Consider the following 45,378-nt stretch of genomic DNA (forward strand, 5'->3'; position numbering starts at 1 on the left):
CCGAGATCGGCATTCTCCTCGACCGGATCGGTCTTCTTCTCGACGGCGGTCGATTCGCCGGTCAGCGCCGCTTCCTGCGTCTGCAGGTTCCTGATCCTGATCAGCCGCAGATCGGCGGGCACACGGTCACCGGCTTCGAGATGGACGATATCGCCGGGGACGAGCTCCTCCGCGTCGATCTTGCGCTTCCTGCCCCCGCGCCGAGCGAAGGCGTCGCTGGAGAGGATGTCGCGTACGCTCTCCAGCGCCTGCTCGGCGCGGCCTTCCTGAATGAAGCCGATAATGGCGATGATCAGGACGACGGCAAAGATGACGCCGCTGTCGAGCCATTCGCCGAGCAGTGCGGTGATCACGCCGGCGACGAGCAGCAGATAGATGAAGAGATTGTCGAACTGGCTGATGAAGCGCTGCAACGTGGTGCGCTGGGCGCCCTGGGAAAGCTGGTTGCGGCCGAAGCTCTCGCGGCGCTGCGCGATCGCCTCTTGCGAAAGCCCCGCATCCGCATCGACATCCAGCGCCCGCAGCGTGTCATCGATGGACTCGGCATGCCATTTGCGCGCGTCGATATCCGTGCGCTCCGGATTGCCGTCGGCACCGGAACCGGTGGATCGTGGCGGTTGCCCGCTGTTGGATTCCGCAGCGATATGGGCTTGCTCAGGGGATTCCTGATCGGCATGCGCGGTTTTCTCGGACATGGGCTCTCCGTCATCAATCTGTAGCACGCTTGCTGCGAAGACGCGGCAGGGCGCGAAAGAGTTCCGCGATGATCGTGCGATCCGGCAACGGGATCCCGCGACGCGTGATCACACTTGCCGCATTGCACTGCAACATGCCACGCGCTGGCGAAGATCGAAAGTCGGCACAAACCCGGTCATCGCGGGTCGGCTCTGCCCGACCGCAACGCGGCCCGCTCGTCAGCGGCTCAGCCGTCCCCGTCAGCGGACAAAGCCGCGCGGGCAGCGTCAACCGCCCCGCGACCGGGCAAGGGCGCGATCGCGCCGTATCCCGTGGTCGACAGCGCGGCAGCAATACAGGCATAGTGCCCGGCGGCGAAAGGATCGCCGGTTTCCCCAAGATGCACCAGGAAGGCTGCATCGAAGGCATCGCCGGCCCCCGTCGCATCGCGCGCCGTGACCGGAAAAGCCGGGATGCGGCGGCGCGCATGCGGCGTGGCGATGATCGCGCCCTGCGCGCCCAGTGTCATCGCGACGATGGCGCAACCACCCTCCAGACAATGATCGACCAGAGCCTCGGGATCGCGCGTGCCGAAAATCTTCGCGGCATCTTCGTGACCGGGCAATGCGATGTCGCACAGCCGCAAAGCCTCACGGATGATCGCGCGGGCGCGCGGCAGCGGCCACAGGGCAAGGCGCAGATTGGTATCATAGGCGATGCGTGCACCGGCCTCGCGCGCCAGAGCCATGGCCTCGAAACCGGTATCGCAGGCCGCGAGCGAAATCCCCTGACTGATCGCCGAGAGATGCAGGAGGCGCGTGCGCGCCAGCGCGGCGCGGGCCGCATCGTCGAGTGCGTAGTGCGTTGCCGCCGAGGACGCGCGCAGATAGGCGAAGCGGTGCCCCTGTGCGCCGCCATGTTCAACGAGATAGGCCCCCGTCGGCGCCTGCGGATCGCGCCGCACGCAGGCCGTATCCACCCCTTCACGCGCCCAGAGCGCCATGATGTCGTCGCCGAAGGCATCCGCGCCGAGCGCGCCGAGAAAGCCGGTCCGTGCCCCGAGCCGCGCCGCCGCAACGGCGACATTGGAGACGTCGCCGCCGAAACCGCGCAGGCAGCGATCATCGCTTGCATCGGCGTTGAACTCGATCAGCGGCTCGCCGAGGGCGAGCAGATCGAAACGCGCGTCGCGATCAGCACAAGCACTCGCCGGTCCCATCGCTTACCTTCATGGCTGACCCGCCCGGATGTCAGAACGGGATGTCGTCGTCGAGATCATCGTAGCGCGAACCGCCGCCACTGCCACTGCCACCGGAGCCACCGCCGCCGGAACCGGCGCGAGCGGGACGGTTTTCCATCGGCGAGGAGCGACCGAACTCGTCGCCCCCACCGCCATAACCACTGTCATCACGCTCACCCCCACCACCGCCGCCGCCGCCGCGGGAATCGAGAATGGTGAGTTCACCGCGGTAACGCTGCAGCACGATCTCCGTCGAATAGCGATCGGCGCCGCTCTGGTCCTGCCATTTGCGCGTCTGGAGCTGGCCCTCGATATAAACCTTCGTGCCCTTCTTCAGATATTGCTCGGCAATGCGCCCGAGCGGCTCGTTGAAGATCACCACGGAATGCCATTCGGTGCGCTCGCGCCGCTCACCGCTCTGCTTGTCGCGCCAGGTCTCGGAGGTCGCGATGCGCAGATTGACGACGGGATCGCCATTGCCGGTGCGCCGCACCTCCGGATCGCGGCCCAGATTGCCGACGATTATGACCTTGTTCACGCTGCCCGCCATCCGAGCCTCCTTCGATCCGTTGACGCCTGTTACCTTCGTTCTGACGCCTGCCGCACCAAACGACAAGACGTCCCGGGCCCTGTCCCCATCGGAATTTCAAACCCGGTCCAGATTCATGTTCTGCATATGTTCGTTCCAATGGCAACCCCCGGACAGCCATGCGCCTGGCCCCGTCTCATCCCGGTGCAGCCAAAGACGTGCGCCGCTACGCCGGCGTCCGAAACAGTGCGACGCCGAACGGCGACAGGCCGAGACCGCCATCGGGCAAAGCCTGAGCCTCAAATCCGCGCAGCGCGACCGGTGCGCCCAATCCTTGGGGCACGGCGACGGCGAGACCATCCCGCGTCAGCCTCTGCGCCTGCGTGCTCAGATTGAACAGGCAGAAAATGCCCTCGCCGTCCTTCTCGCGCAGGAATGCGAGGATCGGTTCCGGCGCATCGAGAAAGCGCAGCCCGCCCTCGCGCATGGCCGGCTCGTTGCGCCGCCAGTGCAGGAAACGCCGCACCCGCGCGAACGCGGAATCGGGCTCCTCCACCTGCTGGTCGACCGCGCGCGAAAGATGCACGTGCGGGATCGGCAGCCAGGGCGTGCCGGCGCTGAACCCGGCCTGCGGCGCGCCCGCATGCCAGGGCATTGGCGTGCGGCAGCCGTCGCGCCCCGGCTGGTCGGGCCAGAACCGGATGCCGTAGGGATCCTGCATGTCCTCGGGCGCAATCACTGCCTCCTCAAGGCCGAGTTCCTCCCCCTGATACAGGCAGGAGCCGCCGCCGAGGCTGGTCACGAGCGCTGCGACGAGGGCCGCTCCGGCATCGGGGTCGGCTTCGAGTTGCAGCCGCGTGACCGCGCGCACGACGTCGTGATTGGCCAGCGCCCAGCAGGGCCAGCCCGTGCCGATGGCACCGCGGACCTCCTCCACCACCCGTCGGATCGCCTGCGCCATGAAGGGGGCGGAGAGCAATTCGAAGGAATAGGCCATATGCAGCCGCCGGCCTGCCTCGGTATAGGCGGCCGTGGTCGCCATGACGTCGCGGTCGGGCCCGATCTCGCCGAACATCGCCGCTCCGGGATAGCGATCGGTGAGCCTGCGCAGATCCTCCAGAAAGGCGAGATTCTCCGGGCGTGTCTTGGAATAGACGTGATCCTGATAGGCGTAAGGGTTTGTGCGCGCCAGCCCCGCCACGGCGTGCTCCTGCGGCAGGGGCGGATTGTCGCGCAGTTCCGCGTCGTGAAAATAGAAATTGACCACGTCGAGCCGGAACCCGTCGACACCGCGATCGAGCCAGAACCGGGCCACGTCGAGCGCGGCGTCACGAACCTCAGGATTGTGGAAGTTCAGATCCGGTTGGGAGGCGAGGAAATTGTGCAGATAATACTGCCTGCGTCGCGAATCCCATTCCCAGGCCGGCCCGCCGAAGATCGACAGCCAGTTGTTGGGCGGGGTGCCGTCCGGCTTGGGATCGGCCCAGACATACCAGTCCGCCCTGGCGTTGTCGCGGCTTGAGCGGCTCTCGCGAAACCATGAATGGCGGTTCGAACTGTGCGAGAGCACCAGATCGATGATCACGCGCAGGCCCCGCTCATGCGCCGCCGCGATCAGGGTATCGCAATCGGCGAGCGTGCCGAAGATCGGATCGACATCGCAATAATCGGCCACATCGTAACCGAAATCCTCCATGGGCGAGACGAAGAACGGCGAGACCCAGATCGCATCCGCACCCAGATCCGCCACATAATCCAGCTGCGCGGTGATGCCGGCGAGATCACCGATCCCGTCCCCGTTGCTGTCGAGGAAAGAGCGCGGGTAGATATGGTAGACCACGGCGTGGCGCCACCAGTTCGGATCCCTCGGACTCAGCTGTTTCGCCATCAGGCTGCCTCTTGCGCAATCAGATCCAGTTATGAAACGACCGCATCGCCAATATGTTGCATGATCGATGCGTGATCGGGCGGGTCGGCGCCGGCACGGGTGCAGGTCAGCGCCGCCGCGCTCGCGGCATAGGCGAGCGGGAAGCGCAGGGCATCCGCGCCGCAAGCCGCGAGGCCCGCGCGATCAAAGGGACCGTAGCGGGCTAAAGCCGCCAGAAATGCGGCGTGAAAACTGTCGCCGGCGCCCACCGCATCGACGACCGTCACCTGCGGCGGGCGCACGGTGAGGCTGAAATCACGATGATGCAGTCGCGCACCGGCCCCGCCCTCGGTGACGACCACGAGGGCGGGGCCGGCGGAGGCGTGATCGGCGAGCGCCCGCGCCGCAAAGCCATGCGCATCACCGTAACCCGTCGCGACATCCGCCGCGCTCGCCTTGACGATATCGGCCTTCGCCAGACAGGCCTCGAAGGCACCGCGCCAGACCGCGTCGGGGGGCGTGAGCGCCGAGCGCAGATTGGGGTCGAGGCTGATCAGCCGCCGGCCCGCTTCGCGCGACACGAGACGGCGCAAGGCGTCACCGGCGGGCTCCAGCGCGATCGGAAAGGAGCCGAGGACCAGCGCCCGCACGGGTGAATCATCGCAAAGCATCAGCGCATCGGCGGGCAGGTCCAGATCGGCCACCCGGTCGCCGTAGAACCCGTAAGCCGGCTCGCCGGTGGCATCACGTGAAACGGCGACGATACGCGTGGGATGGACGCTCTCGGTCGCCGATGCCGGCAACACGCCTTCCGCATGCAGGCGCGCGCGCAACCACCGACCGAACACGTCTGCGGAGAGACCGCCGAGATAGCCCGCCGCGATACCGTTCTCGGCGGCAAGGCGCGCGAGGCCCACGGCACAGTTGAAAGCCGATCCGCCCGGCACCGGTTGCGCCGCGAGCTCCGCGCCTTGCGGATCGACGAGAAGATCGACCAACGCTTCACCACATACGAGAATCATGGTTGTCCGAATTGCAAGCGATGCGGAAGCGACCGACCGGAAAGGCGATCTGCGGAAAGCGGGCGCGACGCGGCAGTGATCACGCCATTGCGCCATGAGATTGTGCATGCCCGATGCCGGGTCGCAAGCGCCATGCGGCGATTAGAAGAAATTTTTCATTGTCCTGCAATGCACAATAATCACCCCCATTAAAGAGGACGGAAATCAGATTCCAGGAGCTCTGCAAAGCTTGTGAATCCGGAAATGCGAGAGTATTTTGCAGCGCACACAAAAATCGATACAGCATACTTTGGCACAAAACGGTCTATGCGTGAGCCTTGCTGATACCGGCCATGCTTGTCCGATCACCCAAGCCTGCCGACCGCTTCAATACAGGGCTCATGATATGCGAATATATGTAAATACGCATTGCCGCATTGACACGCGTATCGCGATGGGTGAGCCTAAGGACAATCTAAAAGCAGTTGTTTCCTGATCGGGAGTGGCGGGGGTTGCCCGATCTTCCCAAGGAACCGACTGAGAACCAGGGAGGTTGGTGAATGAAACGCAAGCTTTGCGCCGGCGTGGCGCTCGCAGCAATCATCGGCGGTGGCGCTGCTTTCTCCGACGGGGCCGCTGCCCAGAATCTGATCTTCGCCCCGGGTGCGGACGAACGGCTGAACTGGGCGAGTTTCGAAGCATTCGCCGAAGCCCATGATTTTTCCGGCGAACGCATGACCGTGGCCGGCCCCTGGACGGGTCGCGATGCGCGCCTCGTGGAGAGCGTTCTGGCCTATTTCGCCGCAGCGACGGGCGCGGAGGTCGTCTATTCGGGCTCAGACAGTTTCGAGCAGGATATCGTGATCTCCACCCAGGCCGGCTCGGCGCCAAACATCGCCGTCTTCCCGCAGCCGGGGCTGGCCGCCGACATGGCCGCCCAGGGTTTCCTCGAGCCGCTCGGCGAAGATACGGCGGATTGGGTGCGCGAGAACTATTCCGCCGGCGAATCCTGGGTCGATCTGGGCAGTTTCACCGGGCCGGACGGCGATGATGCGCTCTACGGCTTCTTCTACAAGGTCGATGTCAAGTCCCTCGTCTGGTACAGCCCGGACCAGTTCTTCGAGGCGGGCTACGATACGCCCGAAACCATGGCGGAGCTCAAGGCCCTCACCGAACAGATTGTCGCCGATGGCGGCACACCCTGGTGCATCGGGCTCGGCGCCGGCGCCGCGACCGGCTGGCCGGCGACGGACTGGGTCGAGGATCTGATGCTGCGCCTGCATGCGCCAGAGATCTATGACGGCTGGGTGGACAATGCCATCCCCTTCGACGATGCGCGCGTCGTTGAAGCGATTGAGGAATATGGCTGGTTCGCCCGCAATGACGACTTCGTCGCCGGTGGTGTCGAGGCCGTACCCACGACCGATTTCCGCGACAGTCCGGCAGGCCTCTTCACCTTCCCGCCGGAATGCTACATGCACAAGCAGGCGAGCTTCATTCCGACCTTCTTCCCCGAAGGTACTGAATACGGCTTCGACGTGGATTTTTTCTACTTTCCCGCCTTCGAGGATCGCGATCTCGGCAACCCGGTGATGGGGGCCGGCACGCTGTTTGCCATTGCCGACGATTCGCAAGCGGCTCGCGGCCTGATGTCCTTCCTGCAAACGCCGATCGCGCATGAGATCTGGATGGCACAATCGGGCTTCCTCACCCCTTATCTCGCGGCGAATCCGGAAGCTTACGGCGACGATGCCTTGCGCGCCATGGGCGAGATCCTGCTCGAGGCGACCACCTTCCGCTTCGACGCATCCGATCTGATGCCCGGCGAGATCGGGGCTGGCGCCTTCTGGACGGGCATGGTCGATTACACGACCGGCGCCGATGCCGAGGACGTCGCCGGCGCAATCCAGGATCGCTGGGACGCGATGCGCTGACAGCGGCGAAGCGGCGGGCGGGCGGATATCCGCGCGCCGCTGATCCGGCCTGCACGAGAAAAACCAAGCAGGACGCCTTCAGGGGGAAGCGCCATGACACCAATGCTGCAGGGCCTGTTGACGATCGTCATCGGCGTAAGTGCCTGTGTGGGCTATTTCTACGCCGCAAACCTGTTTCTCGACAAGGTTCTGTTGCCCGCGCGCGGGCCGCATGCCGGGCGCAACATCAACCGTGCGAACCGGATCCGGCCCTGGATATTCCTGTTCCCGGCCCTGTTCGTGCTCGGGCTTTATCTCGTCTATCCGGTGGTCGGTTCGTTCCATCGCTCGCTGTTCGATCGCTCGGGCGAGACGTTCATCGGCCTGGGCAATTACGTCGCGCTGTTCAACGCCGCCGATTTCCGCATCAGCGTGTTCAACAACCTGCTCTGGATCATCGTGGTGCCGGCCTCCGCCACCTTCATCGGCCTGATCGCGGCGCAGCTCACCGATCGGCTGACCTGGGGCAATATCGCCAAATCCATGATCTTCATGCCGATGGCGATCTCTTTCGTCGGCGCCTCGCTGATCTGGAAATTCGTCTATGCCGTCAATCCCGATATCGGCCTGATCAACGCTTTCCGTTTCGCCTTCGGCGCCGAACGCAGCGTCGATGTGATCCAGATACCGTTGTGGAACAATTTCTTTCTGATGGTGATCCTTATCTGGATCAAGACGGGCTTTGCCATGGTGATCCTCTCCGCCGCCCTGCGCGGCATACCCGAAGAGACGATCGAGGCCGCGATCATCGACGGGGCGAGCCCGTGGCAGGTCTTCTTCAAGATCAAGGTGCCGCAGATCATGGGTACCATTGTCGTGGTCTGGACGACCATCACCATCCTCGTGCTCAAGGTCTTCGACATCGTCTACACCATGACGGGCGGCAATTTCGGCACGGAAATCCTGCCCAGTTACATGATGAGTTACATGTTCCGCGATGACGGGCGGGCCACGGCGGTTGCCTTCGTGATCATGGTCCTCGTCCTGCCGGTGATGATCTGGAACATCGTTCAGGCCCGGCGCGAAGTGCGGTGAGGAGGCGGGAACATGGATTCGATTGCCGGCAAGAAATCGCGCCTGACATGGGCGGTCAACATCGCCGTCATGCTGCTCGTGATGCTGTGGCTGATCCCCACCATCGGGCTGTTCATCTCCTCCTTCCGTGACCGCGACCAGATTTCGCAATCGGGGTGGTGGGTGGCGCCGCTGCCGGTCGAGCTGACCTTCCGCAGCCGTGTCAATCCGCGGGACCAGCGCGAGGAAAGTGGGCGCTTCATCATCACGGGGAACGTCTTCCACGATCCCGCCAATGCCGCGCGCTTCCCTGACGGTCGGGGCGAGGTGGTGAATTTCGGCATACGCGGCGCTGCACCGGCGGAATTTCCGGCGGGAGCCGAGGCGGATTTGCGTCGAGGCGGGACCCTCACCGTGGCGCGCGACGGAACATTCCGCGTGAATGCGCCGGAAGCCTTCGAGCGGCGCGGGCCGACCATCTATTTCGAGGCGCGGATACCACCGCAATTCACGCTGCGGAATTACTGGACCGTGCTGAACGCCGACGGGATGGGCAAGGCGTTCATCAACACGCTCACCGTCACCATTCCGGCGACGATCATCCCGATCCTGATTGCCGCCTTCGCCGCCTATGCGCTCGCCTGGATGCGGTTTCCGGGCCGCGCGCTGCTGATCGCGGGGATCGTCGGCCTGCTCGTGGTGCCGTTACAGCTCGCCCTCGTGCCGCTGTTGCGTCTGCATACCAGTATCGGGATCGGGCAGAGTTTCATGGGGATATGGCTCGCGCATACCGGGTTCGGCATGCCGCTGGCAATCTATCTGCTGCGCAATTACATGGCCGGCCTGCCGCGCGACATTATCGAGAGCGCGCGGGTGGATGGGGCCACGGATTTCCAGGTCTTCACCAGGATCGTCCTGCCGCTGTCCTTCCCGGCGCTCGCCTCCTTCGCGATCTTCCAGTTCCTGTGGACCTGGAACGACCTGCTCGTCGCCAAGGTATTCCTGCCGTCGGGGCCCGATTTTCAGGTCATGACCGTGAAGATCGCCGATGACCTGCTCGGCTCGCGTGGTGGTGATTGGGGAATTCTCGCAACGGCTGCCTTTGTTTCCATCGGCGTGCCGCTGCTCGTCTTCTTCACGCTGCAGCGATACCTCGTGCGAGGGCTGCTGGCGGGTTCGGTGAAATAGAAACGGGTTGTGCCGAAACGAGAACGGGGAGCATGGGACGATGGCCGAGTTGAAACTGACCGGGGTCGAGAAAGCCTATGGCGACGTCAAGGTTCTCGCCAACATCAATCTCGGGATTCGGCCGGGCGAACTCGTCGTCTTCGTGGGGCCGTCCGGCTGCGGCAAGTCCACGCTGCTGCGCATGATTGCCGGCCTCGAACAGATCACCGGCGGCACGCTCGAGATTGACGGCATGGTCATGAACGATGTGCATCCCTCCCAGCGCGGCATCGCCATGGTGTTCCAGTCCTATGCGCTCTATCCGCACATGACGGTGCGCGACAACATGGCCTTCGCACTCAGGATCGCGAAGAAGACCGGCACGGAGATCAACGCTGCCGTCGCGCGTGCCGCCCGGATCCTGCAGCTCGAACCCCTGCTCGACCGGCTGCCCAAGGAGCTCTCCGGCGGGCAGCGCCAGCGCGTCGCCATCGGACGCGCCATCGTGCGCGATCCACGCGTCTACCTCTTCGACGAACCGCTCTCCAATCTCGACGCCGCCCTGCGCGTGGCGACGCGGATCGAGATCGCGCAATTGAAGGAATCGATGCCCGATTCCACCATGATCTACGTCACGCATGATCAGGTCGAAGCGATGACGCTCGCGAGCCGCATCGTGGTGCTGGCCAATGGCGGCATCGCCCAGGTCGGCTCGCCGATGGATCTCTATACGAAGCCGGAGAACGAATTCGTGGCGCAATTCATCGGCTCACCCGCCATGAACCTCCTGCCCGGACGCATTACCGAAACGGGCGCGCAGACGCACGTCGCGCTGGAGGGCGGCGGAACGGCGCGCGTTGCCATTCCGACCACGGAGGCGGATCGGAACCTTCCGATCAATCTCGGCGTACGCCCGGAAGATCTCGTCGCGAGCGATGACGCGGATTATCTCTATCGTGGCAAGGTCCAGATTACCGAGGCGCTCGGCGAACTCACCGTGCTCTATTTCGCGCGTGATGCCGCAGGTGCGCAGGTTCTGGCCAAACTGCCAGGCATTCATTCAGACATGCGCGGCAGGGCCGTCAGCCTCAAGGCGGATCCGGACCGGCTTCACCTGTTCCATCAGGGCCGCTCGCTGCTCTATCGCAGTTGATCCGAGCGTGATGGCTCCCGGTCGCCGCTACTGCATCAGGGCGGGTACAGGGATGCGCCAGCGGCGCATGATCCGGCTTCACGGAAAGGCGATATCGGCATTGGGAATTACGCACGGCAGGGAAAAACATCGTCGAAATAATACAATTTTTAGTAAATTCGATAAACAAAATACAATCTTAAGAATCATTTTCACCTTCATTTTATCTACCTCAAATAGCGATTGGTACAGACAGGAGATGTCTGTTTTCGATCCTGATCGCACCTCTTCTGTAAAGAGGCTTTCAGCCTTCAACGAGATTTTTATCGATATCGCCGAAAAGTTGCATATCAAATATGCAATCCCCGTAGCGATCCGGAAGATCGTTCCAATATCCGGAATGGTCAGCCAATTCCGGCGCAGAATTGGTTCATTGGTCTGAACAATCATTGACATTTTCGATCACTAGTGAGAATTGTATGGACAAGTCTGTGCGTAAGCGGACACAAAATACAATCTCATGAAGTGAAGGGTGCCCGGGAGGGGCGGCTGGCATGTCGAACAGACGGGAAAGTACAAAGGTATCTCGGAGCATCTCGGCAACCAGCGAAACGTCCGGTCCCGAGCGCACGCGTATATTCGAACTTGGAAATGACCAGAACAGATTACTGATTGCAGCCGATCCGCAAGATCGCGCCACATTACAACCTTTCCTCGAACCTGTGACCTTGCTTCCCGGCGAAGTCCTGCTCGATGTCGGGCAGGCGATTGATTACGTGTATTTCCCGCAAAGCGGCGTCATCTCGCTTCTGACGATGGTGCAACCAGGCCAGTTCGTCGAAACCTGCACGATCGGGCGCGAAGGCGCCGTCGGCCTCGTCACCGGACTCGGCTCCGGCGTCTCGCTCAGCCGTGTGGTCGTGCAGATCGCCGGGCGCGCCCTGCGCATGCGCGCAGCGCTCTTGAACGAGATCCTGCCCAAGACACCCAGCCTCAACGACATCAAGACGCGTTATGGTGAGGCCCTGATCTCGCAGGTCTTGCAGACGCTTGCCTGCAACACGCTGCATTCGGTCGAGCAACGTCTGTGCCGCTGGCTGCTGATCTGCCGCGACCGAACCGAGAGTAATACGGTCCCGCTGACCCAGGAGGCTTTGGCCGAAATGCTCGGTGTCCAGCGCACGACGGTGACAGCCGCAGCCCGCAGCTTGCAGGCGCGGGGCTTGATCCGATATCGTCGCGGCGTGATCGAATGCACCGATGTGAACGGATTGCAGCAGACCTCGTGCGAATGCTACGCGCTCATGCGCGATACCTTCGAGCGACTGCTGCCATATACATACGAAGATCCGCCGGGTGATCGCGGGTGAGGGAGCGCTTCAGCCCGCCGCAGGGATCGGGCGCGGGCGCCCCGCATCGTCAATGGCGACGAAGGTGAAGCTGGCATCCGTCACCTTCTCGCGCGTATCGCTCTGGAAGCGCCTTGCCCAGGCCTCGATATGGATCTTCATCGAGGTCCGCCCCACCGATTCGATCTCGGTATAGACGCACAACACATCCCCGACCCGCACCGGGCGGATGAAGGTCATCGCCTCGACGGCGATGGTGACGACACGCCCGCGTGCGCGCTCGACACCGGCTATGCCACCCGCCTGGTCCATCTGGGAAAGCACCCAGCCGCCGAAGATATCGCCATTGGCGTTGGTATCGGCGGGCATGGCGATGGTGCGCACCGTGAGTTCGCCGCGCGGTTCGTTCGCTTCATTCCCGGATGCAGCCGCCATCGCCGCGCCCTCCCCCGGATCAGTTGTCGAGGAAGCTGCGCAGCTTGCGCGAGCGCGACGGGTGCTTGAGCTTGCGCAGGGCCTTCGCCTCGATCTGGCGGATACGCTCGCGGGTCACCGAGAATTGCTGGCCAACTTCCTCAAGCGTGTGATCGGTGTTCATGCCGATGCCGAAACGCATGCGCAGCACACGCTCCTCGCGAGGCGTGAGCGAGGCGAGCACCCGGGTCGTGGTCTCGCGCAGATTCGACTGGATGGCGGAATCGATCGGCAGGACCGCGTTCTTGTCCTCAATGAAATCGCCCAGATGCGAATCTTCCTCGTCGCCGATCGGCGTCTCCAGCGAGATCGGCTCCTTGGCGATCTTGAGCACCTTGCGCACTTTCTCCAGCGGCATGGCGAGCTTCTCGGCCAGTTCCTCCGGCGTCGGCTCGCGCCCGATCTCGTGCAGCATCTGGCGCGAGGTGCGCACGATCTTGTTGATCGTCTCGATCATGTGGACCGGGATGCGGATGGTGCGGGCCTGATCGGCGATCGAGCGGGTGATCGCCTGCCGGATCCACCAGGTGGCGTAGGTCGAGAACTTGTAACCGCGACGATACTCGAATTTGTCGACCGCCTTCATCAGGCCGATATTGCCTTCCTGAATCAGATCCAGGAATTGCAGGCCGCGATTCGTATATTTCTTGGCGATCGAGATCACGAGGCGCAGATTGGCCTCGATCATCTCCTTCTTGGCCTGGCGCGCCTCGCGCTCGCCCTTTTGCACCATGTGCACGATCTTGCGGAATTCCGAGATCTCGAGCCCGGTTTCGGAGGCGAGCGTATGGATCTGGTCGCGCAGGTCGTGGATCTGGTCTTTGCCGTCGGCGACGAAGTTCTTCCAGCCCTTGCCGCCCAGCTTGGAGACGCGCAACAGCCATTTCGGATCGAGCTCGTAGCCCTGATAATTGCGCAGGAAATCCTCGCGCCCGACACCGAAGCTCTCGGCATAGCGCATCAACCGGCCCTCATGCGAGAGCAGGCGCTTGTTGATGTCGTAGAGTTGCTCGACCAGCGCATCGATGCGGTTCTGGTTCAGCGAGAGCGACTTCACGTCGGTGACGATCTCTTCCTTGAGCTTTTTGTACTTGCGCTCCTGGGAAGGTGTCAGCTGCGAATTCTGCATGCGCTGCTCGACATGCTCGACCTGCAGGCGGCGAAGTTTCTTGTAGTTGTCCGCGATCCGGTCGAAGGTTTCGAGTACGCGCGGCTTCAGCTCCGACTCCATGGCGGAGAGTGAGACATTGTTGTCCATATCGTCGTCATCGGCGTCGCCATCGGCATCGCCTTCCGCCTCGGCCTCCGGAGCCGAACCGGCCTGAGGCTGATCGCCGACCGGTTTCGCCGACGCACCCTCGCCGGAAGCTGCGCCGGCGGCACCGTTTACGACACCGCTGACCGCCGCACCCCCGCCCGTTTCCTCCTCGTCCTTGCCGGGGGCGCCCTTGCCCTCCGGGTCGGCATAGGTGGCTTCAAGATCAATGATGTCGCGCAGGAGCACGCGGCCCTCGACAAGCTCATCGCGCCAGATGATGATGGCCTGGAAGGTCAGCGGGCTCTCGCAGAGCCCCGCGATCATCGCCTCGCGACCGGCCTCGATGCGCTTGGCGATGGCGATTTCGCCCTCGCGCGACAGCAGTTCGACCGAGCCCATCTCACGCAGATACATGCGCACAGGGTCGTCGGTCCGGTCCGTCGGTTCCTTCGTGGTCTCGGGCTTGGCGGCAACGGCACGGCTGGTCGACGCCGCGACGAGATCGGTACCTTCGGCTTCCTCCTCGCCGGCTTCGCCTTCCGCCTGCGCCTCCTCGACTTCCTCTGCCTCGACGACATTGATGCCGAGCTCGCTGAGCTGCCCGAGCACATCCTCGATCTGCTCGGAAGAGAACTCCTCCGAGGGCAGGACGTCATTGAGCTCGTCATAGGTGACGTAACCGCGTTTGCGCGCGGTCTTGATCATCTTCTTGACCGCGGCATCGGTCAGATCGAGCAGCGGGCCATCCGATTGTTGCTCGGGCGCCGCTTCAGTGGTCTCAGTTGCCTTGGTCGCCATTCAAGAATTCCCACAGATCTCGGCCGGAATCGACGTTCCGGCAACGCGCCCCCACACTCCAGCCCCGTGCCCCGGGCCTGGCGTTTCGGCGGTAATGCTCAATGAACCCGGAACGCCCCTCGCTCGGGCACGCCGCGAATCACCGGACATGAAACACCAATCGGCTTGTCGAAGCGTTAAGCATCGCACCCGCTTAGCGAATCCACCCCGCGACGGGAAGCCGGACCAACGGAAAAATCGGCGCCGGACACATTTATCCGCCGCCGTCCGGACCCCCACAGCCCTTTTCAGAAACCGGTTCGCGTCGACGATCGCCTCCACCTCGCAACAGCCGTTACGATTCAATCTTCCCGATCGGCTTCCGCGCCCTCGAGCGACGACAATTGAACCTGAACGTCACGCATCCAGGCCAGATTGGCTTCACTGTCATCCTCGGCCAGTGCGCGGGCAGCCGCCTTCAGTTCCGTATGTAGCGTGTGTGCGCGCCGATGCAAGATGATGGCCTGCCTCAATGCATCCTCGACCCGCAATCCGTCAGCATGCGGGTCGAGAATCCAGCGCAGGCTGGGCACCATCCGGGCATGCAGGGATTCATACGTGTCGCCGAGACCGGCGCGCCGCAGCGAGAGCGCGACATATTCCGCCTCGGCAGTATTGTCCTCGGCGATATAATCGAGCAGGAATCCGCACAGCCGCCGCGCCTCGGGGCTGACCAGTTCGAGCGCCGCCAGCGTCTCGGCGTGATCCTCCAGAAGATGCGGATGCGCCACGAAGGCAGCCACGATGGTCGCTTCACGCGGCGCCGCCGCAGCCGGGATATCGGGATCGGGGCGGGCGAACAATCCGGAACGCAGCAGCGCCGGGCTCGGACGGTAGCCCTGCGGCAGGCGCATCCCCGGTGTCTCCTGCTGCCAGCCTGCGCGCGGCCCACGCGGATAGCCGCCGCCAGCCCCGCCCTGGCGTCCGCCCCCGCGCCCATAACCGCCGCTGCGCCGGCCCGCCCCGCGAAACTGCTGCGCCAGCCGTTCATTGATCGCATCCCGGTAATGCCGTTGCAGGGTCTCGTCGCTGATCACCCGCAGAGCCTGGTGCAGGCGCCGCTCGAAGGCGGCCCGCTGCTCCGGCGTTTCCAGCGGCCCGGCCTCGGTCTCGCGCGCCCAGAGCACGTCGATCAGGGGCAGCGCGGCTTCGAGCACCCGCTCCATCGCACCGGCGCCGCCCTCACGGGCGAGATCATCGGGATCCTGTCCCGCCGGCAGCATCGCCATGCGCAGCGACTTGCCCACCGGCAGCCGCGCGAGCGCCACGTCGAGCGCACGGAAGGCCGCCCGGCGCCCGGCCTTGTCGCCGTCGAAGCACAGGATCGGCTCGTCCGCCATACGCCACAGGACGGCGAGTTGCTCTTCCGTCAGCGCGGTGCCGAGCGGCGCGACCGCGTTGTCGAAGCCCATCCCCGCCATGGCGATGACGTCCATGTAACCCTCGACGGCGACGACGACGCCCTTGTCGTGCGCCGCCTTGCGCGCCTGATGGGCGTTGTAGAGCATCGTGCCCTTGTGAAAGAGCGGGGTATCGGGGGAGTTCAGATATTTTGCCGGCACGTCGGCCGAGAGCGCGCGCCCGCCGAAGGCGACGACGCGTCCGCGCGAATCGCAGATCGGGAAGATCAGTCGGTCGCGAAACCGGTCGAAGGGCACGGCGATGTCCTCGCCGGAGACCAGCAGCCCCGCCTCGATCATGGCCTCGCCGGGCACGCCCTTGTCGGCGAGATGATCGCGCAAGGCATAGCGCTCCGCCGGAGCGTAGCCGATGCGAAAGCGATTCTGCAGCGCCAGCGGCATGCCGCGCCGGGCAACATATTCGCGCGCATTGGTGCCGCGCCGTCCGGCATATTCCTTCTCGAAGAAGGCGGCGGCGAGTTCCATCACCTCGTGCAGGCCCGCGCGGCGCTTTTCCGCCTCGACATTTTCCGCCGTGGGCCTGGGCAGGCTCACACCCGCCTCACCGGCGAGCCGCTCGACCGTCTCGGGGAAGCTCAGCCCCTCGGTCTCCATCAGGAAATCGAAGATGTCGCCGTGCTTGCCAGACGAGAAACAGTGATAGAAGCCCTTCTGGTCGTTGACGTAGAACGAGGGCGACTTCTCCTGGTTGAACGGCGAGAGCCCCTTCCATTCGCGTCCGGCCTTCTTCATCTGCACGCGCTTGCGCACGACTTCCGAAACGGGAAGCCGGGCACGGATCTCGTCGAGAATCGCGGGCGGATAACGCATGGGTCGATCTTACATCAAATCGGAGCGCCTGCGGGTTTAGTCCGCGCGGCGTGCGATCGCACCTTGAAATGCGCCTGCGCGCCTGTGGATCGCTGTGGAGGAAATGCCGCTTCCTCCTGCGTCGCGCGGAAGCTGCGTACCGCCCCCGTCCGGTGGGACCAAGAGCGCGGGCTCCGCCCATCGAAGCCGGCGCGGGACACGATTGATGAATCAGACTGCACAATCATCAAAAATTTCTCGTTTGCCGCGATCGGGTTTTTCTGGTCATTGTCGTTGAAATTGCAGTAAATAAGAAAAGGACAAACAATGAAAAATCGTAAATACCACATCAAAAAAGTAATTGAATCAAAAATCAAAACTTTTTAAAATATGAAAAATTTTAATATTGTAATTCTGAATGTGAATGGCGGCTTTCTGGCCGTGTAGAAACGATATGACCTGGATCATACTCGGCCTCGGCGCCGGAATCATTCTCGGAATCTACGATTTCCTGACCAAGATCGCCCTTCGCAAGAACGGTGTCCTGGAAGTCGTTTTCTTGTCGTCGCTGATCGGTGCGCTTGTCTGGCTTCCCTTCATACTGGCCCCGGACAACGCCGTTCACGCCCTGCGCCCCGTCGGCCTTGCGCCGGAGGGCTTGTCCCTGAGTGAGCATCTCGCCGTTCTTCCGAAGTCGCTGATGATGGTCGTCACCTGGGTGCTGTCATACTATTCCGTCAAGGCTCTTCCCTTGTCGATTTCAGCCGCCGTCCGCGCATCGGGGCCGGTTTGGACAGCAATCGGCGCCTATGTTTTCCTCGGTGAACTGCTCTCCCCGATGCAATGGACCGGCATATTGCTGGCTGTCGCGGCGTATTACTATTTTTCGCTCATCGGAAAAAAAGAGGGTATTCATGTCCAGAGCAATCTTTGGGTATTCTGCATGCTCGCCGCAACGCTCATGTCCTCGGCAAATGCGTTGTATGATAAGCATATATTGGTGAATCTCAATCTAGATCTTGCATCGGTTCAGGCATATTCTGCACTTCAACGTGCAGCGCTCGCAGCTATAATTCTGCCTTTTATAATAAAACGCATCACACTCAAGGGCCTGATGTCCGAAAATTGGTCAATCACTGCCTTGGCAATTGCTTATGTTACAGCCGAATTCGTTTATCTCTGGTCCGTCAACTCAGAGGGAGCGCTTATATCCGTCATCTCCATCCTGAGACGAACAAATCTCATCATGGTATTCGGGCTCAGCGCCATTCTGCTTCGTGAAAATAACATACCTCAAAAGACCATGGCAATCGGTATTGTTCTACTAGGGATTTGCCTTGTCATTCTGAATTGAATCAATAAGCCATCCGTATACCTCCGCAATGGGCCTCCTGCTCAGCGAATGCTTTCTAAAGATGAGGAAATAAGAAGAATCGGATTCGAGTCCAATGTCGAACAATACTTCCAGTTCTCCGCGGCGAATCAATCGATCGACGAGCGAACGTCGCACGAGAGCGACGCCGACACCCTGCAGAGCAGCATCCACCATCATCGCCGTATCGGAGAGCAGAAGCAGCTTGCCGGTCCCCGGCGGCTCAAGCTTCGCCAGCTCGAACCACGGCGCCCAGGGTTGGCGCTGGTGCTCGACGAGCGTCGCGCGCCGGAGACGTTGCTGCAGGCCGCCCTCCCCGAGGGAGGCCGCATATGTCGGCGTTGCCACGGGAATCCACGCATCATCCATGATCTTGGTGACGGCCAGCCCCTCACTGCCCGGATCGCGGCAGAACCGGATGGCGAGATCGGCTTCATTCTGGTCGAGCTGCACTTGCCGCAAGGTCGTATCGATGTCCAGCGTGATGTCGGGCAGAGCATGCTGCAAGTCGGCGAGCCGAGGGAGCAGCCAGAAACGGGCAAAAGAAGGAAGGATCGACAGGCGCACATGCGTATGTCGATCCTTGAAGCTACTGGTGGCGCTCTGCAGCGCCACCAGAGCCGGAACGATGCTCTTGAGAAGCACATCCCCGTCCATTGTCAGACGCGCACTGCGCGTCGTACGCTCGAACAACAATGTTCCAAGATTTCGCTCCAGCTCCCTTATTCGATGACTGATCGCACTGTCGGTAATGCAGAGTTCTTCAGCCGCGCGTCGAAAACTGCGATGCCGGGCGACCGCGTCAAACGCTATCAGAGCTTGGGTTGAAGGGATGCTGCAGAATTCCGAATTCATTTTATTTCCCATCGAATGTTGATCAATTCTGGAGAAGCTCAATGCACATGATCGGAATAGATGTGGGTGGCACAAAGATCGAAGGTGTCGCCCTGGATAACAAAGGGCGTGAGATTTTTCGACTTCGGCGTAGAACAATGCATGATTCGGGATACGAAAATATAATCAAGCAAATTGCTGGCATTCATATGTCTATCGCGGCTAATATTGAAGATACCCCCTATTCTCTGGGCATCTGCACGCCGGGCACCATCGATCACGACAATGGAAGACTGCGATTTTGCAATATCGAATGCATGAATGGGAAAAATCTTCTGCGCGATCTGCAAGACGAAATCGGTATGCCGCTGGCGCTGACGAATGACGCGAACAGTTTTGCGCTTGCCGAAGCGCGGCTGGGAGCAGGTCGATCCGGGCACTTCGTATTCGGCATGGTACTCGGCACCGGCTGCGGCGGAGGCCTCGTCGTCGGCGGAGACATCTGGGAAGGGTGTAACGGGATTGCCGGGGAATGGGGGCATTCTATGCTCTACCATGGAGGCCATGCCTGCTATTGCGGGCGCCATGGATGCGTGGAGCGATATTTGAGCGGTACGGCCATCGAGCAGTCCTATCATGCAATCTCCGGGAGAAAAATCACCGTTCCAGAAATCCTGAATGCGCGCAAGTGCGGTGATCCGCATGCCGCGCGGGTTTTGGATGGCTTCATGGAGGCATTCGGTCTCGCAACAGCGAATCTGATCACGATATTTGACCCGGATATCATCGTGCTCGGGGGTGGGCTTTCAAATATCGACGAGATCTACGCGGAAGGAACACGACGTGTACTGGACAATATCATGGGAGATCATGTCAAAACCCAGGTAAGCCGCAATATATTAGGCGATTCAGCAGGCGTTCTGGGCGCCGCACTGCACGGCTACGAGGTCAGACGCTCATGCTGAAAGTGCTTTGTCTGGGTGGCGTCACGCTTGACGTCCTTGTAGCGATCGAGGCTGAAGTGCAGCCCCTGCCTGGGCAGAAACAGGAGGCCAGGCATATCGAGCTGGCCGCCGGAGGCGGCGCGATGAATGCGGCAACGGTCTTAAAGAGACTCGGTGCGCAGGTCGGCATCCACTGCGCGATCGGGCGGGATGAGGCCGGGGAGTTCATCTTGCGGACATTGACGCAGAGCAATGTCTCCACAACCAATGTTGAAGTGGTCGATGATACACCAACCGGCAAAGCCGTCGTCACCATTCCTCGGTCGGGCGACGCTTCGGTCATGGCTGCGCGCGGCGCAAACCTGAGGCTGCGCGCCGATTCCATCTCGATCAAATCTGCCGATCTGCTTTATGTGACCGCGGCGCCGCAAGCCGCCTACCGGGCAATCGCAAAGCGCCTTTCGGATGCGGCCCGCGCATTCGGATTCGTGGCGTTCAACCCCGGTATGGGCCAGATCATCGCAGACTTTGCACAATGTGAGCTCATCATCGCAGAATGTGATCTTCTCGTGGTCAACAAGAACGAGGCACGACAGCTTGCGCAACAGATGGATCTGCCTTGTTCCGGCTTGCCCATAATGGATATCTGCAGGGGCCTCGGTCGGAGATGCCAGGGTTTCGTCTGTATCACGGACGGGGAACATGGAGCCTGGCTGACTGGTGATACCGGAATCTTCTACCAACCGGCATTCGAACGGCGCAGGCCGGCGTATCAAAGCAGCACACTCGGCGCCGGAGATACTTTCGGCGCAACGCTGGCATACATGCTGCGGATGCGAGAGAGCCCAGAGGCGGCGCTTCAGCTGGCAGCGCGCAACGCGGCAGCCACGATGACAGCATTGGATGCGCATTCCGGAGCCTTGTGGATCGTCGACCTTAGATCGCGCTCCGACCTGACGGAGTCAGGCTGGGCGCTCTAACGCCGCAACGATACATTCTCTGGCAGGAACAGCGCCAGTTGCGGGACGAAGATGATAAAGATCGTGAAGGCCAGAGTGATCAGGAAGAAAGGGACCGTGGCATAGGCGATCCTGCTCAGTTTCTCACCGGTAATGCTCTGGATGACGAACAGGTTGAAGCCCACCGGAGGCGTAATCTGCGCAAGCTCCACCACCAGAATGAGGAACACTCCGAACCAGATCGGATCGAAACCCGCTGCGACGATCAGCGGCAGCGTGATCGGCAGCGTCATCACGATGATCGACAGGCCCTCCAGCACACAACCCAGCAGCACGTAGATCAGAAGCAGCATCAGGATCAGCATGAGGGGGGAGAGATCCATCCCGGCCACCGTCGATGCGACGAAACGCGGGATGCCAAGATAACCCATCGCAACCGACAGGAACACGGCGCCCGCGATGATCAGCCCGATCATGCTGGTGGTCCGCACCGATGCCATCAGCGCTTCCCACAGCGTTGCGGGACTGAAGGTACGTTGTGCGATGCTCACGATAATCGCGCCCAGAACACCAATGGCCGCACCTTCCGTGGGACTGGCAATGCCACCATACATCGATCCCAGGACAAAAGTGATCAAAAGGAATACCGGAAGGAGTTCCAGCAAGCCGGCGATCCGATCCCGCCACGTGAAAACGCGCGTCTCCACGGGTACGAGATCCGCCCGCAATTTGCTCCAGACCCCGATATAGATCATGTAGCACAATGCCAGCGCGACACCCGGCACAAGGCCGGCGAGAAACAGCCGCAGGATCGACTGCTCGGCCAGAACCCCGTAGATGATCATGATCACACTCGGCGGGATCAGGAAGCCGAGCGTGCCCGCACCGGCCAGCGAGCCCATCAGCAGACGCTTGTCATAACCGCGCGCGAGCAGTTCCTTCAGGGTGATTCGCCCGACAGTCACGGTGGTCGCCGCTGACGATCCGGAAACCGCAGCAAAGAGTGAGCACCCCAGGACGTTTACATGCGCCATCCCCCCCGGCAGGCTCGCGGTCCACGGCGCAAGCCCGGCGAACAGTTTTTCCGCCAGTTTGGTCCGGAACAGGATTTCCGCCATCAGGATGAAGAGCGGCAGCGCCAGCAACTCCGTGCCGGTTGTCGAATTCCAGAAGCTCTGTGACAGGACACGGCCAACCGGCATGTCGCGAAAGATCGTCAAAGCGCCGATCCCGACCGCGAAGAGCGAGAAACTGACCCAGACCCCAAGCGCAAGGAAGCCTGCGAGCAGCAGCAGAACCGCTGTAATCACCGGGGTCATCGCGACACCTCTTCATGCTCGCTGGGCAGATCGGCATCTCCCATGACGGTCAGTCGCACGAGTCGCGCAAGGAGTTGGAGGAAGAGCATCACGATCCCGAAAAGAGCAAAGGACTGCGGAATCCAGAGCATGATGCGAGACGGCTCGAAGGATCGCGTCCCGCGCTGAAACATGTTCCAGACGAAATCCGCAAATGCCATCAGCAGAAAGCCGATGATCAGGAGAGCAAGGATCGTTGCGAGAATGTCGATCAGCCGCGCAAGGCGTTTCGGCAGGGTCTCGAGCAACAGCGCAACCCGGACATGGCCCGCATTGCGCAAGGTATCTGCGGCCGCCAGGCTGATAACGGCAGCCATCGCATACGTCGCAAGTTCCCAAGTGACACCGAGACTGTGGTTGAAGAGGAAGCGGGCGAAGATTTCGCTGAGCATGAGAAATGCGATCGCCGCCATGAACAGGGCGGCGATCCTCGCCAACCAGAGCGCACAAAGATCAACGAGGTCGAGGATCGATCGGAGCACGTGAGCCACTTTCCATTGGTGATATCGAACCAGCGCCGAGGGCATGTTCGTGAAGGATGGCGCCGGTGCAGGAATCGCACCGGCGCATCATGTCTTGTCGCCGGCGCGTCAGCGGGCTTCGAAGTACGCTTCGATGATGGCGCGCGATTCCGGGACATTGTCCATGAACTCTTGCCACATGGGCTCGCTGATCTCGAGCAGGGCTGCCGCGAGTTCGTCGCTGGGCGTGGTGATGATGATCCCGTTATCGGCCAGAATAGCCAGTTTTTCCTCGTCCTCTGCCCGCGCTACGTCCCAGAATTCTTCCTCCATCTCATTTGCGAGATTTTCGATCGCCTCCTGATTTTCCACCGACAGGTCGTTCCAGGCATCGAGGTTGACGTTGACCATGATCGCCGAGCCCTGCCAGTTGAAGCGGTTCATGTAATCCAGGAACTCCCAGAAACTGCCATCGACGCCCGAACTCGAAGATGTGGTCACACCATCGATCGCGCCGGTAGCCAGTGAGGGCACAACCTCGCCCCATGGCAACTGGATCGGCGAGGCGCCGAGCGCCTCGAAGAAGCGCGCGCCCATGGCATCGACGACGCGGATCTGCACACCGCTCAGATCATCGAGGGTTGAGACCTGCTCACGCGTGTAGACGGCCTGGCCGGGCCAGGGCACCATATAGAGGATCTTCTGATTGTTGCGTGCGGCGACCTCGTCGTAATGAGCCCGCGCCTCGCTCTGGAGAAGCTCCAGGTCGTCGAATGAAGGCGCCAGATAAGGCAGCGATTCCATGCCGAAGATCGGCTCCTCGCCAACTTGCTGATTCAGCAGGATATCCGCGATCGGGACGATCTGATCACGAACCGCTGCGAGCAGTTCGGGACCCGCGAGACCAAGCGCACCGCCTGGATGCAGGTTGATAACGACTTCCCCGTCGGTGGCTTCTCTGACTGCTTCGGCAAAGCGATAATGATTCTGGGTGTGGAAGTTCCCCTCCGGCCAGACGATCGCCATATCCCACTGTGTCTGGGCACTGGCGGTGCCGATTGTGGCTGACATCAAGCCCGCAGCAGCGAGTATCGTGAGCGCATTGGTGTGTTTCATGACCGTTTCCCTCTTATCCTGACCCTGGCAAATCGCCGTCTGCCGCAAACAGTGCGCCGATAGCGGAGGCGACCAGATCTGCGGCCCGACCGGCATGGAACATCGTGGCTTTTCCGACTTTCCTCTGGTCCCTGCCTTGAAGAAGGCTAGCGGCGTGGTATACCATGCGTCAACCAAACAAATGCCAATCGAACAGTCACTGATGTGCAATTGTTTCGCCTGCTGCACCCTTTTTGGGCAGGCATCTGAGCCGGACTGAATTATTTTGAGGAAACTGGAGCGCTTTTCGGGGTGTCGATGATCGACGCGCCTTCCAGATCATTTCTTTTGTGCGTCATTCCATCCGGCAAACGGGGCATTACGCCAACGGAATGATACTCAACAGGGAGTTGGTACATGCATGACGATTTCACGGATCGCTTGTCCGCAAGGGCCTATGACGCACTCTTGCGCATGATTCTCGACGACACCCTGCCGCCGGGGACCTGTCTGAGCGAACGTGACATCGCGTCCCGCCTGGACATGTCACGAACGCCGATCCGGGAAGCGTTTCTGCTGCTGGAGAATGACGGGCTGCTGGCGAGGCTCGGCAACAATCGCGGCTATTGCATCAGGGAGCGTCGGATCGAGGATTTCATCGATTCCCTGGAGGTACGGCTGATTCTGGAGCCGGAGGCTTCCGCCCGCGCCACGGGCCGCATGGAGCTTGCGCAGATCGTCATGTTACGGGATCGCATCCGCGCACTCATCGAAGCAGCGGAATCAGGACGGGGGGTCACGAGGGACTCGTCGCGGGTCATCGACGACATGCTGCATCAGGCGATCGCGCGGGCGACGGGCAATCAGCACCTATCTGATATCATTTCTGCATTGCGCAGACGCACGGTCGTCTTCGATATTCAGAGCTTGCCGGAGAGAGCACTCGACAGCTGTCACGAGCATCTTGCAATTCTTGATGGGCTCGAGAACGGGCCTGCGGAGTTGACGCGCGAAACAATGCGCACCCACTTGGTCGGTGTGCGCGAGAGCATCATCGCCCATCTGACGACGCGCCCCAAACCTTCGCAGGCCGGGACCCGGATGCTGTCCTGTTGACACGCCACGTTCCACTGACCCCACCATGCAGCGGTTGTACGCCACCTCAAGACTGCGCCGATGATGGACGCCGCTGGAGTTTTCCTGGTTTATTCAGCCGGAAGCCGTCAGGCTGCAATCCACCCATCGCCATCACTGGCGACTATCCCGGCTTGCTGAAACCGGGAAGTGCTTTGCCAGCGTCGCGATCGCGGGCCGAATCAGGACGGTCAGGCCCTGGCCAAGAAAGACAGAAACCCGAAAACCGTTCCCATAATTGTTGTCGATTCTTTTGGTTCAGTCCAAAGCTGGTGCTGCGACAAGACTACGCTTCAACAAGCGTGCAAATTCCTCCACGATTTCATCCGGAGTGTGGGGGCCATATTCACGATACCAGAGCGGGATCCAGTTGACGGCACCGAGAATGAACAGGGTGGCGAGTTTGGAGTTTGACGGTTCGATGCTTCCGTCGCCAATACCCTTCTCGATCAGGGCCCGCGTTGCCTCGCTGATCTCCGAACGGCGGGCGACGACAGCGTCACGCTGTTTCTCAGTCAGGGAATCGACATCCGTCAGCACCGCGCAGGTGCCGAATTCCCCGAAGATGCCCTGCATGTAGCGTCGCAGATAGACGATGACTTTCTCGCAACCATTGCCGTGATGGTTCTCAGCCAGATTCAACCCGGCCTCGCCATGATCCATGGCCCGGTGGTGACACTCGAAGAGAATGTCCTGCTTGGTGGAGAAGTACTGATAAACGGTCGGTTTCGTCACACCCAGCGCACGGGCGACATCGTCCATCGACGTATTGGCAAAACCACGGCGATTGAATGCGGCCGCAGCAACACCGATAACGGCCTCACGCTTCTGACGTCGCTGGGCGTCCTTATCAAAAATCAATGACGGATTTGCGGAACGGACTTGCCCCCGCTGCGAAAGATTCATTCGTTCATTTCCCATGTCACGCAATTCCCGTCGTTTGGCAGCGGGCTTGCACGATATCAAATTCGTGCTAACCTGACTTCGAAGTATACCAACTTTACTCGCTAGTAAGGCAAGCTCATGAATTTGGCAAGCCTGATCCAAAACGCCGCACACAGGATGCCCGAAGCTCCTGCCATCACGGATCGCGGGATGGTCACGCGGTACGGTGTGCTCGTGCAACGGACGGCAGCCATAGCGGGCGCGTTGCGCAGTGCCGGCCTTCGCCGAGGTGACCGTATCGTTCTGGCGATGGAGAATTGCGGGGCCTTTCTGGAATCGCTTTTTGCCATCTGGGGAGCCGGGCTTTGCGCCGTCCCGGTCAATGCAAAGCTTCACCCGCGCGAGATCGAACATATCGTCCGCGACAGCGGTGCACGCTGGATGATTACGACACCGGGCCTCCACGGCAGCCTCGCTTCGCTGCTCGACGAGGTCGAGACTCTTGAGCACATCGTTTGTGCCGGCACCGATGATTTCGAGCAATTGACGCGCGCCGATCCCCTTGCTCCGGTGGAGGTCGCCCCAACGGAACGGGCCTGGATCTTCTATACCAGTGGCACGACCGGTCGTCCAAAGGGCGCCATACTCAGTCACCGCAACCTTCTTTTCATGTGCCATGCCTACTACGCGGATGTCGATCCGGTCGATGAACGCGACGTGAAGCTGCATACGGGCCCGCTCTCGCACGCATCCGGGCTGTTTGCGCTCCCACACATGTTGCGAGGTGCGCATCAGGTCGTGCTGCCGGGTTTCGACGTCGGCGCGATCGCGGACGCTCTCGACAATTACGATCGTGTCACGATGTTCGCCGCGCCGACCATGCTGACACGGCTTGTGCATTCGCCCATCGCGGAGCATCTGCGAACCGAGGGTCTCAAGACGATCTATTACGGGGGCGGGCCGATGTATGTCGCAGACCTCCGGCGAGCGCTGGATTTGTTCGGACCCCGTTTGTTCCAGATCTATGGCCAGGGAGAATCGCCGATGACGATCACCGGCCTCGAGCAACGCATGCATGGCACCGGACTCGGCGAGGACGATCTGCGCAGTTGCGGTCCGCCCCGCACCGGTGTTGATGTCCGCGTCGTCGATGACGAGGGGCAGGCCCTGCCTGACGGTGAAGTGGGCGAGATCATCACCCGCAGCGACTGTGTCATGGAAGGCTACTGGAACAACCCCGAGGCAACCGCGTCCGCCCTGCGAGACGGCTGGCTCTATACCGGTGATGTCGGGAGCATGGATCGCCGCGGTTTTCTGACCCTGCGGGACCGATCGAAAGACATGATCATTTCCGGAGGCAGCAACATCTACCCCCGCGAAATCGAGGAAGTTCTCTTGCGGCATCCGGATCTCGTCGAGGCATCGGTTGTCGGACAGCCCCACCCTGAATGGGGTGAGGAAGTCGTTGCCTTCGTAGTGGCGCGGGAGGATGCCGTGTTGAACTCACAGGACCTCGATCAGCTGTGTCTGTCGAACATAGCCCGTTTCAAGCGCCCAAAGCATTACCGGTTTCTCGAGAATCTGCCGAAAAACGCCTATGGCAAGATCCTGAAAACCGAGCTGCGCGCCATGCTTGAGGCCAGCAGGGGGGAGGGCACCGATGCGTAGGGTATTTGTCGCCGGTATCGGATCAACGGCCTTTGGAAGGCATTCCGGTACGGATATCGAGGCGCTGGCGATCAAGGCAGGCGACGCGGCCATTCGCGAGTCCGGTGTTTCACGCAAGGAGGTTGGTGCGCTTTATCTCGGCAATTTCGTTGCCGGGCCTCTCGTCGGGCAGGAGGTACTCGCGGGACTTGTCGCCGATGGTCTTGGCCTCGGCCAGATTCCCTGCACCAAGGTGGAAGGCGCCTGCGCCTCCGGTGGCATCGCCTTCCGGCATGCCAGCCTTGCGATCAGCACAGGTGCCTGTGATGTTGCGATCGCCGTCGGTGTCGAGAAGATGACCGGTGCCGACACACCAACAGTCACCGCCGCCCTCAATTGCGCAATGGACAACCGTGCCGATGGTGTTTCCGGTCTGACCTTTCCCGGCCTCTTCGGCCTCGTCTGGAAATTGCACGCGGCTCGCTACGGCACAACGCGATCCGATGTTTCAAGCGTCGTACGCAAGAACAAGGCCAATGGTTTGCGCAATCCGCTGGCGCAGATGGCGGCTCACATCGATGATGAGGCCATTCTGAATTCCGCCCTGATCTGCGATCCGCTTCGTCTGTTCGATTGCTGTCCGGTGAGTGACGGTGCGGCGGCAGTCTTGCTGGTTTCCGAGGAGGTTGCACGCGCATGCAGCACCCCGATGGTCGAGGTTGCGGCCTCCGTACAAACCCGCGGCAGTGCCCGTATTGCCGGCCATCCGGACCTCTGTTCATTCGATGCCACGGTTGCGGCGGCGCATGCGGCCTACGACATGGCCGGCCTGAGCCCGTCAGATATCGATTTCGTAGAATTGCATGACTGCTTTTCGATTGCGGAGATCGTGGACAGCGAAGATCTCGGCGTCGTCCCGCGCGGGCAGGGTGGAATCTGGGCACGTGAAGGGCGCACCCGCATCGGGGGTGATGTGCCCATCAACCCGAGTGGCGGGCTGCTTGCGAAGGGCCATCCGGTCGGTGCAACCGGCATCGGGCAGATCTATGAAACCGTGCTGCAGTTGCGCGGCGCGCATCCGAACCAGGTCAAGGATGCCGCGATCGGATTGACGCACAATCTCGGCGGAACCGGTGTCGCGTGCACCGTCAACATCCTGAGGCGTAGCGATGCCTGATGCGTTCGAGGAACTCCAAGAAGTGACCGTTCTGGCTTGTCGCGCTTGCGGAGCTCTCGACCCGGGCCCTCGCGAGCTGTGCACGCGGTGCGGAAGCACAGACCTCGAGAGCAAGCGGGTTGCTGGTACGGGAACGCTGGTGTCATCAACCATGATACGGCGTCCTGCGGCCGCCTTCAGGGGCGAGGGGGCCTTTGAGGTCTGTGTTGTCGATCTCGATGCGGGTCCGCGGATTACGGGTCGGCTGATGCCCGACGGGACGCGCGGTCGAGGCACAACAGAGCCAGACAACGTCGAACCAGGACAACGTGTAACCCTCACCGGACAACGTGGTGAGATCCTCTATTTCGCAGGGAACCAAGATGAGTAACGACATCCTCACGGAGAAGCATGGGGACGTGCGCCTGATTACGATAAATCGACCGGCCAAGATGAATTCGCTCGATTTCGCGGCCAACGATGCATTGGTCGAAACGTTTCGTGAATTCGCCGCAGATGATGGCGCACGCGTAGCCGTTGTGACCGGAGCTGGCGACAAGAGTTTCTGCGCCGGCGCAGATCTGAAGACCTATACCATGGACTTTGCCAACCGCAGCGCACCAGAGTTCCGAACGGGCGCTACCGATGGCCCGGGCTTTGGCGGGATCACGCGCAGTCTCGACATCGACAAGCCGATCGTCGCAGCCATCAACGGATACGCCATTTCCGGCGGTTTCGAGCTCGCTCTCGCATGTGACATCCGGTTTTGCTCACCCGATGCCGAATTCGCACTGCAGGATGTGAAGTGGGGGTTCCATGCCTGTGATGGGGGCCTGGTGCGCCTGCCGCAGATCGTCGGGTTGGGACATGCGATGGAAATCGTCCTGTCAGGCGAACGCGTTGATGCCGAAACCGCGTTCAGGATAGGTCTTGTCAATCGTATTCACGAGAAGCCGCGCCTGCTCGAGAAGACACTCGATTACGCCGCGATGCTGGCACGTCGTGCTCCACTCGCACAGCGTTTCGCCAAGGACGTCATGCGGCGTACCTACGGCATGCCGGTGGCGGAGGCGCTGCGTCTCGAATCCCGATCCTTCTACGATCTCGGGCGTACCGAAGATCTCGCAGAGGGGACGACAGCGTTTCGCGAAAAGCGCGAGGCGCGTTTCAAAGGACGCTGAAGCGTCCATCAACAAATGAAGCAGGGGAGGAACGTCATGTCAGGAATCGGCAAAGGAATTGCCGCAATCGGTGCCGCAATCGTTCTGGCGAGCGGCGCATCGGCACAGGAGAGTGTGCGGGTCGGCGTCGTTCAGGGATTGAGCGGCCCCCCGGCCATCGTGGATTTCGGCGAGTCATATCTGCAGGGCATTCGCCTTGCGCTCAAGGACTACGAGGCCAGTGATGCGCAAACCGGGATCGAACTCATCGTTTACGATGACGAGGCCAATCCTCAACGCGCGGTCTCGGTCATTCAGCGCCTGATCCAGAATGATGGCGTATCCGCTGTCATGGGTACGGTGAGCAGCGGGAATGTTCTCGCCTTTGCGCCGGTTCTCCAGCGTGCCGGCATCCCCCTGATTGCGGGTCCGTCAATCGCCACCAACATCACCGCGCAATTCATCGACGAGGATCCGAGCTATATCTTCCGCTGCTCGATGGTGGAGCGCTACCAGATCGACGCCATGCTCGATTGGGCGGTCGAGAATTTCGATAATGTCGGGCTGGTTCATTCGACGACCGGGTACGGGAACTTCGCTGCTGAAGAGATCCGCAATGGAATGGCGGCCCGTGACCGGGAACTCGCCGCAGTCGAGGGGGCTGCGCCCGGGGTCAATGACCTCACACCCCAGATGATCCGCATGCGCGACGCCGATGCACAACTGGTCCTGAATTTCCACGAAAGCTTCGAACTGATCTATCGCCCCATGGCGAGGCTTGATTATCGGCCGGTCATTGCCGGAAACTGGGGTCTTTCCTCACTCAATGTCCTCGAAATTGTCGGACTCGATGCCATCGAGGGTACGGTGATGGGGCAGGCGCTCGATCTGGCGGACCCAAAGGCGCAAGCCTTCGATGCCCGCATGCGCGATGAATACGGCACGTCCTATCGCTGGCCCGTTGTGGCGGCACTCGGTTACGATGCAGGCCAGATCATGTTCGAAGCCGTCAATCGCGTCGGGCGCTCTGATCCTGCCGCAATCCGGGATGCTATCGAGAACATTGACGGCGTCGATGCGATTTCGGCGACACCCTCGGAGCCTTTCGGGCCCGATAACCACGAATGCCTCAATCCCGAACATGTCTTCCTTGGTGTCTGGCGCGATGGCGACGTCGTGCGTCTGCAGTAAGCCGTGACCGACGGTCGGCCCTGCCGACCGTCTCCTCTTCGTCGTCGTGGCTCAAGGGGGCGATCGTGTCTTTGACGAACTTCTTCCAGCTTCTCATCAGCGGGATCGCGATGGGAGCAATCTATACGCTGACCGCTAAGGGGCTATTCATCGCGCATCTCGCGACGCACCGCCTCAACTTCGGTCAGGGTGACTTCATGATGGTCGCAGCCTTCCTCGTGATGGCCTTCCTCGTTGCTGGAATCCATCCGGTGCTCGCCGTGATCCTCGTCGCCGCGATCCTGTGCCTCATGGGCTATCTTCTGGAGCGCATTGCGATCCGCCCACTTGATGCCCTGGCAGATCGGACCACGCCCTACGCCTGGATTCTGACGACGGCGGGTGTGGCGCTGATCCTGCAAAACGTCGTCGAGCTGATCTGGGGCAAGTCGGCCCAGTATGCACCGCCGCTGTTTTCCACGACCCGCGACAGTGTGGTCAGCATCTTCGGTGTCGGTGTCTTCCTCGAAGAACTAGCGGTGATCATTGTCGCCTTCGTCGTTGTCGTCGGCCTGTATTGGTTCCTGTTCAAGACACGTTGGGGCAAGGGCATTTACGCTGTCGCGTTCAACCCCGAGGCGGCGAATCTGCTCGGCGTAGACGTGCGTGGCGTGATTGTTCTCGTCTTCGTGATCGCCTCGCTGCTGGCGGGAATAGCCGGTGTCCTGATCGGCCCGCTCGTTTCATTGCACCCGCATATCGGCCTGATCTTCACGATCAAGGCTCTCGCGGTTGCTTCGCTGGGCGGGTTTTCCAATCCGATCGGAATCCTCGTGGGCGGAATCCTCTTCGGGGTCGCCGAATCGTTTTCGAACTATTGGGACAGCGCCTTTGGTGACCTTTACCCGCTCCTTTTCGTCCTCATCTCCCTCGCGATCAAGCCGACCGGTTTGTTCGGGGAGGTAAAGGCCGACGTGCGCTAGGAGCAATGCGATGACGCGAAATCTCGGCTACCTCTTGGCAATCGGTCTCATCGTCGGGTTCCCCTTCGTGGCACCGAACAGCTTCTATCTCCATCTCGCGCAGATATTTGCCTACACGGCCATTGCGGTGATCGGGCTCAACCTGCTTCTGGGCCTCTCAGGACAGATGTCCCTCGGTCATGGCGGCTTCTACGCGTTAGGCGCGTATGGATCGGCCCTTCTCGCAACGGCGTTCGGCTGGCCGATAGGATTTGCCATTCTTGGCGGCATCGCCCTTGCCGTCGTCTTCGGCATCCTCGTCGGTCTGATCTGCCTGCGGACACGCGGTCTCTACCTTGCCATGGCGACACTCGCCTTCGGTTTCATGGTCGAGATTGCTGCACAACGCTGGACATCGGTGACGGGCGGGGCGATGGGGCTGTTCGGGATACCCCAGCTATATTTCGGTGATTTCCGGATGGGGCCGACATATTTCTTCTGGGTGACGGCGGCATTGTTGCTGTGCGTGCAGATCTCGAGCGACTACATTTTCTCCTCACGCTACGGGCGTCGGCTACAGGCGATCAAGGAAAGCGAGTCGTTTGCACGCACCATCGGATTGAACGTCCCCTTGTGGCGAACCGCGATATTCACGGTAAGCGCAGCGCTTGCCGGACTTGGCGGGGCACTTTTCGCCCATCAAAGCGGCTTCATCAGTTCCGAGGCCTTCAGCATTCGCCTGACCATCGGGCTTCTGATCGCAACGGTTATCGGCGGCCTTGGTCGCAGCTATGGCCCGATTCTGGGCGCGGCCATCCTGATCGCGATCGCCGAAACGATCGCGGCCCTGCACGAAATCGGCTACCTTCTTTACGGCGGCATCCTGCTGATGGTGACGATCCTGTTTCCGGAAGGTGCGATCGGCCTTCTGAACAAGCTGGCCCCGACCCGCAAGGTGAAGGAAGACCCGGGGAACCGAGGCGAAACAGCATCGGGCCGTGAACTGGACATCGCCACGGTGGCGGGCGCCGAGTTGAGGATCACCGGTATATCAAAGAGCTATGCCGGAGTCCTTGCGCTGGCCGAACTGGACATGAATGTCACGCCGGGGTCGGTTCACGCACTGATCGGCCCCAACGGTGCCGGCAAGTCGACCTTCATCAATGTCGTCGCGGGCCTATACCGGGCTGATTCCGGTTCGATTTCCCTCGATGGGGAGAATGTGGTTGCCTTGAATGCGTATCAGCGGGCCCGCCTCGGGCTCGCACGCACTTTTCAAAACCTGCAACTGATCCAGGGCGTGAGCGTGTTGGATAATGTCATGCTCGGGTTGCGCCCTTCTCAGGTAGCGTCCGCCGATTTCCTGCATTGGCTGGCAGACAGGCGGCATGAAGCGCGCGAGCGCACCGAGGCAATGGCAATCCTCGATTATCTGGGGATCGGACATCTGGCTGATCTGCGTCCCAAGGATATCGCCTATGGCCACCGAAAGCTTGTCGAGCTCGCCCGCGCGATTGCCCAGAAGCCGCGCATCATGCTTCTTGATGAACCGGTGGCGGGCCTGAATCCACAGGAAGCCGAGGCGATCGCCAAGGTCATTGCGCGCCTGCGGGAGCGCGGTGTCACCATCCTGCTGGTTGAACACAACATGGATTTCGTGATGTCGATCAGCGACCGGATCACCGTTCTTGACTTCGGACATTGTATCGCCGAAGGCACGCCCGCCGAAATCCAGGAAAACCCGGCCGTGATCAAGGCCTATCTGGGAACCGATGAGGCGGCAGCATGATCACCGTCGAGAACCTCCAGACTTCGATCGGCTCAGTCGATATCCTGCATGACATCTCCCTCGATGTGCCGGCGGGCAAGCTCGTTTGCGTCATTGGTGCCAATGGTGCCGGAAAGACAACCCTTCTGCGCAGCATCTCGAACGTGCTGCCGGCGAAGGCAGGAGAAATTCGCTTCGATGGCCAGTCAGTTCGAGGCATTGCACCACATGTCCTGGCGCGGCGAGGATTGGTTCAGGTGCCGCAGGGGCGTCAGATCATCCCCGATCTCTCGGTGCTTGACAATCTGACCATCGGAGCGTCACGGATTGCCGGGCTTGGCGAGGCTGAAATAGCCGAGAGCCTCGAGCGGGAATTTGCCCGTTTTCCCGTTCTCCGCGAAAGGCGGTCGATTCCCGGTGGCAGCCTGTCAGGCGGCGAACAGCAGATGCTTGCGCTAAGCCGTGCCTTGATGATGCGACCCAAGGCGCTGATGCTGGATGAGCCTTCTCTTGGCCTCGCGCCGCAGATCGTGAAATCAATCCTTCAATCTTTGCGCACCCTTGCCGATGACGGTCTCGCGGTCCTCTTGATCGAGCAATTGGCGTTCCTGGCTCTCGATATAGCCGATGACGCGCATGTGCTTCAGCGAGGCCGAATCGTGATGTCCGGCCCCGCCGCTGAACTTCGCCATGACCGCAGCGTGATCGAGAGCTATCTCTCCTGAGAGACTTGTGCCCCTTCGGAATGCTTTGCTCGGATACGATGTTCCGCAGCAGTGAACTGCCGATCTGTAATCCAGAAAATGCACAAATATGAAAGAGGCGCAAAAGCCTCCTGCGGGTGTCAGTCCAGGCCTCAAGGGAAAGACGAGGGCGATCCGACTCTAACTCGACCCGTCAAACGGTCAGCGCGTTCACGATCCGACCCTCGCCGCCGGGAGCGGGTGGCCACCCGTCCCGGCGATCCGTTCTCGCCCATTCGGCAGAGAAAGTCATAAGACAAGCACGTTCCGACCTGACGGATTCAGGCCGGGCGCTCAAAGTTATTTTGGACGCATCATTTTTCCGTCAGCCGGTATCCACCTGACGGAATGATGCTCCAAAGCCATCATGCCGTCCATCACCTTCGGGGCCGTTTCCATACCGTCCGCTGCTGTGCGAAGAGCATCGATTAGCTGCCGTTCGCGACGGCCTGATCCGGACGGCGGCTATGATCCCAAACCAGACACATCCAGCTTCATCCGGCGACAAAATCACAGGTTCCGGTCAATGCCGGCAGGAGGTGAACGGCATCGCGCTTACTGATCACCGATCGGATGTGGGGGATCTATTGCAAGCCCGATTTCGCTTCCGGCGGCATCGAGGGCGGGGCCATGCCCTGCAAGGTCGACAAGCCCGCCGAAGCCGTGGCGCTCGACCCTTACGGCCCGCAATCCACCGAATTTATCGCTTCCCCGGCCGTCTGCGACATGTGGACCTCGGCGCTCGCCTTCTGCCACAAGCGCTTCGAGGGCAAGGCGGTGCATCACCGCGACGAACATTTCGGCCGTCTCGGCTGCTTCACCCCCGACAGTTTCCCCGTCTTCGACGTGTTTCGCGAAAATTGCTACATCATCGCCGACAGCAATCACGGCTACAAGACGATCGGCGTCGGCGAGCTGGTAGCGCGGGAGCTCCTCGGCACGCCGAGCCCGCTGCTGCAACCTTTCCGCATGGCGCGCTATGCTGTCGGCGAGGTGCGCCCGGTCTCGGCCAGCCCCTTCCCCTGGAGCTGATGCGACGGGTCGCCGCCGGCATCAGTTCCATTCAAGACCGAATTCAGCCGCTGATTCCGTGAGCCAGTGCAGCACGTCCGGCGCGCTGGAGCGCGAGGTGGCGATGGCAAAGCCATTGCCTTCGCGCCAGAGGATCACTCCGATATGGGCGATCGCGGTGATCGCGACCGCGTCATCGGGGAAGGCGCGCGGGTGCAGATCGACGAGGCAGCCCTTGGCCAGCGTCTCGGCTGCGTTCTCACCGCCGATGAGGATCACGGCGCGGGCCCCGGTCTGATCGGTCATCGCGACGAGATCGGGATCGAGCCCTTCGAACCGCCCGGCCTGGTCACCGATATAGAGCCACTGGTCGAGCCCGCTCCAGATCAGCCGCTCCCCGCCGCGTCCGGTGGTGCGGCCCGGCGCGGGTGCGGCCATGCCGAGACGTGCGTGGAGCTCGGCCTGCACGGCCTCGCTGGCATCGCGGCGTGGCGCGAGGCCGATCATGGCTGCGGGATTCCACAAGGCGATGAAGAGATCCGCATCCAGTTCGCAGGGCGCATCACTCGGCATGGCGAGGGGGAGAGCGGGCAGAGGCGCGAGCGGCGTCCAGGAAGAGGCGGATCCAGACGGTTCGGAGCGGGTCGGGCGTTCGTCAACCATGGAGGCGGGCTCCTTCCTTGTCGATGAAGACGGGATCGCATAGGCGCACGGCGATATCCTCGCCGCGCAGAAGATCGACCGCACGCAGCGTCTCGCCGATACGCTCGGGGCCGTGGGCCACGAGGGCGAGGCCTATCCAGTGGCCAAAGTCCGGCGAATGGGCGACGGAAGTCACCCAGCCCTGGTCATATGCAGCGATGGCAGGCTTGTCCGCCGGCAGGATATGCGCGCCGGCGCGCAGGCGCCGCGCCGGATCGCAGGGTGTGATGCCGACGAGGCGCGGGCGTCCCGAATCCGTCAGGGCCGGGCGCAGGGCCATGGCCTTGCCGATGAAATCCTTCTTCTTCGAGAGCATCCGCCCGAGCCCCAGATCATGCGCGGTGGTCTGGCCGTTGAGTTCCGGCCCGGAGGCATGGCCCTTCTCGATGCGCATCACCCCGAGCGCCTCGATGCCATAGGGCGTGATGCCAAACGGTTTGCCCGCCGCCGTGATCGCGCGGATCGCGGCGTCCCCGTATTGCGCGGGCACGGCGATCTCGTAGGCGAGCTCTCCGGAAAACGACAGCCGGAAGATCCGTGCCGGCACACCACCGCCGACCGTAAGATCGCGCACGCCGAGATAGGGCAGGTTCTCAGCCGAAACCGTGTCCGGATCATCGACGATCGCCGCGAGCACGTCCCGCACGCGCGGCCCCGCCAGCGCATATTGGGCAAAGGCTTCCGAGACCGATGTGAGACGCACATCGTCATCGGGGCGGTGCCATTGGGCACACAGTTCCATATGCTGCATCACCCGTGCGGCATTGGCGGTGGTGGTGCTGACGAGGAAATGGTTCTCGCCGATCCGCGCCACCGTGCCGTCGTCGAAGACGAAACCATCCTCGCGCAGCATCAGCCCGTAGCGCGCCTTGCCGACGGGCAGGCTGGAGATCAGGTTGGCATAGACGAAATCGAGAAAGGCCGCGGCATCCCGGCCCTGCACGTCGATCTTGCCCAATGTGGTGACATCGCACACCCCGACGCCGGCGCGCACGGCGCTCACCTCCCGATTGACACTGGCGAGCCAGTCGGCCTCACCTGCGCGCGGGAAATACTGCGCCCGCAGCCATGGGCCGGATTCGACGAAGATCGCCCCCGCCTCCTGTGCCCAGTCATGACCCGGCGTGCGCCGGGTCGGACGGAAATGCCGCCCACGGTGCGGACCAGCGAACGCGCTGATGGCGACGGGGCTGGCCGGCGGGCGGAACATGGTGGTGCCGGTCTGCGCGATGCCGCGTCCGGTGAGTTCCCCCATGATGGCGAGTCCCGGAAGATTCGAGGTCTTGCCCTGGTCGGTGGCCATGCCGAGCGTGGTATAGCGCTTGAGATGCTCCACCGCGCGAAAGCCCTCGCGATGCGCCAGGGCGATATCGGCGGCGGTGACGTCGTTCTGCTGATCGACGAAGGCGGTTTTTGCCTGCTTTCCGGAAAGCGGCGCCTGCCAGAGCGGCACATGCGCGCCGGCGCCGGGCGCCTCGATCGCGGGCAGAGCGGGTGGCGATCCGGAAAAACCGCATGCGGTGGCGGCCTCGATCCCGAGCCTTGCCCCGTCCGCGAGCGCCTGTTCCAGCGAAAACCGTCCCGCCACCGCGCCCGCTACGGTCATCCCGGGAGGGCTGCGCCCGGGTACGAAGGCCGCAATTGCCTCGTCATAGACCGGACGGTCGCCGAGATGGCTGGTCAGGGCGAGATTGGGATTCCAGCCATTGGCGACGAACAACCCGTCACAGGCCAGTTTCTGCTCCGCACCGGATGCCGTGCGGATGGTGATGCGCGCGAGATCGCGCCCGTGCGCCGCCATGATCCGCGCTCCCGCATGAAGCGGGACATCGGCGGATTTCGCCGCCTGCACGAGGGCGGGATCGATCGTCTCACGGCTGTCGATGATTGCCACCGGCGGGGTCTGCGCGGCCATCAGCGCATCGAGCGTGCGCCAGCCATCGTCGCTGCTGGTCTGGATCACCGGCGCCTCGGCGGGCTTCACCGCGTAGCGCGTGAGATAGCTGCGCGCCGCACCGGCCAGCATCACGCCGGGCCGGTCATTGCCGGAAAAGACCACGGGACGCTCGATCGCACCCGTGGCGAGGATCGTGCGTCGGGCATGGATGCGCCACATGCGCTGGCGCGGGGCATGCGCCGGCGCCGTGTCGCGCTGATCCGCGACACGCTCGAGCGCACCATGCACGCCGCCGTCATAGATGCCGAAGAGCGTGGTGCGCGGCATCAGCCGGGTCTCGCGCAGGCTTGCGAGCTCGGCAACGATGCCGTCCACCCAGTCCGGCCCCGCGAGACCGTCGAGCCTGTCGTGCTCACTCAACAAGCGCCCGCCGAAGCGCTCGTCCTCATCCACGATGATCACCCGGGCACCGGTACGCCCGGCGGCAAGCGCCGCCATCAGCCCGGCGGGGCCTGCGCCGATGACCAGCAGATCGCAATGCGCCACGGCCTTTTCGTAATGGTCGGGATCCGGCGCCTGCGCGGCCCGCCCGAGACCCGCCGCGCGGCGGATGAGCGGCTCGTAGACCCGCTCCCAGAAGGCACGCGGCCACATGAAGGTCTTGTAATAGAAACCTGCCGAGAGAAACGGCGCGAGCAGCTGGTTGACGCTGAGCAGATCGATATCGAGGCTCGGCCAGCGGTTCTGGCTCTCGGCGACGAGCCCCTCGTGCAAAGCCACCGTCGTGGCGCGGCTGTTCGGCTCGCGCCGCGCCCCCTCGCCGAGGGTTACCAGCGCGTTCGGCTCCTCCGGCCCCGCCGTCATCACGCCGCGCAGACGATGATACTTGAACGAGCGCCCGAAGCGGCGCACCCCGGCGGCGAGCAGGGCCGAGGCGAGCGTATCGCCGGGGTGACCGCGATAGTCGCGACCGTCGAAGCGAAAACCGATGACATGCGATCGATCGATCAGGCCGCCCTCGGCGAGGCGGCGCGGCTGGCCGGGGCTGCTGCTCACGATCCGGACTCCGCAAGGGTGCGGGCAGCCTCGCGGGCGGGGGCGACTGCCTCGATCGCGTGGCTCTTCGTATCGCGCGTCACCACCAGCCAGGCCCGGCAACCGCCGGCGTGATACCACAATTCCCGATGCCGCCCGGCGGGATTGTCGCGCAGATAGACGTAATCGGCGAAGGCGGCCTCGCCGGCTTCCGGATCCGGTCGGCGGCGCGTGGCGTCGCCCAGACAGCTGAATTCCTGGATGTCACGTTCGCCGCAATGCGGGCAGGGAATGCGCATGGCGAGTTCCTCAATGCAGATTGGGCTGGGCGCCGGCACCCTTTTCATCGATGACACGACCCTGCGCGAAGCGGTCGAGCCGCAGGGCCGTCGCCGCCGGATGCGGTTCGTCACGGGCGATCAGATGGGCAAAGCAGAGCCCGGAAGCCGGGGTGGCCTTGAAGCCGCCATAGCACCAGCCGGCATTCAGATAGAGCCCCGCGACCGGGGTGGTGTCGATGATGGGCGAGCCGTCCATCGACATGTCCATGATTCCGCCCCAGTGCCGCAACAGCCGCAACCGCCCGAACCCCGGCCACAGCGCCATGCCGCATTCGATCACGTCCTCGATGACGGGCAGGTTGCCGCGCTGGGCGTAGGAATTGTAGCCGTCGATATCCCCCCCGAAGACGAGCCCGCCCTTGTCGGACTGGCTGACATAGAAATGCCCGGCGCCGAAGGTGACCACCGTGTCGATCAGCGGCTTCACGCCTTCTGTGACGAAGGCCTGCAGCACGTGGCTCTCGATCGGCAGGCGCAGATCAGCCATCGCCGCGACTTTCGAGGAATTGCCCGCTGCGGCGAGCGCGACCTTTCCCGCCGCGATGAAGCCGCGTGCGGTCTCGACCCCGGTGACACGCCCGGCTTCGCGGCGGATGCCGGTGACCTCGCAATTCTGGATGATATCAACGCCGCGCTGATCGGCGGCGCGGGCATAGCCCCAGGCCACCGCGTCATGGCGCACCGTGCCGCCGCGCTGTTGCAAAAGCCCGCCCTGGATCGGGAAGCGGGCATTGTCGAAATCGAGAAAAGGCAGGCGTGCGCGCACGCCCGCGCGATCGAGCAGTTCGGCATCCACCCCGTGCAGGCGCATGGCATTGCCGCGCCGCACATAGGCATCACGCTGGGCGTCGGAATGATAGAGATTGACCACGCCGCGCTGCGAGATCATGGCGTTGTAGTTGAGATCCTGCTCCAGCCCTTCCCAGAGCTGCATCGACAGTTCGTAGAATGGGAGATTACCCGGCAGGAGGTAGTTCGAGCGCACGATGGTGGTGTTTCGCCCGACATTGCCGCCGCCGATCCAGCCCTTCTCGAGCACAGCGACATTGTTCACGCCGTAGGTCTTCGCCAGATAATGCGCCGTGGCCAGCCCGTGCCCGCCACCGCCGACGATGACCACGTCGTAACGCGGCTTCGGCTCGGCGTCGCGCCACTGAGGGCGCCAGCCGCGATTGCCGGCCAGGCCATGCCTGAAAATCTGGAAGGCTGAGAAACGCATGCAACGGCCCTGAACGGTTGCGGGACGGGATCAACACGGATTGCTGGCTCCTGCCGTCTTGACCTTAAGGCAGATTGCCAGCCATTCTCGCCTCGTTCTTGGCATTTCACGGCATTCCCATGATGAAAACCGGCGAAGCGGCGGCAGAGATGCAATTGGCGAAGGCCCGAATGAAAGGGCGGGACGTGCCCCCGGGCCGCGTCTACGGATTCCTGCTCGTGCCGGGTTTCGCCCTGATGTCCTATGCCTCGGCGATCGAGCCCCTGCGCGCGGCAAATGTCATTGCCGGCCAGCAGCTCTATGTCTGGCGACACCTCTCCTGCGATGCAAGCGGGGTCGCGCGCGCCTCGAACGGGATCAGCATCGCCTGCGATGCGGATCTGCGTGACGCCAATGCCGTGCGTGCGATGCGGCTCGATACCCTGATCGTCTGCGCCGGCGGCAACCCGGTGACCTTCGACGATGTCAGTGTCTTGCGGACCCTGCGCCGTGCGGCGCGAGCGGGAATCCGCATCGGTGGCGTCTCGGGCGGACCGTTCCTGCTTGCACGGGCGGGATTGCTCGACGGCTATCGCAGCACCATCCACTGGGAGCACCAGCCGGCCCTGAGCGAGCATTTTCCCGAACTCGCCATGACCGGCAGCCTCTACGAGATCGACCGGGAACGCCTGACCTGCGCCGGCGGCATCGCCGCGCTCGACATGATGGCGGCCGAGATCGACGCCCATCACGGACCCGAACTCGCCGGCGCGGTGAGCGAATGGTTCATCCAGGGCGGCGCGCGTCCGGGCTCCGGGCCGCAGCGCAGCCATAACCGCGCGGACGCGCCCGCGCCTGGTCGCCCGGTGGCGGCGGCACTTGCCCTGATGAGCGCGCATCTCGAGAACCCGCTCTCCATCACAAGCCTCGCCCGGCGCGCGGGGATCGGCCAGCGCCAGCTGGAGCGGCGGTTCATGAAGGAAATCGGCATCGGCGTCATGACGCATTACCGTATCTTGCGCCTCGAACGCGCCCGCGCCCTGTTGCGGCAGACCCGCATGCAGGTGGTGGAGATCGCCCTCGCTTGCGGGTTTTCCAGCGCGAGCCAGTTCTCCCGCGCCTGCAAGGCCCATTTCGGCCATGCCCCCGTGACCTTGCGCAAAATCCACTACGAAACGGGCTGAGCTTCGGCAAGGAGGGGAACGACAAGAGCGGGATCGGCGAGCGCGGTTATCAGTCCCGCCGGCGCCCCGGCATCCCCGGCCTTCTCAAGATAGCGCCCGAGCGCGGCGAGAAGCCCGTCGAGCGACTTGCCGCGATTGACGGTGACGAGCTTGTCCATGAGATCATGGCGCGTCATCGGATTGGCCGGCTCGCCCCGGGGCTGCGTGACGCAGGCTGTGAAGCGTCCATCGCGCGTCTCGACCATGATGGAGGCACCCGCCTCGCGCGGGAAGGCAGCCTCGCGATCGGGATCGATCCGCAGCGTTACCCGCCCGGCCAGGGCGATGACGGCGGAGTCGGCCAGACTCGCCTCCCGCATCGGCATGAGCGCCTCACTTCCGCGCAACCCCGCCAGCGCGATTGTGAAGGGCAGCGAATATTGCGCCGCCTGCAGGGTCTTCGGCGCCGGTGCATTGGCGAGGCCCAGCGCCCGCGCGAAGGTCGCGACCTCGATCCGCGTGATCGCCTCCGGCGGGAAAGCGTGATCGCGCATCAGATCGAGCAGGGCATCGATCGGGGCATGCGCCCAGCGGCAGCAGGAATAGGGTTTGAAATAGGTGCCAAGGATGCGCGTCTCCCGTCCCAGCCCGGCGATCAGCGCGCCGGCATCGTAATAATCGGGATGATCGACGAGATCGACGGGGCCACTATAGCCGGATTCAGCAAGATCGAGGGCGAGCACGCCGTTGAGGGCGCTCCAGGGAATGCCCTCCTTGGTATGGCTCCCCATCACCTTCGAATAGCCGGAAGCCGACTGGTTCGGCCCGTGAATCCCGGCAATGGCGAGCGCCTGTGTGAGAATCTCGGGAGAAAGGCCCCGCAGGCGCGCGAGCGCGGCGACGACGCCGAAATGCGTCCAGCGCCCGCTCGACATGGTATCGAGGCGGGAGAAATCCCGTGCTGCCGCCATGCGCACCGCGATCTCGTAACCGGTGATGATCGCCGCAGCGGCTTCTCGCGGGGCAGCGCCCAGACGGGCGGCCTCGGCCAGCACCGCCGGCACGATCGCCGCGCCGGGATGCCCCGCTGCCGCGCGATGGCCGTCATCAAGATCGAGGATGCTGGCCGCCGCCGCGTTCGCCATCAGCGCCGCCGCCGACGGGGCGGTCTGATGCGTGAACCAGATCGGATCCTCACCCGCGCCGAAACCGCGTGTGGCGGCAAGCCGCGCCGCGCGCGCTCCCGGATCGCCGGCCCCGCAGATCGCCGAAGCGATGCAATCCACCACCACGTCACCCGCCCTGGCGAAGGCTTCGCCCGGCATGGCGTCCTCGCACCAGCCGAGCGCAAAATCGGCGAGTTCCGCAAGTGTGCCTGACGATCGGGCGGGAGTGCTGTTCATATCGGCCTCGTGTGCTGCCCGTTCTCATGCTGCCCGGGCTCATGTCTCCCGATAACCGGCGACGCGCATGCGCAGATGTTCCAGCAACATCTCCGCAGCGGGATGCGGCGCACCGGCCCGGGCGGTGATGACACTGAAACCGAAAGTCTCGGTGATGTCGAGAGGCAGGCTCACCCCGCCCTTGGCCACGTGATCGCGGGCGGAGAAGGCATCGACGATGCCGATCCCCACCCCGCGCAGGGTAAGCGCACAGACCACGGGCGAGAGTCGCGCACGCATGACGATACGCGGCGGCTGCTCCATGCGTGCAAAAATCTGTTCCAGCGTCGTCCCGGTCGTGGTGGTGATCGACAGGGCAATGAAATCACGATCGGCCAGATCGCGCATGCGGATCAGCTCGCGCGCGGCCAGCGGATCATCGCGGCGCATGACGCAGCGCAAAGGCGCGCGCTCATGCGTCAGCAGCCGGATTTCCGGCGTCTCGAGAATCGGGGCCACGAAGCCGAGAATGGCCTGACGCCTGGCGACGAGGCGCGCCACCGATTGCGTTGAGGAGGAAAGAATCTCCAGATCCGGCAGATTTCCGGCGCATTTCATGTCGGCCACCACATCGGGCAGCAGGTTCATGGACAGGGCGGGCATGGCGGCGATGCGCAGGCGATCGCGCCGTCCGCGCCGAATCTCGCGCGCGGCGATCTCGATTTCCGACAGCCCGACAAAGGCCCGCTCCACCTCACCGGCAAGCGCATGCGCGGCCTCGGTGGGGCTGACACGGTTGCCGATCCGGTCGAACAGATGCAGCCCGGTCGCGGTTTCGAGATCGCGGATATGCCGGCTCACCGCAGGCTGGCTGACGGAGAGTTCGGCGGCGGCGCTGGAAATTGATCCCGAGCGCATCACCATGAGGAAAGCTTCGAGGGCGCGTTGACTGAGCATGGCCCAGCATAACATTTCTGTATGAAAGCGGAAGTATCTGCTATTTGCATTATTGTGAATCATCCCGCACCATCTCTTATTAACAAACGCGAGGGGGACATCGCGTGGCAGGGAAACAGGGGATCAGCGGAATCCAACCCGCATGGGACGGCGCCGGGGTAGAGCTGCCGGAACGCGTCGATGTCGTCGTCATCGGCGGCGGCGTCGCCGGTGTCGCGGCGGCGTTGACGTTGGCGGAATGGGGCATCCCGGTTCTTTTGTGCGAGAAGGGTCGCATCGCCGCCGAACAATCATCCCGCAACTGGGGCTGGATCCGCAAGCAGGGCCGCGACCCGCGCGAATTGCCACTGATGCTGGAGGCGCAGACCCTGTGGCGGCGTCATGCACAGGCGCTCGACACCGATATCGGCTTCCGCCAGGCCGGCTGCACCTATCTGTGCGCCGACGAGGACGAACTCGCCCAGCGCGAGAGCTGGCTGGACCATGCCCGCGCCTTCCAGATCGGCTCGCGCATGCTCTCGCGCAAGGAGATGCAGGACCTGCTCGGCGATGGTGCGGGGCGCTTTCGCGGGGCGCTCCACACCCCCGACGACGCCCAGGCCGAACCCGGTCTCGCGGTTCCCGCCCTGGCGCGGCGCGCGGCGACGCTGGGAGCCCATATCCGCGAGAATACGGCGGTACGCTCGATCCAGCGCACAGGCGGTCGTGTGAGCGGCGTCGTGACGGAGCACGGCACCGTTTCCTGCGAGACGGTGATCCTCGCGGGCGGCGTCTGGTCACGGCCCTTCATGGAAAATCTGGGTCTATCCCTGCCGCAGCTCGCGATCCGCTCTTCTGTGATGCGCACCGCACCGGCGCCGGAAATCGCCCCCGGCGCCATCGGCGCCTCCGGTGCCTCGATCCGCCGGCGGATGGATGGCGGCTATACGATCGGGCGCACGGGCGCGGCCCAGTTCGAGATCATCCCGGCCGCCTTTCGTCATCTGTTCGCCTTCCTGCCCGTTCTGCGCAAGCGCTGGCGGATTGTCGATCTGGCCGTTGGCAAATCCTTCTTCGGCCCGCTCGGGCATCACCGCTGGGGCGATGACGGCCCCTCCCCCTTCGAGGATGTGCGCATTCTCGATCCCGAGCCCAATCAGAAACTGCTGCGCTCGGTGATGGCATCCACGCGCGCGCTCTACCCGCAACTCGCGCAGGCGCAGCCCCTCGAGAGCTGGGCCGGCATGATCGACGTCACACCCGACGAAGTGCCGGTGATCGATCACGTGCCCGAGATCCCCGGTCTCGTCATCGCCACGGGCCTGTCCGGCCACGGTTT

The 45,378-nt window shown here is 62.6% G+C and carries 40 protein-coding genes; 21 read left to right on the forward strand and 19 right to left on the reverse strand.

Going from position 1 to position 45,378, the window contains the following annotated elements:
- The 5 genes from VKP01_RS01615 to VKP01_RS01635 form a co-directional block, all read right to left on the reverse strand.
- A partial coding sequence (locus tag VKP01_RS01615; protein WP_324409889.1) for an HAD-IC family P-type ATPase occupies window positions 1–695 on the reverse strand: 695 nt, incomplete at its 3' end.
- A 227-nt stretch (window positions 696–922) separates the two neighbouring features.
- On the reverse strand, window positions 923–1,894 hold the full coding sequence (locus VKP01_RS01620) for a sugar kinase (protein ID WP_324409890.1): 972 nt from the start codon (window positions 1,892–1,894) through the stop codon (window positions 923–925).
- A 31-nt stretch (window positions 1,895–1,925) separates the two neighbouring features.
- The gene (locus tag VKP01_RS01625) at window positions 1,926–2,465 is read right to left on the reverse strand and encodes a single-stranded DNA-binding protein (RefSeq protein WP_324409891.1); all 540 of its coding nucleotides are present in this window, start codon (window positions 2,463–2,465) and stop codon (window positions 1,926–1,928) included.
- A 205-nt stretch (window positions 2,466–2,670) separates the two neighbouring features.
- The gene (locus VKP01_RS01630) at window positions 2,671–4,332 is read right to left on the reverse strand and encodes an alpha-glucosidase family protein (protein WP_324409892.1); all 1,662 of its coding nucleotides are present in this window, start codon (window positions 4,330–4,332) and stop codon (window positions 2,671–2,673) included.
- 29 nt (window positions 4,333–4,361) lie between these two features.
- Window positions 4,362–5,333 (reverse strand): PfkB family carbohydrate kinase, encoded by a 972-nt coding sequence (locus VKP01_RS01635; RefSeq protein ID WP_324409893.1) that lies wholly within the window; start codon window positions 5,331–5,333, stop codon window positions 4,362–4,364.
- Window positions 5,334–5,872: 539 nt separating this feature from the next.
- Here VKP01_RS01635 and VKP01_RS01640 point away from each other — a divergent pair.
- The 6 genes from VKP01_RS01640 to VKP01_RS01665 all read left to right on the forward strand — a co-directional run bounded on the left by VKP01_RS01640 (window position 5,873) and on the right by VKP01_RS01665 (window position 11,968).
- Entirely contained in the window at window positions 5,873–7,246 is a 1,374-nt protein-coding gene (locus VKP01_RS01640) for an ABC transporter substrate-binding protein (protein ID WP_324409894.1), read from the forward strand.
- 93 nt (window positions 7,247–7,339) lie between these two features.
- Window positions 7,340–8,320 carry a sugar ABC transporter permease gene (locus VKP01_RS01645; protein WP_324409895.1) on the forward strand — a complete coding sequence of 327 codons (981 nt, stop codon included), beginning with the start codon at window positions 7,340–7,342 and terminating at the stop codon, window positions 8,318–8,320.
- Between the two features lie 12 nt (window positions 8,321–8,332).
- Window positions 8,333–9,487, forward strand: coding sequence for a carbohydrate ABC transporter permease (locus VKP01_RS01650; protein WP_324409896.1), 1,155 nt, complete (start codon window positions 8,333–8,335; stop codon window positions 9,485–9,487).
- Between the two features lie 40 nt (window positions 9,488–9,527).
- Window positions 9,528–10,619, forward strand: coding sequence for an ABC transporter ATP-binding protein (locus tag VKP01_RS01655; protein WP_324409897.1), 1,092 nt, complete (start codon window positions 9,528–9,530; stop codon window positions 10,617–10,619).
- A gap of 7 nt (window positions 10,620–10,626) precedes the next feature.
- A complete protein-coding gene (locus tag VKP01_RS01660; protein WP_324409898.1) occupies window positions 10,627–11,040 on the forward strand; it encodes a hypothetical protein in 414 nt (137 codons plus the stop codon).
- Window positions 11,041–11,320: 280 nt separating this feature from the next.
- A complete protein-coding gene (locus VKP01_RS01665; RefSeq protein ID WP_324409899.1) occupies window positions 11,321–11,968 on the forward strand; it encodes a Crp/Fnr family transcriptional regulator in 648 nt (215 codons plus the stop codon).
- A 9-nt stretch (window positions 11,969–11,977) separates the two neighbouring features.
- Here the strand turns inward: VKP01_RS01665 and VKP01_RS01670 are convergent, their stop codons facing one another.
- The 3 genes from VKP01_RS01670 to dnaG form a co-directional block, all read right to left on the reverse strand.
- Entirely contained in the window at window positions 11,978–12,382 is a 405-nt protein-coding gene (locus tag VKP01_RS01670; protein WP_324409900.1) for an acyl-CoA thioesterase, read from the reverse strand.
- 19 nt (window positions 12,383–12,401) lie between these two features.
- Entirely contained in the window at window positions 12,402–14,477 is a 2,076-nt protein-coding gene (rpoD, locus tag VKP01_RS01675; RefSeq protein WP_324409901.1) for an RNA polymerase sigma factor RpoD, read from the reverse strand.
- 341 nt (window positions 14,478–14,818) lie between these two features.
- Window positions 14,819–16,747: a DNA primase gene (gene dnaG, locus VKP01_RS01680; RefSeq protein ID WP_324409902.1), complete on the reverse strand. Its 1,929-nt coding sequence runs from the start codon at window positions 16,745–16,747 to the stop codon at window positions 14,819–14,821.
- A 433-nt stretch (window positions 16,748–17,180) separates the two neighbouring features.
- On the opposite strand from dnaG, the gene VKP01_RS01685 reads away from it, so the two are divergent.
- A complete protein-coding gene (locus VKP01_RS01685) occupies window positions 17,181–18,080 on the forward strand; it encodes a DMT family transporter (protein WP_324409903.1) in 900 nt (299 codons plus the stop codon).
- Here the strand turns inward: VKP01_RS01685 and VKP01_RS01690 are convergent.
- On the reverse strand, window positions 18,051–18,953 hold the full coding sequence (locus VKP01_RS01690; protein ID WP_324409904.1) for a LysR substrate-binding domain-containing protein: 903 nt from the start codon (window positions 18,951–18,953) through the stop codon (window positions 18,051–18,053). The genes VKP01_RS01685 and VKP01_RS01690 overlap by 30 nt on opposite strands.
- A gap of 41 nt (window positions 18,954–18,994) precedes the next feature.
- Between VKP01_RS01690 and VKP01_RS01695 the strand changes: the two genes are divergently transcribed.
- Both VKP01_RS01695 and VKP01_RS01700 read left to right on the forward strand, forming a co-directional pair.
- On the forward strand, window positions 18,995–19,897 hold the full coding sequence (locus tag VKP01_RS01695) for an ROK family protein (protein ID WP_324409905.1): 903 nt from the start codon (window positions 18,995–18,997) through the stop codon (window positions 19,895–19,897).
- Entirely contained in the window at window positions 19,891–20,856 is a 966-nt protein-coding gene (locus VKP01_RS01700) for a carbohydrate kinase family protein (RefSeq protein WP_324409906.1), read from the forward strand. The genes VKP01_RS01695 and VKP01_RS01700 overlap by 7 nt, the downstream gene beginning before the upstream one ends.
- Here the strand turns inward: VKP01_RS01700 and VKP01_RS01705 are convergent.
- From VKP01_RS01705 to VKP01_RS01715, 3 genes are all read right to left on the reverse strand, one after another.
- The gene (locus VKP01_RS01705) at window positions 20,853–22,154 is read right to left on the reverse strand and encodes a TRAP transporter large permease subunit (RefSeq protein ID WP_324409907.1); all 1,302 of its coding nucleotides are present in this window, start codon (window positions 22,152–22,154) and stop codon (window positions 20,853–20,855) included. The two genes, VKP01_RS01700 and VKP01_RS01705, sit on opposite strands and share 4 nt — an antisense overlap.
- A complete protein-coding gene (locus VKP01_RS01710; RefSeq protein ID WP_324409908.1) occupies window positions 22,151–22,720 on the reverse strand; it encodes a TRAP transporter small permease in 570 nt (189 codons plus the stop codon). Before VKP01_RS01710 ends, VKP01_RS01705 begins: the two co-directional genes overlap by 4 nt.
- A 63-nt stretch (window positions 22,721–22,783) precedes the next feature.
- Window positions 22,784–23,866 carry a TRAP transporter substrate-binding protein gene (locus tag VKP01_RS01715; RefSeq protein WP_324409909.1) on the reverse strand — a complete coding sequence of 361 codons (1,083 nt, stop codon included), beginning with the start codon at window positions 23,864–23,866 and terminating at the stop codon, window positions 22,784–22,786.
- Window positions 23,867–24,166: 300 nt separating this feature from the next.
- On the opposite strand from VKP01_RS01715, the gene VKP01_RS01720 reads away from it, so the two are divergent.
- Window positions 24,167–24,865, forward strand: coding sequence for a GntR family transcriptional regulator (locus VKP01_RS01720; protein ID WP_324409910.1), 699 nt, complete (start codon window positions 24,167–24,169; stop codon window positions 24,863–24,865).
- Between the two features lie 276 nt (window positions 24,866–25,141).
- Here the strand turns inward: VKP01_RS01720 and VKP01_RS01725 are convergent, their stop codons facing one another.
- The gene (locus tag VKP01_RS01725; protein ID WP_324409911.1) at window positions 25,142–25,804 is read right to left on the reverse strand and encodes a TetR/AcrR family transcriptional regulator; all 663 of its coding nucleotides are present in this window, start codon (window positions 25,802–25,804) and stop codon (window positions 25,142–25,144) included.
- A 141-nt stretch (window positions 25,805–25,945) separates the two neighbouring features.
- Here VKP01_RS01725 and VKP01_RS01730 point away from each other — a divergent pair, with 141 nt between their 5' ends.
- From VKP01_RS01730 to VKP01_RS01765, 9 genes are all read left to right on the forward strand, one after another.
- Entirely contained in the window at window positions 25,946–27,436 is a 1,491-nt protein-coding gene (locus VKP01_RS01730) for an AMP-binding protein (RefSeq protein WP_324409912.1), read from the forward strand.
- Window positions 27,429–28,592 carry a thiolase domain-containing protein gene (locus VKP01_RS01735; RefSeq protein ID WP_324409913.1) on the forward strand — a complete coding sequence of 388 codons (1,164 nt, stop codon included), beginning with the start codon at window positions 27,429–27,431 and terminating at the stop codon, window positions 28,590–28,592. The genes VKP01_RS01730 and VKP01_RS01735 overlap by 8 nt, the downstream gene beginning before the upstream one ends.
- Window positions 28,585–28,962: a Zn-ribbon domain-containing OB-fold protein gene (locus VKP01_RS17350; protein WP_414706490.1), complete on the forward strand. Its 378-nt coding sequence runs from the start codon at window positions 28,585–28,587 to the stop codon at window positions 28,960–28,962. The genes VKP01_RS01735 and VKP01_RS17350 overlap by 8 nt, the downstream gene beginning before the upstream one ends.
- Window positions 28,955–29,752 (forward strand): enoyl-CoA hydratase/isomerase family protein, encoded by a 798-nt coding sequence (locus tag VKP01_RS01740; RefSeq protein ID WP_324409914.1) that lies wholly within the window; start codon window positions 28,955–28,957, stop codon window positions 29,750–29,752. The genes VKP01_RS17350 and VKP01_RS01740 overlap by 8 nt, the downstream gene beginning before the upstream one ends.
- Window positions 29,753–29,788: 36 nt before the next feature.
- Window positions 29,789–30,922 carry an ABC transporter substrate-binding protein gene (locus VKP01_RS01745; protein ID WP_324409915.1) on the forward strand — a complete coding sequence of 378 codons (1,134 nt, stop codon included), beginning with the start codon at window positions 29,789–29,791 and terminating at the stop codon, window positions 30,920–30,922.
- A 65-nt stretch (window positions 30,923–30,987) separates the two neighbouring features.
- Window positions 30,988–31,884, forward strand: coding sequence for a branched-chain amino acid ABC transporter permease (locus tag VKP01_RS01750; RefSeq protein WP_324409916.1), 897 nt, complete (start codon window positions 30,988–30,990; stop codon window positions 31,882–31,884).
- Window positions 31,885–31,894: 10 nt separating this feature from the next.
- Window positions 31,895–33,652, forward strand: a complete 1,758-nt coding sequence (locus VKP01_RS01755; protein WP_324409917.1) for a branched-chain amino acid ABC transporter ATP-binding protein/permease — start codon at window positions 31,895–31,897, stop codon at window positions 33,650–33,652.
- The gene (locus VKP01_RS01760; protein WP_324409918.1) at window positions 33,649–34,356 is read left to right on the forward strand and encodes an ABC transporter ATP-binding protein; all 708 of its coding nucleotides are present in this window, start codon (window positions 33,649–33,651) and stop codon (window positions 34,354–34,356) included. The genes VKP01_RS01755 and VKP01_RS01760 overlap by 4 nt, the downstream gene beginning before the upstream one ends.
- Window positions 34,357–34,947: 591 nt before the next feature.
- Window positions 34,948–35,406 (forward strand): hypothetical protein, encoded by a 459-nt coding sequence (locus tag VKP01_RS01765; protein WP_324409919.1) that lies wholly within the window; start codon window positions 34,948–34,950, stop codon window positions 35,404–35,406.
- A 21-nt stretch (window positions 35,407–35,427) separates the two neighbouring features.
- Here VKP01_RS01765 and VKP01_RS01770 read toward each other — a convergent pair whose 3' ends face one another.
- Genes VKP01_RS01770 through VKP01_RS01785 form a run of 4 tightly spaced genes read right to left on the reverse strand, consistent with a single transcriptional unit; the run spans window position 35,428 to window position 40,579 of the window.
- The gene (locus tag VKP01_RS01770) at window positions 35,428–36,048 is read right to left on the reverse strand and encodes a hypothetical protein (protein WP_324409920.1); all 621 of its coding nucleotides are present in this window, start codon (window positions 36,046–36,048) and stop codon (window positions 35,428–35,430) included.
- Entirely contained in the window at window positions 36,041–39,040 is a 3,000-nt protein-coding gene (locus VKP01_RS01775; RefSeq protein ID WP_324409921.1) for a sarcosine oxidase subunit alpha family protein, read from the reverse strand. The genes VKP01_RS01770 and VKP01_RS01775 overlap by 8 nt, the downstream gene beginning before the upstream one ends.
- Window positions 39,037–39,318 (reverse strand): sarcosine oxidase subunit delta, encoded by a 282-nt coding sequence (locus tag VKP01_RS01780; protein WP_324409922.1) that lies wholly within the window; start codon window positions 39,316–39,318, stop codon window positions 39,037–39,039. Before VKP01_RS01780 ends, VKP01_RS01775 begins: the two co-directional genes overlap by 4 nt.
- Window positions 39,319–39,328: 10 nt before the next feature.
- Window positions 39,329–40,579: a sarcosine oxidase subunit beta family protein gene (locus VKP01_RS01785; protein ID WP_324409923.1), complete on the reverse strand. Its 1,251-nt coding sequence runs from the start codon at window positions 40,577–40,579 to the stop codon at window positions 39,329–39,331.
- 170 nt (window positions 40,580–40,749) lie between these two features.
- On the opposite strand from VKP01_RS01785, the gene VKP01_RS01790 reads away from it, so the two are divergent.
- A complete protein-coding gene (locus tag VKP01_RS01790; protein ID WP_324409924.1) occupies window positions 40,750–41,742 on the forward strand; it encodes a GlxA family transcriptional regulator in 993 nt (330 codons plus the stop codon).
- Here the strand turns inward: VKP01_RS01790 and VKP01_RS01795 are convergent.
- Window positions 41,727–43,124, reverse strand: a complete 1,398-nt coding sequence (locus VKP01_RS01795; protein ID WP_324409925.1) for an MmgE/PrpD family protein — start codon at window positions 43,122–43,124, stop codon at window positions 41,727–41,729. The two genes, VKP01_RS01790 and VKP01_RS01795, sit on opposite strands and share 16 nt — an antisense overlap.
- 39 nt (window positions 43,125–43,163) lie before the next feature.
- Entirely contained in the window at window positions 43,164–44,060 is an 897-nt protein-coding gene (locus VKP01_RS01800; RefSeq protein ID WP_324409926.1) for a LysR family transcriptional regulator, read from the reverse strand.
- A 104-nt stretch (window positions 44,061–44,164) separates the two neighbouring features.
- Between VKP01_RS01800 and VKP01_RS01805 the strand changes: the two genes are divergently transcribed.
- The coding region (locus VKP01_RS01805) for an FAD-binding oxidoreductase (protein ID WP_324409927.1) at window positions 44,165–45,378 on the forward strand (1,214 nt) is incomplete at its 3' end.

Source organism: Saliniramus sp. (genome assembly GCF_035311605.1).
In the GTDB taxonomy this organism is placed as follows: Bacteria; Pseudomonadota; Alphaproteobacteria; order Rhizobiales; family Beijerinckiaceae; genus Saliniramus.

Excerpts from the sequence above, each read along its gene's own strand:
- VKP01_RS01700 (WP_324409906.1), top strand. The coding sequence starts at position 19,891 with ATGCTGAAAGTGCTTTGTCTGGGTGGCGTCACGCTTGACGTCCTTGTA.
- VKP01_RS01655 (WP_324409897.1), top strand. The coding sequence starts at position 9,528 with ATGGCCGAGTTGAAACTGACCGGGGTCGAGAAAGCCTATGGCGACGTC.
- VKP01_RS01770 (WP_324409920.1), bottom strand. The coding sequence starts at position 36,048 with ATGGTTGACGAACGCCCGACCCGCTCCGAACCGTCTGGATCCGCCTCT.
- VKP01_RS01690 (WP_324409904.1), bottom strand. The coding sequence starts at position 18,953 with ATGAATTCGGAATTCTGCAGCATCCCTTCAACCCAAGCTCTGATAGCG.
- VKP01_RS01740 (WP_324409914.1), top strand. The coding sequence starts at position 28,955 with ATGAGTAACGACATCCTCACGGAGAAGCATGGGGACGTGCGCCTGATT.
- VKP01_RS01630 (WP_324409892.1), bottom strand. The coding sequence starts at position 4,332 with ATGGCGAAACAGCTGAGTCCGAGGGATCCGAACTGGTGGCGCCACGCC.
- VKP01_RS01635 (WP_324409893.1), bottom strand. The coding sequence starts at position 5,333 with ATGATTCTCGTATGTGGTGAAGCGTTGGTCGATCTTCTCGTCGATCCG.
- VKP01_RS01790 (WP_324409924.1), top strand. The coding sequence starts at position 40,750 with ATGAAAGGGCGGGACGTGCCCCCGGGCCGCGTCTACGGATTCCTGCTC.
- VKP01_RS01785 (WP_324409923.1), bottom strand. The coding sequence starts at position 40,579 with ATGCGTTTCTCAGCCTTCCAGATTTTCAGGCATGGCCTGGCCGGCAAT.
- VKP01_RS01620 (WP_324409890.1), bottom strand. The coding sequence starts at position 1,894 with ATGGGACCGGCGAGTGCTTGTGCTGATCGCGACGCGCGTTTCGATCTG.
- VKP01_RS01645 (WP_324409895.1), top strand. The coding sequence starts at position 7,340 with ATGACACCAATGCTGCAGGGCCTGTTGACGATCGTCATCGGCGTAAGT.
- VKP01_RS01765 (WP_324409919.1), top strand. The coding sequence starts at position 34,948 with ATGTGGGGGATCTATTGCAAGCCCGATTTCGCTTCCGGCGGCATCGAG.
- VKP01_RS01755 (WP_324409917.1), top strand. The coding sequence starts at position 31,895 with ATGACGCGAAATCTCGGCTACCTCTTGGCAATCGGTCTCATCGTCGGG.
- VKP01_RS01760 (WP_324409918.1), top strand. The coding sequence starts at position 33,649 with ATGATCACCGTCGAGAACCTCCAGACTTCGATCGGCTCAGTCGATATC.
- VKP01_RS01720 (WP_324409910.1), top strand. The coding sequence starts at position 24,167 with ATGCATGACGATTTCACGGATCGCTTGTCCGCAAGGGCCTATGACGCA.
- VKP01_RS01710 (WP_324409908.1), bottom strand. The coding sequence starts at position 22,720 with ATGCCCTCGGCGCTGGTTCGATATCACCAATGGAAAGTGGCTCACGTG.
- VKP01_RS01730 (WP_324409912.1), top strand. The coding sequence starts at position 25,946 with ATGCCCGAAGCTCCTGCCATCACGGATCGCGGGATGGTCACGCGGTAC.
- VKP01_RS01715 (WP_324409909.1), bottom strand. The coding sequence starts at position 23,866 with ATGCCGGTCGGGCCGCAGATCTGGTCGCCTCCGCTATCGGCGCACTGT.
- VKP01_RS01735 (WP_324409913.1), top strand. The coding sequence starts at position 27,429 with ATGCGTAGGGTATTTGTCGCCGGTATCGGATCAACGGCCTTTGGAAGG.
- dnaG (WP_324409902.1), bottom strand. The coding sequence starts at position 16,747 with ATGCGTTATCCGCCCGCGATTCTCGACGAGATCCGTGCCCGGCTTCCC.
- rpoD (WP_324409901.1), bottom strand. The coding sequence starts at position 14,477 with ATGGCGACCAAGGCAACTGAGACCACTGAAGCGGCGCCCGAGCAACAA.
- VKP01_RS01725 (WP_324409911.1), bottom strand. The coding sequence starts at position 25,804 with ATGGGAAATGAACGAATGAATCTTTCGCAGCGGGGGCAAGTCCGTTCC.
- VKP01_RS01650 (WP_324409896.1), top strand. The coding sequence starts at position 8,333 with ATGGATTCGATTGCCGGCAAGAAATCGCGCCTGACATGGGCGGTCAAC.
- VKP01_RS01800 (WP_324409926.1), bottom strand. The coding sequence starts at position 44,060 with ATGCTCAGTCAACGCGCCCTCGAAGCTTTCCTCATGGTGATGCGCTCG.
- VKP01_RS01780 (WP_324409922.1), bottom strand. The coding sequence starts at position 39,318 with ATGCGCATTCCCTGCCCGCATTGCGGCGAACGTGACATCCAGGAATTC.
- VKP01_RS17350 (WP_414706490.1), top strand. The coding sequence starts at position 28,585 with ATGCCTGATGCGTTCGAGGAACTCCAAGAAGTGACCGTTCTGGCTTGT.
- VKP01_RS01795 (WP_324409925.1), bottom strand. The coding sequence starts at position 43,124 with ATGAACAGCACTCCCGCCCGATCGTCAGGCACACTTGCGGAACTCGCC.
- VKP01_RS01685 (WP_324409903.1), top strand. The coding sequence starts at position 17,181 with ATGACCTGGATCATACTCGGCCTCGGCGCCGGAATCATTCTCGGAATC.
- VKP01_RS01625 (WP_324409891.1), bottom strand. The coding sequence starts at position 2,465 with ATGGCGGGCAGCGTGAACAAGGTCATAATCGTCGGCAATCTGGGCCGC.
- VKP01_RS01745 (WP_324409915.1), top strand. The coding sequence starts at position 29,789 with ATGTCAGGAATCGGCAAAGGAATTGCCGCAATCGGTGCCGCAATCGTT.
- VKP01_RS01670 (WP_324409900.1), bottom strand. The coding sequence starts at position 12,382 with ATGGCGGCTGCATCCGGGAATGAAGCGAACGAACCGCGCGGCGAACTC.
- VKP01_RS01695 (WP_324409905.1), top strand. The coding sequence starts at position 18,995 with ATGCACATGATCGGAATAGATGTGGGTGGCACAAAGATCGAAGGTGTC.
- VKP01_RS01705 (WP_324409907.1), bottom strand. The coding sequence starts at position 22,154 with ATGACCCCGGTGATTACAGCGGTTCTGCTGCTGCTCGCAGGCTTCCTT.
- VKP01_RS01640 (WP_324409894.1), top strand. The coding sequence starts at position 5,873 with ATGAAACGCAAGCTTTGCGCCGGCGTGGCGCTCGCAGCAATCATCGGC.